Source organism: Agrococcus versicolor, assembly GCF_039531815.1.
Taxonomy (GTDB): domain Bacteria; phylum Actinomycetota; class Actinomycetes; order Actinomycetales; family Microbacteriaceae; genus Agrococcus; species Agrococcus versicolor.
In genome coordinates this window covers 655,557-709,115 of the sequence record NZ_BAAAQT010000006.1, presented here as the reverse complement: position 1 = coordinate 709,115, position 53,559 = coordinate 655,557, and the positions used below count along the sequence as shown (strand labels likewise).

Sequence of the window (53,559 nt, the reverse complement as noted above, 5' to 3'; positions counted from 1 at the left end):
AGTCACGGTCCGGCCCCTCGATCGAAACCTTCAACCTCAGGTAGAGGTTTAGAGATTTCCTCAGCATTCGTTGTCGATTCCGACGGTAGGGCCGCGTCCGTGCCCGTCGACTCAGACACGCCGCAGCGCCGCGATGCGATCGACGGGATTCGCAGCCCGCGCGCGTCGGCGACGTGCGTCGTCAGGGGCGCACGACGGGATGCTCGGGCGCGCTGACGTCGAACGTCACGGGCGTCGCGGGATCGGCCGCCGCGACGAGCGCCGCGAGCACGTCGGCCTTGAGCCGCGCGTCCTCGGCGCTCCCCCACACGACCTGCTGCCCCGACGCGAGCGTCATCGTGACGTCGTCGCTCGTCGTCGCGGTGATCGTCGCGATCTGCGCGCGCAGCGCCTGCGGCATCGCCACGAGCGACGAGGCGACGGCGACGTAGGCGTCCGAGCCGACCTCGACCGACTCGAGCCGTGGCAGCGCCGTCCCGTCGGGCATGCCGAGCCCCACGCCCGCCGGATCGAGCATGACGTCCTGCCCGTCGACCTCGTCGACGACGACGGGCTGCCGCTCGACGACGCGCACGACGATGGTGCCCGGGGGCACGACGTCGACGACGAAGGACTGCAGGCCCGTGAAGCGCTCGAGGTCCTCGCGGATGCCCGCGTCGGTCACGGTCGCGATCGGCTGGCCGAGCTGGCCGCCGAGCGCCGCCTGGATCGCGACGGCGTCCACGCGCTGCGAGCCCTGCACCTCGATGTCGCGCACGGCCATGAGCGGCGAGTGGACGAGGCCGACGAGCAGCGCGAACGACGCGGCGAGCACGCCGACGGCGATCGCTCCCCTGCGCACCCGGCGGCGCGAGGCGGCCGTGAAGCGTCGCACCTCGGAGCGCTCGGCACGGGCGCTCGCACGCTCGGCGCGGCGCGCGGCCGCCGTCGCCCGTCGGGTCTCGGCGCGCGCGAGCCGCAGCCGGCGCAGCTCGGCATCGCGCAGCAGCCGGTCGGTGCGGCTCGCGTGCGACTCGCTGCGACGGCGTCCGCGTGCCTGCGCGACGATCGGCGCCTCGGCTGCGGCGTCCGCCGCCTCGGCGTCGACGTCTCGCGCCTCGGGCGCGGGACGCGTCGGGCGGTCGCGCGCGGACGGCGCCGTCCGCTCGCGCGGCGGCTCGGCCCCCGGCGTCGGCTCGGGCTCCGGGCGCTGGGCGGGACGCCGGGGCGGCCCGTCGAAGCCCTCCGGTCGCCTCACCCCTCGCCGTCCGTGGCCTCGAGCGACGCGAGGACCTGCGGGATGATCCGGTACACGTCGCCGCACGACAGCGTCATGACGAGATCGCCCTCGCGCGCGAGCTCGCCCACGCGGTCGGCGGCAGCCTGCCAGTCCGGCAGGAAGTCGACGTGCGCCGCGTCGTCGAAGGCGTCGGAGACGAGCGCGCCCGTGACGCCCGGGATCGGGTCCTCGCGCGCCCCGTACACGTCGAGGACGATCGTGTGGTCGGCGAGCCGCTCGTACGCCGCGGCGAACTCGCTCGCCATGTCGCGCGTGCGGGAGTACAGGTGCGGCTGGTGGACGGCGATGAGCCTGCCCTGGCCGAGCACGGTGCGCGCCCCGGACAGCGCTGCCTCGACCTCGGCGGGGTGGTGCGCGTAGTCGTCGTACACGCGCACGCCGCGTCGCTCGCCGTGCGACTCGAACCTGCGGCCCGTGCCGCGGAAGCCCGAGAGCGCGCGCGCGGCGTCGGCCGCGGGGATGCCCAGGCGCAGCAGCACGGCGAACGCGCCGGCGGCGTTGAGGGCGTTGTGCCTGCCGACGACCTCCATGGCGATCTCGTGCCGCGCGCCGTCGTGCTCGACGACGCAGCGGATGCCCTCGCCCGTGACGACGTCGACCACGCGCACGTCGGCGTCCGCCCGCTCGCCGAACGTCGTGACGTGCTCGTGGCGCAGCAGCGCCCGCACGCGGCGAGCACCCTCGTCGTCGCTCGAGATGACGACCGACTCCGACGCCGCGTCGGCGAACGTCGCGAAGGCCGCGTCGAACGCGTCGGCCGTGCCGTAGTGGTCGAGGTGGTCGGTGTCGACGTTCGTCACGAGCGCGACCGCGACGTCGTAGAGCAGGAAGGATCCGTCCGACTCGTCGGCCTCGAGCACGAAGAGGTCGCCGTCGCCGTGGGCGCTCGAGCCGCCGAGGCCCGCGATGGTGCCGCCGTTGACGTAGCCCGCGCCCGCGTCGAGGCGGTGCAGCGCCCAGGCCACCATGCCGGTCGACGTCGTCTTGCCGTGCGCGCCCGCGACCGCGACGAGCCGCTTGCCGCGTGCGAGGAGGTGCAGCGCCTGCGAGCGGTGCAGCACCGGGATGCCGCGCTCCTGCGCCGCGACGAGCTCGGGGTTCGTCGGCCACAGCGCGCTCGTGACGACGACGGCGTCGACGTCGGCGGGCAGGTGCTCCGCCGCGTGGCCGATCGCGACGACGGCGCCGTGCGCGACGAGCGCATCCACCGTCGCCGAGCCCGAGCGGTCGGAGCCCGTGACGCGCACGCCCTCGTCGAGCAGCATGTGGGCGATGCCCGACATGCCCGAGCCGCCGATGCCGATCATGTGCACGCGCTCGATGCCCTCGGGGATCGGCTGGGTGAGGTCGGGCTCGATCATCGGGTCTGCTCCATCGCGTCGTGCAGGAGGTCGCACATCCGGTCGTCGCCGTCGACGATGCCGGAGCCGCGCGTCGACGCCGCCATGGCGGCGACGCGGTCGTGGTCGGCGAGCAGCGGCACGAGCACGTCGTGCACCCAGCCGCTCGCGAGCAGGCCGTCGTCGACGAGCATCGCGCCGCCCGCGGCGACCTGGTCGTGGGCGTTGAGCGCCTGCTCGCCGTTGCCGAACGGCAGCGGCACGTAGACCGCCGGCAGGCCGACGGCCATGAGCTCGCTCACCGTCAGGCTGCCGGCGCGGCACAGCACGAGGTCGGCCGCGGCGTAGGCGAGGTGCATGCCGTCGAGGTACTCGACCGCGACGTAGTGCTCGACGCTCGCGGGGGCGAAGTCGGTCTGCCTGCCGCCGGAGAGGTGCAGGACCTGCCATCCGGCGTCGACGATCGCCTGCGCGCCCTCGACGACGGCGCGGTTGATGGAGCGCGCGCCCTGCGACCCTCCGGTGACGAGCAGCGTCGGCCGGTCGGCGTCGAGCCCGAGAGTCGCGCGCGCCGTCGCGCGCAGCCCCGCCCGGTCGAGCGTCGTGATCGAGCGGCGCAGCGGCATGCCGACGACCGTGCCCGGCAGGCTCGTCGGCTCGTACGTCAGGCCCACGTGGCGAGACCAGCGCGCGCCGAGGCGATTGGCCATCCCCGGTCGCGCGTTCGACTCGTGGATGGCGAGCGGCACGTGCGCGAGATGCGCCGCCCGGTAGGCCGGTGCCGAGGCGTAGCCGCCGAAGCCCACGACGACGTCGACGTCGCGCTCGGCGAGCAGGGCGCGGACGCGGCGCACCGTCGGCGCCCACGACCGCGCGAAGCGCGCAGCCGCCGCGTCGGGCCGACGCGGGAAGGGCAGCTTCGGGATCGTGACGAGCTCGTAGCCGGAGGCCGGGACGAGCTCGCGCTCGAGCCCCTCCTGCGTGCCCAGCACGACGATGCGCGCATCGGGCTCGCGCTCCCGCAGGCGGTCGGCCGTCGCGAGCAGCGGATTCACGTGGCCGGCGGTGCCTCCGCCGGCGAACAGGTAGGACGCCATCACGCTCCAGTCTGACGCAGGCGCGCGTCGCTGCGCGCGAGCGACAGCACGACGCCGATCGCCAGCAGCGTCGCGATGAGCTGCGAGCCTCCCGCCGAGATGAGCGGCAACGGCACGCCGAGCACCGGCAGCAGGCCGAGCACGACGCACACGTTGACGATCGCCTGACCGACGAGCCAGACGAGCACGCCGCCCGTGACGATGCGCGTCATGGCGGTGCGCGCGTCGCGGATGATGCGCAGCAGCGCGATGGCGAGCAGCAGGAACAGCAGCAGCACGATCGTGGCGCCGACGAGCCCGAGCTCCTCGCCGATGATCGCGAAGATGTAGTCGTTGTCGGCCTCGGCGAGCCACATCCACTTCGCTCGCGAGTTGCCGAGCCCGACGCCGAAGAGGCCGCCGTTCGCGAGGGCCCACGTGCCGTGCAGCTGCTGCCAGCACGGGCCCCAGTAGTCGTCGTCGGTGTTCTGGCAGCCGACGAAGAACGTCTGGATGCGCTGCACGCGCGAGTCGCTCGAGATCGCGATCGGCACGGCGGCGACGATCACGACGAGCATCGGCAGCAGCAGGTGCCACCAGCGCACGCCCGCGAACCACATGCCGCCGAGCACGAGCATCACCATGATGACGGCCGTGCCGAAGTCCTTGCCGAGGAGCACGAGCGCGATGGCGCCGCCCGCGAACGGCACGATGGGGATCCACGCGTGCAGGAACCGGCCGACGAGCTGGCCCTTCGTCGACAGCACGGCGCCCATCCACACGACGAGCGCGAGCTTGAGGAACTCGCTGGGCTGCAGCGAGAAGCCGCCGATGAGCAGCCAGTTGCGGTTGCCGCCGATCTCGATGCCGAGGCCGGGCACGAACACGAGCGCCTGCAGCCCGAGGCCGCCGACGAGGGCGACCCAGGAGATGCGCCGCCAGAACGTCGCCGGCATGCGGCTTCCGACGAGCATGAGCGGCACGCCGATGAGCGCGAAGAGCCCCTGACGCTGGAACGAGCCGAGCATGCTGCCGTTCTCGGCGCGGCTCTCGATCGCCGACGACGACAGCACCATGACGAGGCCGAAGACGACGAGGAACAGCGTCGTGCCGGCGAGCAGCAGCTCGTTGCCGGTCACGGTCGGGAACAGTCGACGCAGCCGCACGACCGCGCTGCTGCCGCGACCGGCGGCCGCGGGCGTCGCGGGGGCATCCATCACCGTCGAGGCCATGGGCACCTCCCTCTCACGACCGCTGGTCGCGAACCGCCTCCTGGAACCTGCGTCCCCGGTCGGCGTAGTCCTGGAACTGGTCCATCGATGCGGCTGCCGGAGCGAGGAGCACCGTGTCGCCGCCGATCGCGTGCGCCAGGGCAGCCGTCACCGCCATCCGCATGACGTCCCCAGTGTCGGGCTCGTCGACCTCGACCACGGGGATGCCGGGCGCGTGTCGCGCGAACGCGGCGACGACGGGTGCTCGATCGACGCCGATGACGACGGCGGCGCGGAGGCGACCGGCGTGCCGCTCGACGAGCGGCGCGACGTCGACGCCCTTCAGCAGGCCGCCCACGATCCACACGACGGGCTCGAACGCCGCGAGCGACCCGTTGGCCGCGTGGGGGTTCGTCGCCTTCGAGTCGTCGACGAAGCGCACGCCGTCGACCTCGCCGACGAGCTGCGTGCGGTGCGCGTCGAGCCGGAACGAGCGGATGGCGTCGCGGATCGCGCCGGGCTCGACGCCGACGGCTCGCGCGAGCGCGGCCGCTGCCAGGACGTTCTGCGCCATGTGGGGCGAGGCGAGGCCTGCGACCTCGAGGTCCTCGAGCGTCGCGATCTCGAGCGCCTGCGACCGGCGCTCGTCGAGGAACGCGCGGTCGGCGAGGATGCCCTCGACGATGCCGAGCTCGGACAGGCCGGGCATGCCGAGCCCGAAGCCGATGGCGCGACAGCCCTCGACGACGTCGGCCTCCTCGACCATCGCCATCGTCGCGGGGTCGGCGACGTTGTAGATGGCGGCGACGCGTGCGTCGCGGTACACCTTCGCCTTGGCCGCGCGGTAGGCGTCGGCGCCCCCGTGCCAGTCGAGGTGGTCGTCGTCGAGGTTGAGGCACACGGCCGAGTGCGGCGACACGCGTCCGAGCGCGTGCAGCTGGAACGACGAGAGCTCGACGACGAGCACGTCGAACCCCGCCGGGTCGCGCACGGCGTCGAGCACGGGCGTGCCGATGTTGCCGACGGGGGCGACGCGCAGCCCGCCGGCCTGCAGCATGTGGGCGGCGAGCTGCGTCGTCGTGGTCTTGCCGTTCGTGCCGGTGACGAGCAGCCACTCGGCCGCCTCCACCTTGTCGCGCACGCGCCAGGCGAGCTCAACGTCGCCCCAGACCGTCTGGCCGCGCTCGGCGGCGCCGACGAGCCAGGGATGGGTCGGCGGGAGTCCCGGCGAGGAGATGACGAGCTCGGCCTCGGCGAGCGGCGCGGGCACCTGCCCCGCGTCGACGACGAGCACGTCGACGTCGAGCACGGCGAGGATGCGCTCGCGCTCTTCGTCGCCGCGCTCGGCGACGACCGTCACGTGGGCGCCGAGCTCGACGAGCGTGTCGGCGGCGGCGAAGCCCGTGACGCCGAGCCCGAGGACGACGGCGCGGATGCCGGTCCAGTCGTCGTGCCAGCTGTGCAGCTCGGTCAGGTCACGCACCGGGATGGATCACCCAATCGAGGTAGAAGAGGCCGACCGCGAGGGCGACGAAGAGGCCCGACACGATCCAGAAGCGCACGACGATGCGGATCTCCGCCCAGCCCTTGAGCTCGAAGTGGTGGTGCAGCGGGCTCATGAGGAAGATCCGCCGCCCCTTCGTGAGCTTGAAGTAGACGCGCTGGAGGATGACGCTGCCGGTGACGACGAGGGGCAGGCCCGCGATGAGCACGAGCAGGAGCTGCGTGTGCGTGAGGATCGCGAGGCCCGCGAGCGCGCCGCCGAGCCCGAGCGACCCGACGTCGCCCATGAAGAGCTCGGCGGGGCTCGTGTTGTACCAGAGGAAGCCGATGAGGGCCGCGCCGAGGCACGCCGCGACGACCGCGAGGTCGAGCGGCGCCTGCACGGGATAGCAGCGGTAGAGGTCGGCGTCGACCGCGCCGCCCGGGGCGACGGCGTCGACGAGGCCGCCGAGGCATGCCTGGCCGTTCTGCCAGAAGCCGATGAGGACGAATGCGGACGCCGAGAAGATCGTGGAGCCGGCGGCGAGGCCGTCGAGGCCGTCGAGCACGTTCACGGCGTTCGACGTCGCGACGATGATGAAGACGAACCACAGGACGGCGAGCCCGATGCCCACGACGAGCCCGAGGCGCGTCAGGTCGAGCCACTCGATGTCGCGCACGGCCGAGATCGCGGTCGATGCGGGCGTCTGGCCGTGCTCGTCGGGCAGCTGGAGCGCGAGCACGGCGAAGAGGATGCCGACCGCGACCTGCCCGGCGATCTTCGCCCACCCGCCGAGGCCGAGCGACTGCCGCTTGCGCACCTTGAGGTAGTCGTCGACGAAGCCGACGGCCCCGAGGCCCACCATGAGCAGCAGCACGAGCATCGCCGGCGCCGACGGCGGGTTCGGCACGCCGTCGAGCGAGCCGACGACCTTGCCGCCGAAGTAGCCGACGATCGTCGCCACGATGAAGACGAGGCCGCCCATCTGGGGCGTGCCTCGCTTCGTGTGGTGCGACTGCGGACCGTCGGCCCGGATGAACTGGCCCCAGCCGAGGCGCGTCGCGAGCCGCTTGTAGATGGGGGTCGCCACGAGGGCGAAGACGAGCGAGATCGTCGCGGAGACGAGCAGGACGATCATGCGACGCCGCCGACCGCGTCGCCGAGGTCCTTGAGGCCCGCCGACAGCGACGACTTCACGAGCACGACGTCGCCGGGCTGCAGCGTCGCGCGCAGCAGGGCGAGCGCCTGATCGCTCGTCTCGACGTACGTCGTCTCCTGGCCGTAGGACGACTCGTGCTCGGCGGCGTCGTGCACGGCCTTCGCACCCGCGCCGACCACGACGAGCCGGTCGATGCCGAGGCGCACGACGAGTCGTCCGACGCGGTCGTGCTCCTCGACCTGGCTGTCGCCCAGCTCGGTCATGGCGCCGATCACGGCGACCGAGCGCGCGGCGGACGACCGCGAGACGTGCGCGAGCGTGCGCAGCGCGGCGGCCATCGAGTCGGGGCTCGCGTTGTACGAGTCGTTGATGACCACGACGCCCGACTCCGGCCGCAGGAGCTCCATGCGCCAGCGCTCCGCGCGCACCATCGACTCGAGCGCCGCGATGGCGTCGGGGATCGCGACGCCGAGCTCGTCGGCGACCGAGAGCGCGGCGAGGGCGTTCATGACGTGGTGCTCGCCGAGGATGCGCAGCGTCATGGGCCATGCGTCGTCGCCGCGACGGACCGTGGCGGTCGTGCCGTCGATCGACGAGTCGACGTCGTCGGCCCACAGACCGCCGTCGACGGCCTCGAGCCCGAACCAGCGCACGCGCGCCGCGGTGCGCTCGGCCATCCAGGCGACGCGGTCGTCGTCGTGGTTGAGGATCGCGACGGCGTCGGCCGGCAGGTCGCGCACGAGCTCGTGCTTGGCGCGCTGCGTGCGCTCGACGCCGCCGAACTCGCCGGCGTGGGCGAGCCCGACCTTGAGCACGACCGCGACGTCGGGCATCGCGATGCGCACGAGCGAGGCGATGTCGCCCTCGCGGCTCGCGCCGAGCTCGAGCACGAGGAAGCGCGTCGACGACGTCGCGCGCAGCATCGTCATCGGTGCGCCGACCTCGTTGTTGAACGACTTCACGGGGCTCACGGTCTCGCCGTGGCGCTCGAGGATCGCCTGGAGCATGTTCTTCGTCGTCGTCTTGCCGTTCGAGCCCGTGATGCCGACGATGGTGCAGCCCTCGCGGATCGCGGCCACGACGTGGGCGGCGAGCGCCTGGAGGGCGGCGAGGCCGGAGGGCACGACGACGTGCGGCACCGCGTCGTCGATCGGGCGCTCGCACACCACGAGCGCGGCGCCCGCCGCGACGGCGGTCGCGACGAAGCGATGGCCGTCGGTGACCTCGCCCGGCATCGCGACGAAGACGTCGCCGGGCTCGACGAGCCGCGAGTCGGTCTGCACGCCGCCGCGCACGAGCACGTCGTCGCCCGCGAGCGTCCCGCCGACCACGCGTGCGAGGTCGGATGCCTGCAGCGGGATCACTCGGTCCAGCCCGCCTCGTGCAGGGCCAGCACGGCGACCTCGCGCGCCACGAACGGCTCGCGCACGCCCGCGACGTCGCGGTAGTCGGCGTCGCCGGGGCCCGCCCAGAGGATGGTGTCGCCGGGGCCGGCGATCGTCGTGGCGAGACGGATGGCGTCCTCCTCGGGGCTCACCTCGTGCACGCGCGCGCCGTCGACGGCGCGCGCGCCCTCGAGGATCTGCGCCCGGATGCGCTCGGCATCCTCGGTGCGCGGGTTGAAGTCGGTGACGATGACCTCGTCGGCGAACGTCGCGCCGATGCGGCCCATCTCGGCGCGCTTCGTCGCGTCGCGGTCGCCGTCGGCGCCGAAGACGAACAGCAGCCGGCCGGGCGTGACGCGCCGCAGCGCCTCGAGCGTGTGCTGGAAGGCGTCGGGGCTGTGGCCGTAGTCGACGAAGAGCGCGGGGCCGCGGTCGCCCGAGACGCGCTCCATGCGACCGGGCAGCATGGCGCGCACGCCGCGGGCGACCGACTCGACGATCGCGTCGATCTCGAAGCCGTCCTCGACGAGCATGAGGATCGCGATCGCCGCGTCGACCGCGAGGTGCCGCCCGATGAACGGGATCTCGACCTCGATCGTGCGCTCGCGCCCGACGAGCGCGAATCGCGTGCCGTCGACGCGCTCCTGCAGCACCTCGACGTGCCAGTCGGCCTCGGCGTCGCCGGACGACACGGTCGTGACGGGGATGCGGGTCTCCTCGGCGACCCTCCTGCCCCACTCGGAGTCGACGCACACGACGCCGCGCTCGGCGCGGTCGGGCGTGAACAGCTCGAGCTTCACGGCGAAGTACGCCTCCATGGAGCCGTAGTCGTCGAGGTGGTCGTGGCTGAGGTTCGTGAAGGACACGACGTCGAACTCGACGCCGTCGACGCGGTGCCGCTCGATCGCCTGGGCGCTGACCTCGAGCACGGCGGCACGGACGCCGGCCTCGCGCATGCGCGCCAGCAGCGCGTGCAGCTCGCTCGCCTCGGGCGTCGTGAGCTTGGAGGTGACGACCTCGTCGCCCACGTGCCGCTCGGCCGTGCTCGACAGGCCCGTGACGAAGCCGAGGTCGACGAGCAGGCCCTCGAGCATGAAGGCCGTCGACGTCTTGCCGTTCGTGCCGGTGATGCCGTAGAGCCGCGGGGCGTCCTCGCGGGTGCGGTAGACCCACGCCGCCACCTCGCCGAGCGCGGCGCGCGGGTCGTCGAGCACGATGACCGGCGCGTCGACGCGCGTGATCGAGGCGCCTGCGCGGTCGGTGACGACCGCGACCGCGCCGCGGGCGATCGCGTCGGCCGCGAACTCGGCGCCGTGCCTGCGCAGGCCGGGCAGGGCCGCGAAGATGTCGCCGGGACGCACGTCGTGCGATGCGTTCGTGATCCCCGTGACCTCGACGCCGTCCGCGTCGCCGATCGTCTCGAGCGCGAACTCGTCGACGAGGGCGCTCAGCGGCCTGGGCGTCGGATGCTCGGGCCTCAGGATCGGCGGGACGACTCCCTCCACCGTTCCACCGTCCATCTCAGTCAGTCCATTCGAGCGGCAGGTTCGGAGCCTGCGACGTGCTCGGCGGGATGTCGTACTCCCGGATCAGGACACTCACCATATCGTGGAACAGCGGGATGGCCGCCGCGCTCGTCCGCTCCGTCTGGGGCAGGTCGAGCTGCACGTACACGACGAACTGCGGGTCGTCGGCGGGGAAGACCCCGGCGGTCGTCACGATGCGCTGCACGGGGTCGTAGCCGGCGGACGGGTCGAGGACGACCTCGGCCGTGCCGGTCTTCGCCGCGACGCGGTAGCCGGGGATCGGGAAGGTCACGTTGCCGTAGTCGGTGACGACGTGCTCCATCATGCGCAGCACGGTGTCGGCGGTGTCCTCGCTCACGACGCGGTTCGAGTCCCCCGCGGGCTGCTCGACGACGGTGCCGTCGGCGAGCGTGCACGAGTCGACGAGATGGATGTCCTGGCGCACCCCGCCGTTCGCGATCGCCTGGTAGGCGCCGACGAGCTGCATCGGGGTCACCTGGATGCCCTGGCCGAACAGCACGTTGAGCTGCGTCTGCGCGTCGAGGCCGCTCGGGTCGCTCGCGAGCGGGAAGGCCTCCTCGCCGGGGAAGCCGACGTCGGCCTGGCCGAAGCCGAACCCCGAGAGGTAGTCGAAGTAGTCGTCGCGGTCCATGCCCTGCGCGAGCTGCACCATGCCGACGTTCGACGACTGCACGTAGGCGCCTGTCGCCGTCCACTGCATGTCGGGGTGCGAGTGGGCGTCCTGCACGCGCACGGGACCGTCGGGGTCGTAGCGCCAGGGCACGGTCATCTCGTCGCCGGGCTCGACGAGCCCCAGGTCGAGCATCGCGGCCATGGCCATGGTCTTGAAGATCGAGCCGGGCTCGATGCCCTGCGCGAAGGAGTAGGAGATGCGGTACCGCGCGTCGGTGGCGCCGGGGTCGTTGGGGTCGACCGACGGCGTCTCGGCGACGGCGACGAGCGAGCCGTCGGTGCGCGCGACGATCACGTTGGCGTGCTCGGCCTGGTACTGCTGCCGGTACTGCTCGGCGAGCTGCTGCGCCTGGAACTGCACGTCGGCGTCGATCGTGAGCCCGAGCGTGCCGCCATCGGCCGACTGCTCCGTCACGACCGTGCTGCCGGGGATGGGCGTGCCGTCGGCGCCCCGCTCGAAGGTCTGCGTGCCGTCCTCGGGCGCGAGGCACGTCTGGTCCTCGGTCATCTCGAGACCCGCGAGGGGGTCGTCGGTGCCCATGAACCCCACGAGGTTGCCGGCGACCGAGCCCGACGGGTAGATGCGCTGCGGGTTCGAGCGCATCGTGACGAACCCGATCGGCAGCTCGTCCTGCAGGTCGCGCACCGACTGGTAGGCCGTGCCGTCGAGGCCCGTGTCGAGCACGAGGTAGTCGGACTCGGGATTGGCCTGCAGCGCGGCGTCGACCGCGGCCTGGTACGCGAGGGGATCGTCGCCCGTGATGGCCGCGAGGCGCTCGAAGATCTCGCCGCCGGTCACGACCTGCCCGGGCTCGAGCCCGTCGCGCTCGGTGAGGTCGTGCACGAACTGCGGCGAGATCGTGAGGTCCCAGCGGTCGACGGTGCCCGCGAGCACCGTGCCGTTGGCGTCGACGATGTCGCCGCGCGTGCCGTGCACGGGCGCCGTCGCCCCGACGCGGCCCGACGCGTCGGCGTTGAGCGCCTCCGCCCGGACGAGCTGGATGTCGACGAGTCGCACGACGCACGCGCCCACGAGCGCCACGACGACGATGGCCGTGAGGATCGATCGCACGCGCGTGGCGCGTGCGATGCGCTGGATCGTCGGCACTGGTCCCTCTCCCCTACGGTCCGCTCGGTGGCGGCGGCTCGGCTGCGACGGTATCCGCGGTCAGCCGCCGACGGCGGGTGCCACGCCCTCGACGGGCAGAAGCATGCCCGGGTAGGGCTCGGGCTCGACGGGCTCCTCGGCGGCCACGGGCGTCTGCGGCGCGGCGTCCGTCGACTGCACGAGCTCGTTCGCGACGAGCAGCCCACCGTCGGTCGACGTCGCGGGCTGCTGCATGTGGAGGGCGTCGGGCCCGCCGAGGACGGCGCCGGTCGACAGCTGCAGGAACTGGCTCGCCTGGCCCTGCACCATGCCGAGCGACTCGGCGGCGAGCGAGACCTGCTGCGGCGACTGCAGGGTGTCGAGCCGCTCCTGCAGCGTCTGCTGCTCGCGGCTCAGCTGCGCGGACGTGGACTGCAGCGCGGAGATCTCGTACGCGCCCTCGCCGATCGCCATCGACATCGCGAGCTGGCCGAGGATGATCGCGCCGAGGCCGGCGAGCGCGACGACGCCGTGGACGACGCTCGGCGCCCGGCGCAGGCGCGGCCGCGGGAGCGCGACGAGGCGGCGCCGGGGCTCCGGCGCCCGGTCGGGTGCCTGCTGGGGCGTGTGGACGGTCAGCGCGCTCATGCTCCTCCTCCGATGCGCTCGGCGGCTCGCAGCCGCACGGGGATGGACCTGGGGTTCCTGGCGCGCTCGGCCTCGTCGGCCATCTCGGCGCCGCGCAGCAGCAGCCGGTACGGCGCGGCGTGCTCGGGCAGCGCCGCGGGCACGCCGAGGGGCGTCGAGTCGGTCGTCGCGTCGCGCAGGGCGTGCTTGACGATGCGGTCCTCGAGCGACTGGTACGCCATGACGACGATCCGCCCGCCGTCGTCCAGCGCGTCGAGGGCGTTGGGCATGGCGCGCTCGAGCACGCCGAGCTCGTCGTTCACCACGATGCGCAGCGCCTGGAAGACGCGCTTGGCGACGTGCCCCTGCTTGCGCGCCGCGGCCGGCGTCGCCGCGTCGAGCACGTCGACGAGGTGCGCGCTCGTGAGGATGGGCCGCTCCTGGCGCTCGCGCACGATCGCCCTCGCGTAGCGGCTCGCGAGACGCTCGTCGCCGTAGCGGTGCATGATGCGCGAGAGCTCGCGCTCGTCGAGGGTCGCCACGAGGTCGGCGGCCGTCGTGCCCTCCCGCCCCATGCGCATGTCGAGCGGCGCGTCCTTCGAGTACGCGAAGCCGCGCTCGGCGTCGTCGAGCTGGAGGCTCGAGACCCCGAGGTCGAACAGGATGCCGTCGAGCCGGTCGACGCCCGCGTCCTCGAGGGACTCCTCGAGCTCGTCGTACACGTGCTGCACGATGCGGATGCGGTCGCCGAAGCGCGCGAGGCGCTCGCCGGCGAGGCGGATGGCGTCGGGATCGCGGTCGATGCCGACGAGCGTCAGCCCGGGGTGGCGCTCGAGCAGCTGCTCGGCGTGGCCGCCCATGCCGAGGGTCGCGTCGACGACGACGGCGCCGTCGCGCGAGGCGACGGGCGCGAGCAGCTCGAGGCAGCGCTCGAGCATGACGGGGGTGTGGAGGGAGCTGGCGTCCATGGTGTGCGGACCTCCGATCCGGTTCCCGGATCCCCATCCGCGGTCGTGCCACCGGGGAAGGTGCGGCACGGCCTCGGCTGAGGGTCGAGGAGTCGGTCAGAAGATGCCCGGGATCACCTCCTCGGTGGTGCTGGAGAAGTCGGCCTCGCGTGCCTCGTAGTACGCGTTCCACGCGTCGGTCGCCCAGATCTCGGCGCGGTCGCCCACGCCGATGACCGTGAGGTCGCGCTCGAGGCCCGCGTACTCGCGGAGCGAGGTGGGGATCGTGATGCGGTGCTGGCTGTCCGGCGCCTCGCTCGAGGCCCCCGACAGGAACAGGCGCAGGAAGTCGCGCGCGCCGGCGCTCGTGAGCGGCGCCTGACGGATGCGCTCGTGCACCTTCTGGAACTCGACCGCCGAGAAGACGTAGATGCACCGCTCCTGGCCGCGCGTGAGCACGATGCCCGACTCGAGGTCCTGGCGGAACTTCGCGGGGAGGATGACGCGGCCCTTGTCGTCGAGCTTCGGGGCGTAGGTGCCGAGGAACACTGCGCCCCCTCTCCGACCGGCCTGTGGTGGGACGTGCGTCCTGCACGTTCCTCCACCGTACTCCACTTTGCCCCACCTGGCGCGAGGAAACGGTCGCTTCCAGGGCGACTTCCCAGGAATGGCGCGGTGGAGCGCGGTGGAGGGACTGCGCGCGTCGCCGGGCACGACGATGCCCCGAGCCGCAGCTGCGACTCGGGGCGGACGGGGGACGGCGCGGGGCGCTCGGACCGCACACGGCGTCCGGACACGCAGAAGGCCGGCCCATCGGGCCGGCCTGAGATCTGCGGTGGAGCGGGGTGGAGGCTCCTGGCGCCTACTGCTGCTGGCGCTTGTCCCACTCCTCGCTCAGCCGCTCCATGAGCGACGAGCGGCTGCGGGCCTTCGGTGCGGCGCCGCCCTTCGGCGTGCTCGACGCCTCCTGCTCGCCCGGCTCGGCCGGCCGCGAGGCCGTGAGCGCGAGCATCGCGCCGGCGACCGCGAGGCCGAAGCCCGCGACGCCCACGAGGGCGATCTGCACGACCACGCCCACGACGACGACGGCGAGGCCCGCGGCGAGGAGGGCGATGCCCAGCGCGACGCGCGTGTAGTTGACGGTGCGGGGGCCCGACGACGTCGTGACGATGTCGGCCTCATGCTTGTAGAGGTTGCGCTCCATCTCGTCGAGAAGGCGCTGCTCCTGCTCGCTCAGCGGCATGTGTTCCCCCCAAGGACTCCTGGAGGGCGAGTCTATGCCCTGCGACTGTCACTAGGCTATGCGTGTGTCGCCTGGCTCCCGCTTCTCCAAGGCGGTCGATGCCCGCATCGGCGCCTTCCTCTCCGCACGTCGCGCCGCCGCGACCGCGATCTCCCCCGACCTCGCCCCCGTGCTCGACGCCGTGGACGCGCTCACGACCGGCGGCAAGCGCATGCGCGCGGGCTTCCTGCACTGGGGATGGCACGCCGTCGCGGCCGCTCGGCCCGGCGCGCCGCGCACGACCGGCAGCCCCGAGGATCCCGAGTGGGAGGCAGTCGTGTCGATGGCCTCGGCGGTCGAGATCTTCCACGCCGCGGCCCTCGCGCACGACGACGTCATGGACTCCTCCGACACCCGCCGCGGCGCACCGAGCGTGCACCGCAGGCTCGAGGGCGTGCACCGCGCCAGCGAGTGGCGCGGCCGCGCGGAGTCGTTCGGCGTCAACGGCGCCATCCTCGTCGGCGACCTGCTGCTGGGCTGGGCCGACGACCTCGCGCGCGCAGGCGCCGGGGCGCTCGGGCCCGAGCGAGGGCCCGCCGCGATGGCCGTGTTCTCGACGATGCGCGAGGAGGTCGGCCTCGGCCAGTTCCTCGACGTGCTCGAGGAGGCCGCCTGGGTGCGGCAGGACCCGGCGTCGCTGCTGCAGCGCGCGCACACCGTCGCCGTCTACAAGTCGGCGCGGTACTCGGTCGAGGCGCCGCTGCTCATCGGCGCGACGATGGCGGGTGCGAGCGAGACGCAGCTCGAGGCGCTCAGCGGCTACGGCGTGCCGGTCGGCACGGCCTTCCAGATGCGCGACGACATCCTCGGCGTCTTCGGCGATCCCGTCGTCACCGGCAAGCCCGCGGGCGACGACCTCCGCGAGGGCAAGCGCACCGTGCTCGTCGAGCTCGCCCGCAGGCAGCTCTCCCCCGGCGTCCGTTCGATGCTCGACGAGCTGCTCGGCGACCCCGGCCTCGACGCCGTGCAGATCGCGACGCTGCAGCGCACCATCGCCGATGCCGGCGCCCTCGAGCAGCTCGAGACGATGATCGACCGCGCCGTCGGCGGCGCGCTCGAGGCCCTGCGCGACGCCGAGCTCTCGCGCGGCGCCGTGCTCGAGCTCGAGCGGCTCGCCGCGGCGGCCGCGCGCCGCGACAGCTAGCGACGCGGCGACGTCGCCCGACCGCGCGTCGAGCGCGCGGGCTCGTCGCGGCTCAGGCCAGGGCCTGGGCGATCCTGCGCACCTCGGCCTTGCGACCGGCGCGCAGCGCCGCGATGGGGCTCGTGCCGAGCGAGGGCTCGTCCTCGAGCAGCCACGCGACGATCTCGTCGTCGTCGAAGCCGACGTCGCCGAGCAGCATCGCGGTGCCGCGCAGCTCGCCCATCGGGGCGTGGTCGGCGAGGAAGACCTCGGGGACCACGAGCACGCCGTCGTGACGCGTCGCCGGGAGCGCGCGCTCCTCGACGAGGCGGCGGATGCGTGAGGGGCTGAGCCCCATGCGGTCGACGAGGTCGGGGATCGTGAGCCAGGCGGTGTCCACGAGACCAGTGTGCCGTGTCCTCCGCGTGCCCGCACGACGCAGCGCCGTGCTGCCTCTACGCTCGCCTCGTGCCTCCGCCGCTCGACGATCCGCTCATCGGGCGCCTCGTCGACGGCAGGTACCAGGTCGACGACCGCATCGCGCGCGGCGGCATGGCCACCGTGTACGTCGCGACCGACCTGCGGCTCGACCGGCGCATCGCGATCAAGGTCATGCACCCGCACCTCGCCGACGACGACCAGTTCCGCGAGCGGTTCATCCAGGAGGCTCGACAGGCCGCGCGGCTCGCGCACCCGAACGTCGTGAACGTGCTCGACCAGGGCGAGGAGCCCGGGCTCGCCTACCTGGTGATGGAGCACATCCCCTCCATCACGCTGCGCGACCTGCTGCTCGAGCGCGGTCGCGTGCGCCCCGAGCAGGCGCTGCAGGTGCTCGAGGCCGTGCTGGCCGGGCTCTCGGCCGCGCACCGCGCCGGCATCGTGCACCGCGACATCAAGCCCGAGAACGTGCTGCTCGCGCACGACGGTCGCATCAAGATCGCCGACTTCGGCCTCGCGCGCGCCGCGACCGCGAACACCGCCACGGGCAAGGCGCTGCTGGGCACGATCGCCTACCTCTCCCCCGAGCTCGTCACCCGCGGCGTCGCCGACGCCCGCAGCGACATCTACGCCGTCGGCATCATGCTGTTCGAGATGCTCACGGGCAAGCAGCCGTTCACGGGCGAGCAGCCGCTGCAGATCGCGTACCAGCACGCGCACGAGCAGGTCCCGGCGCCCTCGACGCTCGAGCCCTCGATCCCTCACGCGCTCGACCTGCTCGTGCACTGGTCGACGCACCGCGACCCGAACCTCCGACCGGCCGACGCCGGCGAGATGCTCGAGGAGGTCGTGCGCGTGCGCTCGGGCGAGCGCTCGACGACGAGCGCGCACACCCGCATGCTGCCCGTCACGGCGCCCGATGCCGAGACGACGGTCGTCGAGGCGGCGCGCGAGCCGCGCGGCGAGCAGCCGCGCCGCGAGCCGCCGCGCCGGGGCATCGTCGCGACCTCGGACCTCCCCTCGCTCGACACGGGCGACGTGCCGCCCGCGGCGCGCGCGCTGCAGCGCAAGGCGCAGGCGCGTCGACGGCGCGGCTGGGTGCTCCTCGCCCTCGTCGTCGTGCTCGCGCTCCTCGCCGCCGGCGCCGGCTGGTGGGTCAACGACGGCCCCGGCGGCCGCACGACCGTGCCCGAGGTCGCGGTGGGCTCGAGCATCGTCGACGCGACGGCGGCGCTCGAGGCCGCCGGCCTCGTCGTGGCCGACGCGACGCAGGGCGAGTTCACCGCCGACGTCCCCGTCGACGGCGTGCTGCGCACCGATCCCGCCCCGGGCGCCGAGCTGCCGCGCGGCGCCGCCGTCACGCTCGTCGTGTCGCTCGGCATCGAGATGCTCGCCGCCCCGCAGCTCGACGGCACGCCGCTCGACGCGGCGCAGGGCGCGATCGAGGGTGCGGGCTTCGCCTACGCCGGATCGCTGCCGATCTTCGACGACGCCGACGCCGGCACGGTCGTGACGGCATGGATCGACGACGGCCAGGGCACCGCCGTGGCATCCCAGCCGCAGTGGCCCCGCGGCCAGCGCATGCTCGTCGTCGCCTCGCGCGGTCCCGCGCCGACGCTCATCGGGCTCGACCAGGCGAGCGCGCAGACCGTGCTGCAGTCGGTCGGCCTCACGCTCGGCGCCGTCGAGACCGAGGCGAGCCGCGACGTGCCGGAGGGCGAGATCATCCGCTCGGTCTATCCGGAGGGCGCGAACCCCGACTCGGGCGCCGCCGTCGGCATCGTCGTCTCGAGCGGCGTGCCGCAGGTGCAGATCCCCGCCGACATCCTGTCCCGCTCGCTGCCGGACGCGCAGGCGACGCTCGAGGGGCTCGGCTTCGTCGTCACGCTCGACACCAACGTGCCAGGACCGCTGCAGTCGATCGTGCAGCCGACCGCCGTGAGCCCCGAGGCGGGTGCGACGGTCGACGAGGGCTCGGCCGTCACCCTCACCGCGCAGCTCTGAGCGTCGCGACCCGCCGCGACCGCCACGGACGACGACGGGCCGGCCCTCGCGGACCGGCCCGTCGTCGTGCACGCGGGTCAGGAGATCGCGCGGAGCTCCTCGGCGACGAGGAACGCGAGCTCGAGCGACTGCATGTGGTTGAGGCGCGGGTCGCACAGCGACTCGTACCGGCTCTCGAGCGCGGCCTCGTCGATGTGCTCCGAGCCGCCGAGGCACTCGGTGACGTCGTCGCCGGTGAGCTCGACGTGCAGGCCGCCCGGGAAGGTGCCGACGGCGCGGTGCGCCTCGAAGAACCCGCGCACCTCGTCGACGACGTCGTCGAAGCGCCGCGACTTGTAGCCGTTGCGGGTCGTGATGCCGTTGCCGTGCATGGGGTCGGTGATCCACACGGGCGTCGACTCGAGCGACTTCGACGCCTCGAGCAGCGCGGGCAGCGCGTCGCGGATGCGACCGGCGCCCATGCGCGTGATGAACGTGAGGCGGCCGGGCTCGCGGTCGGGGTCGAGCCGGTCGACGAGGCGCTCCATGTCGTCGGGCGTCGTCGACGGGCCGAGCTTCACGCCGATGGGGTTCCGCACCCGCGAGAAGAAGTCGACGTGGGCGCCCTCGACCTCGCGCGTGCGCTCGCCGATCCACTGGAAGTGGCTCGACGTGTCGTAGGCGAGCCCCGTGCGGGAGTCGACGCGCGTCATCGGGCGCTCGTAGTCGAGCAGCAGGCCCTCGTGACCCGTGTAGAACTCCACCGCGCGCAGCTCGTCGAAGTTCGCGCCCGCGGCCTCCATGAAGCGGATGGCGCGGTCGATCTCGCCCGCGAGCGCCTCGTAGCGCGCGTTCGCCGGGTTCTTCGCGAAGCCCTTGTTCCACGAGTGGACCTCGCGCAGGTCGGCGAAGCCGCCCTGCGTGAAGGCGCGCACGAGGTTCAGCGTCGACGCGGCCATGTGGTAGCCGCGGAGGATGCGCTGGGGGTCGGCCTCGCGCGACTCGGGCGTGAACGGGAAGCCGTTGACGATGTCGCCGCGGTAGGCGGGCAGCGTCACGCCCTCGCGCGTCTCGGTGTCGCTCGAGCGCGGCTTGGCGAACTGCCCGGCCATGCGGCCCATCTTCACGACCGGCATCGCCGCGCCGTAGGTGAGCACGACCGCCATCTGCAGGATCGTCTTCACGCGGTTGCGGATCTGGTCGGCCGTCGCGCCTGCGAAGGTCTCGGCGCAGTCCCCGCCCTGCAGCACGAACGCGTTGCCCGCCGCGGCCGCCGCGAGGCGGTCGCGGAGGATGTCGACCTCGCCGGCGAACACGAGCGGCGGCAGCGTCGAGAGCTCGGTGCGCACGGCTTCGATCGCATCGGCATCCGGCCACGCCGGCTGCTGCTTCGCCGGCAGCGAGCGATAGGCGTCGAGCCCGGCGACGAGGGCGGGTTCGGGGCTGATGGGAGCGATGGTCACGAGGGTCGAGTCTACGCGCGCGCCCGTGCCCCGCGGCGACCGCGGACGGTCAGGCGCGCGCGGCGCCCGCGCGCTTCGCCTTGGCGCTCGACGCGTAGACGTCGACGTACTCCTGGTCGCTCAGCTGCGCGAGGGCGTACATGATCTCGTCCGTGACCGAGCGCAGCACGAAGCGGTCGGTGTCGAGGCCGTAGTAGCGCGAGAAGTCGAGCGGCTCGCCGAAGACGATGCCCACCCGACCGACCTTCGGCACGATGCGACCGGTCGGCATGATCTTCTCGGTGCCGATCATGACGCACGGCACGACGGGCGCCTGGCCCTCGAGCACCATGCGCGCCACGCCCGTGCGGCCGCGGTAGAGCTTGCCGTCGGGGCTGCGCGTGCCCTCGGGGTAGATGCCGAGCACGTCGCCGCGCGCGAGCACCCGCAGGCCGGCCTCGAGGCTCGCCTCGCTCGCCTTGCCGCCCGAGCGGTCGATCGGCAGCTGGCCCGATGCCTGGAAGAACCAGCGCACGAGCAGTCCCTTGAGGCCGCGGCCGGTGAAGTAGTCGGACTTCGCCAGGAAGTAGATGCGGCGGCGCAGGATGAGCGGCATGAGCACCGAGTCGATGAACGACAGGTGGTTGCCGGCGATGATGACGGGTCCGGTCGCGGGGATGCCCTCGGCGCCCTTGATCCAGGGCCGGAAGACCGTGAGCACGTACGGGCCCACGATCCAGTGCTTCAGCAGCCAGTTGAACATCGTCGCCACCCCCGGCCGCCAACTCTAGTCAGCGCATGCCCGACGGCTCGGCATCTCGGGCGACGCGCGTCGCCCGCCGCCGCGCGCACGGCCGCGCCCCGTAGGATCGTGACGAGCCCTCATGTACGGAGCCGAAGGAGCCCCCGTGACCGACGCCGGCCAGATCCGACCTGTGCTCGTCGAGCCCGACCCGAATGCGAACACGTGCGATCTCCTGCGCGAGCGCATGCGGCAGACGCCCGACGCGCCCCTCTTCGCCGTGCCCGAGGGCGCCGGATGGCGAGACATCTCGACGCGGGAGTTCCACGCGCAGGTCATCGCCCTCGCCAAGGGCCTCGTCGCCGCGGGCGTCGAGCCCGGCGACCGCATCGGCATCATGTCGCGCGTCCGCTACGAGTGGACCCTCATCGACTTCGCCGTCTGGTACGCCGGTGCGATCCTCGTGCCCGTCTACGAGACGAGCGCCCCGAGCCAGATCCAGTGGATCCTCTCGGACGCGGGCGCGACGCGCGTCATCGTCGAGACCGCCGAGATGCTCTCGCGCCTCGACGAGGTGCAGGCCGACCTCCCCGGCATCGGCGACGTGTGGCGCATCGACTCGAACCACCTCGACGAGCTCGTCGCGGGCGGCATCGACGTGCCCGACGAGGAGATCGAGCGCCGCAGCAGGCTCGCGAACGCCGACGACGTCGCGACGCTCATCTACACGTCGGGCTCGACCGGCCGCCCGAAGGGCGTCGTCCTCACGAACGCGAACTTCGTCGAGCTCTCGCGCAACGCCGCGATCGATCTCCGCGAGGTCGTCTCGCTCGGCGCCTCGACGCTGCTGTTCATCACGACGGCGCACGTCTTCGCGCGCTTCATCGCGGTGCTCGCGCTCACCGCGGGCGTCAAGGTCGGGCACCAGCCCGACACGAAGCGCCTCGTCGAGTCGATGACGTCGTTCTCCCCCACCTTCCTCCTCGCGGTGCCCCGCGTGTTCGAGAAGGTGTTCAACGTCTCCGAGCAGAAGGCCGAGGCCGGCGGCAAGGGCAAGATCTTCCGCAAGGCCGCCGAGGTCGCCGTCGCGCACTCGAAGGCGACCGACGCCGGCAAGGTCCCGCTCGCCCTCGCGCTGCAGTTCCGCGTGTTCGACGCGCTCGTCTACCGCAAGCTCAAGGCCGCCCTCGGCGGCCGCGTGCAGTACGCGGTCTCGGGCTCGGCGCCGCTGTCGACGTTCCTCGGCCACTTCTACCGCAGCCTCGGCATCCGCATCCTCGAGGGCTACGGCCTCACCGAGACGACGGCGCCGGCGACGGTCAACCGTCCCGACAAGTTCACGATCGGCACCGTCGGGCCCGTGCTGCCCGGCTGCGGCGTCGCGATCGCCGAGGACGGCGAGGTCCTGCTCGCGGGTATCAACATCTTCCGCGAGTACTGGAACAACCCCGAGGCGACCGCCGAGGCGTTCGACGGCGAGTGGTTCAAGACCGGCGACGTCGGCGAGCTCGACGCCGACGGCTACCTGCGCATCACGGGTCGCAAGAAGGAGATCATGGTGACGGCGGGTGGCAAGAACGTCGCCCCCACGGCGCTCGAGGACCCGATCCGCTCGAACCTCATCGTCGGGCAGGTCGTCGCGGTCGGCGACCAGCGCCCCTTCATCGGCGCGCTCGTGACGCTCGACACCGAGATGCTCCCGACGTGGCTCGCGAACCAGGGCCTCGACAAGGACATGCGGGTCGAGGACGCCGTCACGGACGCGGCGGTCGTCGCCGAGGTCACCCGCGCGGTGCAGGCGGGCAACGCGCTCGTCTCGCGTGCGGAGGGCGTGCGCAAGTTCGTCATCCTCCCCGTCGACTTCACGGAGGCGGGCGGCCACCTCACGCCGAAGATGTCGATCAAGCGCCACACCATCACGAAGGACTTCGGGGACGAGATCGAGCGGCTCTACGCCGACCAGTCGTACGGCGTCTCGGTGCCCTGACCCGCACCGTCGCGGCTCGCGCCGCGCAGCACGACGCCCCGGCGACCGCGAGGTCGACCGGGGCGTCGTCGCGTCGGCGTCAGAACCAGGCGGAGGCGCGGATGTCGGCCATCGCCTGCGCGCGGACGGCCTTGTCGAGCGTCTGCACGTACAGGCGACCGTCGAGGTGGGCGCACTCGTGCTGCAGCATCTGCGCCATGAGCCCGTCGCCCTCGAGCACGACGGCGTCGCCGTCGAGGTCGACGCCCTCGACGCGCGCCCACGGGTGCCTGGGGGTCGGGTAGCCGAGGTTCGGCACCGAGAGGCATCCCTCGTCGACGAGCTCGGGCTCGCCGCGCACCTCGACGAGCTCGGGGTTCAGCACGTAGCCGACCTCGCCGTCGACGTTGTAGCTGAAGGCGCGTGCGGCGACGCCGATCTGGCAGGCGGCGACGCCGGCCCTGCCCGGCAGGCGCACGGTGTCGACGAGGTCCTCGACGAGGGCCCGCGTCGACGCGGCGGCGGGGTCGACGGGCTCGCCGGGCGTGCGCAGCACGGGATCTCCGAACACGCGGATGTCGCGCACGGTCATCGCAGCTCCTTCTCGGCGTCGAGCAGCACGTTCTCGATCACCTCGGTCAGGGCGGGGTGGGGCCAGTACAGGCTACGCGCGAGCCCGTGCACGCCGCGTCCCGCGCTCGCTGCGAGCACGAGCGGCTGGATGAGGATCGCCGCGTGCGGGCCGATGACGTGCGCACCGAGGATCGTGCCGTCGCGGGAGACGACGAGCCGGGCGAACGACGACTCGTCCTCCATCGCCCAGCCGTAGGCGGTCGAGCCGTAGGCGCGATCGACGACGACGGCGTCGGCGGGCGCATCCTGTCCTCGCGTGCCGAAGGACGCGACCTCGGGATGCCCGAAGACGGCCTGCGGCACGGGCGAGAGCAGATCCTCGGTCGGGATGCCGCGCAGGTTGTCGCGCACGACGCGCGCCTGCTCGTTCGCCACGTGCTTCAGCTGATGCGCGCTCGTGACGTCGCCGAGGGCGTAGACCCCCTCGACGACCTCGCCGCCGGCGAGCACGCGCATGCGGGAGTCGGTGACGAGCCTGCCGTCGTCGTGCGTGTCGAACAGCGCGTCCGCGCCGAGCCGGTCGGCGTTCGGCACGCGACCCGTGGCGTTGAGCACGAGCCCTGCCTCGAGGGTGCGGCCGTCGTCGAGCGTCACACGGCGACCGCCGCTCGTCGCCTCGACGCCGACGACCGTGCGGCCGCGGAGCACGGTCCAGCGACTCGCCGCGGTCTCGGTGGCCAGGCGCGAGACGGCCTCGTCCTCGCCCGAGAGCACGCGCTCGCCGCGCAGCACGAGCGTGATCTCGACGTCGAACGCCGACAGCACGTGCGCGAGCTCGACGGCGATCGCGCCGCCGCCGACGATCACGATCGACGCCGGCAGCGTCGGCACGCGCATGATCGTGTCGGACGTGTGGACGAGCTCGGGATCGACACCCGGCAGGTCTCGCGGGCGGGAGCCGGCCGCGACGACGAGCCGCTGGGCGCGGATCCGCTCCCCCGACGCGGTGACGAGCGTGCGCGCATCCACGAGCTCGACCGCCTCGCGCACGACGTGCACGCCCTCCTGCCCGAGCCGCCAGCGCTCGCTCGCGGCGGCGTTGCCGTCGATGCGCCCGAAGACGCGCTCCTGCACGGCGTGCCAGTCGGCGCTCGCCGAGCCGGTGATGCCCAGGTGCGCCGCCGAGCGGACCGCCTCGACGACGTCGGCCGGGTGCACGAGCATCTTCGTGGGGATGCATCCGCGGTTCAGGCACGTGCCGCCGAAGGCGGGGGCGTCGTCGACGATCGCGACCGCGCGACCCGCCCACTCGCGGCCGACGATGGCGTTGCCGCTGCCGGACCCGACGATCGCGAGCTCGACCTCGATCATGCGATCACCGCGATGAGATCCCCTGCCTCGACCGGACGGGTGCCCTGGATGGCGAGCCGCTGCACCGTGCCGGCGACCTGCGCCGTGATGGCGGCCTCCATCTTCATGGCCTCGATCGTCGCGACGGGCTGGCCGACCGCGACCTCGTCGCCCTCGGCGACCGTCACGGTCACGGCGCCCGCGAACGGAGCGGCGACGTGGCCCGGCTGCGAGGAGTCGGCCTTCTCGACGGCGGCCTTGTCGACCGTGACGCTGCGGTCGCGCACGTAGACGGGGCGCAGCTGGCCGTTGAGCACCGTCATGACCGTGACCATGCCGTCGTCGCCGGGCTGGCCGATCGCCTCGAGCGCGACGTTGAGCGTCACGCCCGTGCCGATGCCGACCCGGTGCTCCTCGCCGGGCTGCATGCCGTAGAGGAAGTCGATCGTGTCGACGACCGAGAGGTCCCCGTACTCGTCGCGCAGGGCCTGGAAGTCCTTGGTCGGTCCGGGGAACAGCAGGGCGTTGAGGGCCTGCTGGCGGTCGACGCCGGGCTCGACGAGCGACGCGCGCTGCTCGTCGGTGAGCTCGGTGACGCCGACGCGCACCGTGCGGCCCTCGAGTACCTTCGTGCGGAAGGGCTCGGGCCAGCCGCCCGGCAGGTCGCCGAGCTCGCCGGCCATGAAGCCGATGACGGACTCGGGGATGTCGTACCGACCCGGGTTCTCCTCGAAGTCGGCCGGGTCGACGCCCTGCGCGACGAGCTGGAGCGCGAGGTCGCCGACGACCTTCGACGACGGCGTGACCTTCGTAGGGCGTCCGAGGATGCGGCTCGCCTCGGCGTACCAGTCCTCGATGCGCTCGAAGTCGTCCGCGAGGCCGAGCGCGATGGCCTGCTGGCGGAGGTTCGACAGCTGCCCGCCGGGGATCTCGTGCTTGTAGACGCGGCCCGTGGGGCCCGGCAGGCCCGACTCGAACGGCTTGTAGAGCCTGCGGACGGCCTCCCAGTAGGGCTCGAGGTCGGACACCGCCTGGAGGTCGAGGCCCGTGTCGCGCTCGGTGTGCGCGATCGCGGCGACGAGGGCCGACATCGGCGGCTGGCTCGTCGTGCCCGCCATGGCGGCCGATGCGACGTCGACGGCGTCGACGCCTGCGGCGGAGGCCGCGAGGAGCGTCGCGAGCTGGCCGCCGGCGGTGTCGTGGGTGTGGAGGTGCACGGGCACGTCGAACTCGGCGCGCAGCGCCTCGACGAGCCGCGACGCGGCGCCGGCGCGCAGCAGGCCCGCCATGTCCTTGATCGCGAGGATGTGCGCCCCTGCACCGACGATGCGCTCCGCCAGCCGCAGGTAGTAGTCGAGCGTGTAGAGGTCCTCGGCCGGGTTCATCAGGTCGCCCGTGTAGCAGAGCGCCACCTCGGCGACCGTCGAGCCGGTCTCGAGCACGGCGTCGATCGCCGGGCGCATCTGGTCGACGTCGTTGAGCGCGTCGAAGATGCGGAACACGTCGATGCCCGTGCGCGCCGCCTCGTCGACGAACGCCGTCGTGACCTCGGTCGGGTACGGCGTGTAGCCGACGGTGTTGCGCCCGCGCAGCAGCATCTGGATCGGCAGGTTCGGCATGGCCTCGCGCAGCGCGGCGAGACGCTCCCACGGGTCCTCGCCGAGGAAGCGCAGCGCGACGTCGTACGTCGCGCCGCCCCAGGCCTCGACCGAGAGCAGCTGCGGCGTGAGGCGCGCGACGTGCGGGGCGACGGCGACGAGGTCGGCGGTGCGCACGCGCGTCGCGAGCAGCGACTGGTGCGCGTCGCGGAACGTCGTGTCGGTGACGGCGAGGGCCGTCTGGTCGCGGAGCGCCTTCGCGAAGCCCGCGGGGCCGAGCGTCAGCAGTCGCTGCCTGCCGCCGTCCGGCGCAGGCACGTCGAGGTCGACTGCCGGCAGCTTGAGCGACGGCTGGATGACGCCGTCGGCGGTGCCGTTGGGCGTGTTGACCGTGACGTCGGCGAGCCACGACAGCACCTTCGACGCTCGGTCGCGCGACGGGGTGATGCGCGTGAGCTCCGGGTGCTCCTCGATGAAGTGCGTCGAGACGTCGCCCGCACGGAACTGCGGGTCGTCGAGGAGGTTGAGCAGGAAGGGGATGTTCGTCGCGACGCCGCGGATGCGGAACTCGCTCACGGCGCGGTGCGAGCGCGTGATCGCCGAGGCGAGGTCGCGGCCGCGGCACGTGACCTTCGCGAGCATCGAGTCGAAGTGGGGGCTGATCTCGGCGCCGGGGTTGATGGTGCCGCCGTCGAGGCGGACGCCTGCGCCACCCGGAGAGCGGTACGCCGTGATGCGGCCGGTGTCCGGACGGAAGCCGTCGGCCGGGTCCTCGGTCGTGACGCGGCACTGCACCGCGAAGCCCCGCATCGAGATGTCGTCCTGCAGCAGGCCGAGGTCGGCGAGCGACTCGCCGGCCGCGATGCGGATCTGCGACTGGACGAGGTCGACGTCGGTGATCTCCTCGGTCACGGTGTGCTCGACCTGGATGCGCGGGTTCATCTCGATGAAGACGTGCTCGCCCGCGCGCTCCCCCGCCGTGTCGAGCAGGAACTCGACCGTGCCGGCGTTGACGTAGTCGATCGAGCGCGCGAAGGCGACGGCGTCGCGGTAGAGCTCCTCGCGCTTCTCCTGCGAGAGGTTCGGCGCCGGCGCGATCTCGACGACCTTCTGGTGCCGGCGCTGCACCGAGCAGTCGCGCTCGAACAGGTGCACGGTGCCGCCCGTGGCGTCGGCGAGGATCTGCACCTCGATGTGGCGCGGGCGCACGACGGCCTGCTCGATGAACATCGTCGGGTCGCCGAAGGCCGAGTCGGCCTCGCGCATGGCCTGCTCGAGCGCGGGCCGCAGCTCGTCGCGCGTCTGCACGAGGCGCATGCCGCGCCCGCCGCCGCCGGCGACGGCCTTGCAGAAGACGGGGAAGCCGATCTCGTCCGCACCGGCGACGAGCTCGTCGAGGTCCTTCGACGCCGGCGTCGAGCGCAGCACGGGCACGCCGGCCGCGATGGCCTGCTCCTTGGCGGTGACCTTGTTGCCCGCCGAGGCGAGCACCTTCGCGGGCGGGCCGACGAACGTGATGCCCGCCTCGGCGGCAGCCGTCGCGAGGCGCGGGTTCTCCGAGAGGAATCCGTAGCCGGGGTAGATGGCGTCGGCGCCCGACTCGCGCGCGACGCGCACGATCTCGTCGACGTCGAGGTACGCGCGCACCGGGTGCCCGGGCTCGCCCACCTGGTACGCCTCGTCGGCCTTCTGGCAGTGCAGCGAGTTCCGGTCCTCGTGCGCATACACGGCGACGGTGGTGATGCCGAGCTCGTTGGCGGCTCGGAACGCGCGGATCGCGATCTCTCCGCGGTTCGCGACGAGGATCTTGCGGAACATGGGTCTCCCAGGGATCGATCGGAAGGGGGGCCTGCCAGCGCGGCTTCCCACAGTAGTCGGGGTAGGCTCACCTACCGTGCACGTCCTCTCGATCAGCTCACTGAAGGGCGGCGTCGGAAAGACGACCGTCACGCTCGGCCTCGCCTCGGCGGCCTTCGCGAAGGGGCTCCGCACCCTCGTGGTCGACCTCGATCCGCAGTCGGACGCGTCCACAGGCATGGACATCGACGTGCAGGGCCGCCTCAACGTCGCCGACGTGCTGGGCAACCCGCGCGACAAGATCGTGCGGCAGGCCATCGCGCCCTCCGGCTGGACCGAGGGCCACGGCGGCACGATCGACGTGCTCATCGGCAGCCCCTCCGCCATCAACTTCGACGGGCCGCACCCGACGATCAAGGAGATCTGGCGCCTCGAGACCGCCCTCGCGACGGTCGAGACCGAGTACGACCTCGTGCTCATCGACTGCGCCCCGAGCCTCAACGCCCTCACGCGCACCGCGTGGGCTGCGTCCGACCGCGTCATGGTCGTCACCGAGCCCGGCCTGTTCTCGGTCGCCGCCGCCGACCGCGCGCTGCGCGCGATCGAGGAGATCCGTCGTGGCCTCAGCCCGCGCCTGCAGCCGCTCGGCATCGTCGTGAACCGCGCACGGCCGCAGTCGCTCGAGCACCAGTACCGCATCCAGGAGCTCAAGGACATGTTCGGGCCGCTCGTGCTCGAGACGATCCTGCCCGAGCGCACGTCGATGCAGCAGGCGCAGGGCGCCGCGCGTCCCCTCCACGTGTGGCCGGGCGAGGGTGCGCAGGAGATGGCGCTCCAGTTCGACGAGCTGCTGCAGCGCGTGCTCGACGCCGCTGCCGCGAGCGGCGACGAGGCTGCCGCCGGCGGACGCGTGCCCGCCCCGACGGCGGCGATCGACGCGTCGAGCGCCGCAGCCGTCGAGGACGCCGAGGCCGAGGCGACCGGCGAGGACCTCCAGGAGGAGCGCCGCGACTGACGCGACGCACCCGAACGCGAGCGAGGCGCCCACCGATCGGTGGGCGCCTCGCTCGCGTTCGGGCTGCGGGAAGGGTCAGGAGGCCTTGGTGCGTGCGGCGCGACGAGCGGCGAGCTCGTCCATCAGGGGCTCGACGGGCGTGGTGTCGAGCTCGATGAGCTCGCTCTGCACCTCGCGGACGACGGTGCCCACGGCGATGGCGAAGACGCCCTGGCCGCGGTCGAGGAGGTCCATGACCTCGTCGGCCGACGTGACGAGGTAGACGCTCGCGCCGTCGGAGACCAGGCGCACCTGCGCGAGGTCGCCCACGCCCTCGTCGCGCAGGCTCGCGACGGCGACGCGGATCTGCTGCAGCGAGATGCCGGTGTCGAGCAGGCGCTTGACGAGCTTGAGCACGAGGATGTCGCGGAAGGCGTAGAGGCGCTGCGAGCCGGAGCCCTGCGCGTTGCGGATGCTGGGGACGACGAGGTCGGTGCGCGCCCAGTAGTCGAGCTGACGGTACGTGATGCCCGCGGCCTTCACGGCATCGGCGCCGCGGTAGCCCTGCACGTCGACGTCGTCGGGCAGGCCGTCGGTGAAGAGCATCCCCGAGTCGTATCGGGGAGTCGTCTCGTTCTCGGCCATCGTGCGCCCTTCTGAACCTTCAAGCAGGAGTTGAACCTTCGACTCGAAGCCTAGAGAGCCGCGGGGCGAGGACCGCGCAGGGTGCGTCGGCGTGTCGGGCTCTTGGGTGGGGAGTCTACGCCCGACCGCCGACGATCAGCGGGTGATGCGCTCGATCGCGTCGCGACCGAGCACCTCGCGGATCGACGCGATCTGCCCGGCGATGTCGCGCGCGGCCTCCGCCGCCTTGGGCTTGCCCTCGCCCCGACGCCCGAGCACGGGGCGCACGGCGCTCTCGATGAGCGATGCCTCGCGGTCGGCGGAGGCGCGCATGCCGCGCAGGTGGCGCGGCTCGATGCCGAAGCGCTGCAGCTCGACGAGCGCCCGCACGACCCGCACCGCCTGCTCGTCGTACGGCTCGGCAGCCGGCACGAGGCTCGCGGCGATCGCCTCCTGCACGAGCGTGCGCGATGCGCCGGTCGACGACTCGAGCTCGCGCCGGGCGAGCCTACGGTCGACGCGGAGGATGCTCGGCCCGTCGGAGACGACGTTGCCGGCCGTGAAGGGCAGGACCTCGCCGGCGTCGACCTGCTCGAGGTGGCCGAGGATGACCTTGAGCGGCAGGTAGTGGTCGCGCTGCAGCGTGAGCACGTAGCGCACGCGCTCGACGTCGGCCGCCGAGAACTTGCGGTAGCCGCTCGGCGTGCGCGACGGGGCGACGAGGCCTTGGTCCTCGAGGAAGCGCAGCTTCGACGGCGCGAGGTCGGGGAACTCCGGCGTCAGGCGCGCGAGCACCTGGCCGATCGAGAGGAGGGTCGTCTGCGAACGGGACGAGGACTGGGAGCGCGGCGATGCCTGCGCGCTCATGAGGCCGATCCGACGTCGTGACGGGATGCGTAGAACGTGAGGCGGAACTTGCCGACCTGCACCTCGGTGCCGTCGCGCAGCGGCGCGCGCTCGACGCGCTCGCCGCCCGAGTACGTGCCGTTGAGCGAGCCGAGGTCGCGGACCTCGAAGGAGCGGTCGGACCGCGTGAACTCGGCGTGACGGCGCGACACCGTCACGTCGTCGAGGAAGATGTCGGCGTCGGGGTGACGACCGGCGACCGTGACGTCCTGGTCGAGCAGGAAGCGCGCGCCCACGTCGGGGCCGCGGCGCACGATGAGCAGCGCGGAGCCGGACGGGAGCGCCGCGACGGCCTCCTGCTCGTCCTGGCCGACGCCGGCCATCATCGAGGCCAGCTGCTGCTGGTAGTCCTGCCCCCACGACTGGGTGCTGTCGCCGTCGCGCGTTGCGTCGTCGCGATCGCTCATGCCGCCTCCAGGGTGGTGATCGGCCCGGTCAGGGCCTCAGGTTCGAGTGCAGGTTCAGACTACGCGATCGTCCTGGACGCGCCGCCCGTGCACCCGAGGGATGCCCGGCACTCTACGTCACCTTCCCTGCACGACGCCACGTCACGGCCAGCCGGCGAGCCGACGCAGGAGCGCCGCCGTCGCCGCCGCGGCGAGCACGACGACGAGGAAGGGCACGCGCAGCCGGTAGAGCACGATCGCGAGCGCGACGGCGGGCACGCGCGCGTCGAGCACGAGCGCCGTGCCCGTCGCGAGGGTCTGCACCGCGACGAGCGCCGCGAGGAGCGAGACGGTGACGAGCTCGAGGATGCGCCGCGGCCGCGGGCCCTCGAGCCGCTCGGCGGGCGCGAGGTGGCCGAGCACCTTCGTGCCCGCGACCAGGATCGACGCCAGCAGGATCACGTGCCACGTCGTCATGCCGCCGCCTTCGTGGGGCGTGCGCCGAGCCAGTCGGTCCAGCCGACGACGAGCGCGACCACGACGGCGACCAGGACGGGGATGCCCGCGGGCAGGGCCGGGACGAGCGCCGCCGCCACGACGGCGCTCGCCACGCCGACCGCGACGGCCTGCCGCGAGCGCAGGCGCGGCCACAGCAGGCCGACGAACGCGGCGGCGGCCGCCGCGTCGAGGCCCCACATGCGCGCGTCGCCGAGCACGTCGCCGACGAGGGCGCCCGCGAGGGTCGTGAGGTTCCAGCCGAGGTAGATGCCGACGCCCGTGACCCAGAAGCCCACGCGCCGCGCACCGAGGTCGGTCTGCGCGAGGGAGACGGCCGTCGACTCGTCGATCGTGAGGTGCGCCGCGAGGATGCGCATGGGTCCGCGCACGCCGAGCCACGGCCGCACGCTCAGCCCGTACAGCGCGTTGCGCACGCCGAGGATCGCCGCGGAGGCGACGGCCGTCGCGGGCGCTCCCCCGCCGGCGATCACGCCGACGAGCGCGAACTGCGAGCCTCCGGAGAACATCAGCAGGCTCAGGGCGCACGTCTGCCAGACGTCGAGGCCGCTCGCGACCGACAGCGCACCGAACGAGATGCCGTACGCGGCCGTCGCGATCGCGACCGAGATCCCCTGGCGGATCGCGCGGCGCTCGTCGACGGAGCGCGGCGGTCGGGTCACCTGGCAAGCCTAGGCTCGGACGCATGGGCGATCTGGTGGTGGGCGACGACGGGCTCGCCCGACCGGCGTGGACGTCGCAGGACGCGATGCTGCGCGACTACTACGACACCGAGTGGGGCTTGCCGGTGCGCGACGAGCGCGGCGTCTTCGAGCGGCTGTCGCTCGAGGCGTTCCAGTCGGGGCTGTCGTGGCGCACGATCCTCGCGAAGCGTCCCGCGTTCCGGGCGGCGTTCGCGGGCTTCGACCCCGACGTCGTCGCGGGGTTCGGGGACGCCGACGTCGAGCGCCTGCTCGGCGACGCCGGCATCGTGCGCAACCGCCGCAAGATCGACGCGACGATCGGCAACGCGCGCGCGACCATCGCGCTGCGAGACGCCGGCGGCCTCGCCGAGCTCGTGTGGGCCGCCCGTCCCGCCGTCACGCCCGCGCCGCGCACGGCCGCCGAGGTGCCCACGACGAGTCCTGAGTCGATCGCGCTCGCGAAGACGCTGCGCGCGGCGGGCTTCGCCCACGTCGGCCCGACGACGATGCATGCGCTCATGGAGGCGATCGGCATCGTCGACACCCACCTCGTCGGCAGCCACCGTCGCGGCTCGAGCGGCGTCTGGGCCTGACGCATCGCCGCGTCGGGGCCGACGCGGATCATCCGTCCTCGACGGCCGCTGCGGCACGGGATGCGTCGCGCTCCCGCCCCAGATGCGCCACGAGCGCCTCGAGCGAGACGCCCGGGTGCCGTCGCGGCCGGAGGTCGCGCCGGATGCCGTCGAGCATCGCGTCGTCGTCGGGCACGGCGAGCCCGCGCGTGCCGCAGAGCTCCCGCAGGGCATCGCGGTAGGCGTCGGCGAGCTCGTCGGCGGCAGCGGGATCGACGGCGAAGGCGTCCGCGACGAGCGCCGCGAACGAGGGCCCGGGTCCGCCGCCGGCGCCGTTCCCGATCGCGGTCGCCGTGGCCTCGGCGTGGTCCTGGCCCGCCGAGAGCAGCAGCTGCCCGTAGTGGTCGCGGTCGATCGTGACGGTCGCCATGCCCCAGTGTGATGCCCCATCGGCGCGCGGCGCGAGGGCGTGGTCCCATCCGGTCTGCGGACCTCGCATCACGGCTGGGAGTCCGCGGCGGTCGACTCGTCGAGACCCTGCTCGTCCGCGGACCGGCGCTCGCTCCGCGCGAGCAGGACCGCGGCGACGACGCCGCCGATCAGCAGCACGACGGCGATCGCCGACGCCCACTCCCGTCCCGCACCCATCTGCAGCGCGACGACGACGGCGAACCAGATCCCTGCCGCCGGGAGGACGATCGCGAGGTCGACGCCGCGCGGCAGGATGTGGCCCGGCCGGGTGAGCCGCTCGATGACCCACGCTGGCACGAAGAGCAGCGTGTTGACGACGAGCACGGTGACGAGCCCGGTCCACGGAGGAACCTCGACGGAGAGGTCGGGCACGATCGCGGCGGCCCCCGCCAGCAGGGCGAACAGGATGACGCGAGCGCCGACGCCCCAGGGCGTCGTGCCCCAGCCGCACCTGCTCCCCCACCTCCAGAACGAGATGCCCGGCACCGCTCGCTCCCGCTCCTCACCGAACGGGCCCGACGATCGGGGTGGGCGTGCCCGTGCGGCGACGATCCACCGCGTGCCCGCCGACACGGCGAGCAGCACGCCGACCGTGACGCTGGCGATGCCGAGCACGGTCCCGCGAGCGAGCGTCGTCGTCACGAGGCCGAGGACGACGAGCGCGATGCCGGCGACGAGCAGCGCCGCTCGACGATCATCCATTGCGAGCCTCTCCCGGAAGTCGGACATCCGATGCATCGGTCGAGAACGTTCGGCAGGGGTAGCGCGCGGAGGCTCCGGTGACGCCTGAAGGGATACCAACGCGCATCCCCGTGCGCTTCGGGTCCGGAGGGCTCTCGGGGTGGCGGCGAAGGTAGGCGGCGTAGGCGAAGGTGCAGAGGAGTCCGACCGTTCCGAGTGCGATGAGGACCCAGAGCAGGGTGTCCATGGCGCCGATCCTTCCTGTCGCTCCTGGCTGTGCGCTGGATCACTGTCAGCCTCCATCGCGGGCTTCGGAATCGGCGACCTAGAAGACCGTGATCGAGACGATCGACAGAAGGCTTGCCCCGAGCGCGCACAGGATGCTGGCGAGCAACGTGGCACGCATCTGATCGGGGATGCGTCCATCCGAGCCGCGGCTGCGCACCACCAGGACCGCGAGGATGACGGCGAACAGCGCGAACGCCAGAGCCGTCCCGATGACCAGGCCGGGCACGAGGGCCGTGAGGATCGACATGCCTGGACGCTGACAGTCGAGCCTGGGAGACAGTCCCGTCACCGCCTCGTCATCGTGCTGCGCGCAGCGACGAGTGCTACGTTCCGCCCATGGATCTGTCGCTCGTCGCGGTCAGCGCACTCGGCATCGCTGGCTCGCTTGCGCTGCTAGCCAGTGGCGTCCTGGGCGTGTATCGGATCGTCATCGATCGACGACTCATACCGCAACAGCGAATCGTGCTCCTTGTCGCTGCAGTCCTGCTCTTTCCCATCGGCGGCCTGGTCTGGCTCGCGGCCAGCGATCTGATCGTCGCGGCGCTGGGTTCGATGAGCGCGAGGGTACGGAGCGCATCGCTTGGGGCCCGCTTCCCCACGTGAGAGCACGAGAGGAACTCCTTGAGCGCAGGATCAGGTGAACGCTCGCAAGCGTCCGAAGTCGTCGTCTGGACCTGCGCTGGCGTTGCGACGTCTCTGTGCGTCGCGCTGATCCAAGCGACGACGGTGCTGCTGATCAATGGGCAGACGCCTCCGGAGAGGATCCTCGGAGGCATGTTGATCTACGCGTGGCTCTGGGCTCCCACGGTGCTCGTCGGACTCGCCGCGGGTGCGGTGTCCGGGGCTCTCAGCGACGCGATCTCGACACGGCTTGGGCGCCGGCAAACGCACATCGTTGCCGGAGCGACCTTGACCTGCAGCTTCATCGTTCTCGTACGAGTCGCAGGTCTGCCCGGGCGGCCAGGCCCAGAGGTGTGGTGGTGGGTGTACGCGATCGTCATCGCTCTCTCCGTCGCCGCGTCCCTCTTCGCTGTGCACATGTCGGACCATCCGCGCGTGCAGCGCCGAGCCTGATCCTCCACGACCGTTGGCATACGGGAGAACTGACGGATGCATGCCACTGATTGGCCGCTCCGCGCTGCCGGAAGTGCAGCCGCGTGGTTGACGGCTGCAGCGGCGATCGCCGTGGGGATCGTCGCGCTGCAAGCTGCAGCTGAGGATCTACGTCGCGGAGATCTGATGCTGGCACTTGGGTCGGTCGTGATCTATTGGTTCGTCTGGATCCCAACCTTGGTGTCGGGAGCTCTGGTCGGGGCGATCGCGGCCACGACGAGTGTCCTCGTCCACGTGCACCGAGCTGGTTCGATCGGAGACTGGGTCGCCGCCGGCCTGCTCATGGCAACATCCCTTGTCGTTGTTGGCGTCGTTGGCGTGACAGTGCCTTTCCGCGTCGACGCCGAGTGGTGGATGTATGCCGTCGCGTGCACATGGTCGGCGGCGGTCGCCGGCGCGGCTGTCGCCATCAATCGTGCAATCTGGCGAGTGCACAGTCCTTCCCAGACCGCCCGCTAGGCCCGACCGACCGCTCTCGGTCGAGCGCGCGCACGACTGACGAGGTACCGACATCGAGCACGCAGGCGATCTTGCGGATGCTGTCGCCGTCCTTTCGCATCGTCAGGGTTGCGTCGACGCGCTCGGGCGTCATGACCTTGGGCCGGCCGCCGATGCGGCCCTGGGCGCGCGCATGGCCAAGGCCGCGGCGGGTGTTCTCACGGATGGTGTCGACGCGCAGCTGCGCGAGTGCGGCCGTGATCGACCAGACGAACGTGTCGGCCGCGGTGGTCGTATCGATCGCTGACTCCGTGAGGCTGCACTCACCTCGACGGGACGATCCTTCAGCTGCATGAGGGTGTCGATCGCCATGCGCTCGGTGCCGGCGATCCGATCGAGCGCGCGAAACACGAGCACGTCAACTGGCTCGAGGCGATCGAGACATGCGAGCCACTGCGGCCGCTGCGCGTGCCGGCTCGACTCGCCATGGTCGACGTAGACGCGTGTGCAGTCGGCGGCCTCGAGCTCGGCACATGCGAGGCGGGGTTCTGGTCGCGCGTCGAGACGCACGCGTAGCCGATGATCGTCACCGCTCCACTCCTCCGGCCTCACGTCCTGGCCCGTCGCCGTTGCGACGTGCGGCCGGCGCCGACCGACCACCGGCCGGTAGTGACGAGTACCCGGGCTCGGGGTAGTGCTGGCGATGAGTCGAGCGATTAGGCCCTCGATCGCCACGTCGTCGGACTGCTCGCCGGTGGTTCGGCGCGTCGCGATCGCCTCGAACAGCGGCGCAATCTCGTGCGGGTACGTCGTACCCGAGAGAACATCCCGTGGACGGCTCACGTCGGCTCTCGCGTTCCACGTGTCCGGGTCGACGCGGCCGAAGTCGAGCCGGGACCGCGAGTGCTGCGCGACGTCGTGCAGGAAGAGAATGGTGGTGCGTCCGTTGCCCTCGCGGAGTGGGTGCGCCCAGAACGTACCGAAAACGGGCGGCGCTGCGTTCCGGTGAAAATGGGTTTCGATGCAGCGTTTCGGTACACCTGGCATCGGCGTGTCGCGACCGTTCTCGCGTCACCAAGCGATGTGCCGAAAACGATGGTTTCCGGCACTGAGCCGCCCCAGAAACCGAAACGCTTTGCCACAACCTCGGAGGGATTCGGTACGCGAAGCAATCGGAGCGGGGTTTTGGAACGGCTTTCGGCACGCTCGCGCACGTCGCAAGTGTGAGGTGGAGTGGTTTCGGGTTAGCTCGTTGCCGAGCGCTCGGGGATGAGTCGTGGGAGCAGGCGGACGTACACGGCCATGCCGACGAGCTCGACGAGGGTCTGGGTGACGATGACCGCCGCGGCGAGGCGTAGGTCGACGGGGAGTGCGAGGGCGAGCGGGAGGACGACGAGCGAGTTCCTCGTGGCGCCGCTGAACACCAGTGCTCGGCTGCGCGGGACGTCGAGGTGTGCGATCCGCGCGGTGAGGAACCCGAGGCCGGCCATGATCGCGAGGAACGCGATGTAGAGCGGCACGAGCCCGATGAGCGGTTGCGGATCGGCGGCGATCGTCGGCGTCTGCGACGCGACGACGACGAACAGCACCAGCATCATCAGCGGCACCATCGCGTGCAGCGCACCCGCAGAAGCGGTCGCCACGTGAGGGACGCGCCGCGCGCCCCACTGCGTGAGCGCTGCCGCAGCGAGCGGGATCAGGATGAGCAGCACGAGCGCCTCGATGAATGGTGCCGGCTCGACGTTCTCGGTCGCGGCCGGGCCTGCGATGACTAGCAGATAGAGGGGTAGGAGCAGCAGCTGCAGCACCATCAGCACGGGGGCTGCGGCGAGGAGGCGTTCGTGCGCGCCGCCGGCGGCGGCTGCGAACACGATCACGTAGTCGATGCACGGGGTGAGCAAGACGAGCAGCACGCCCAGCAGCAGCGCATCATCGTGCGCGACGAAGCGTGAGAGGCCGAAGACGACGACGGGCACGACGACGAAGTTGAGCAGCAGCAGCGCGCTGAGGAATCGTACGTCGCGGAAGCCCTGCGCGATTCTCGCAAACGGCACACCGAGGAAGGTGACGAACAGCAGCACCGCGATCGCCGGGTTGATCGCGATGTCGAGTGGGTGCGTGTCTGGCGCCAGCAACCCGGTCGTGATGCCTGCGGCGATGGCTGCGAGGTAAAGGACGACCTGGTGACGTTCCATCCAGGACGCGAACGCGGAGGCGTGCGTCATGCGGTGGCGCCGGGCTCGAGGAGGCCGGTGGTCCCCACATGGGCGGATGGCACCAGGCAGCGTCGTGCGTCGTAGCGCGGTGCCGCTACACGCAGGCCGCCTCGCGCGCTGACGTGGGTGGCGCGCGTGGAGACCATGCATCGAACGCTAGACCGTGGAGCGCGGTCCGACGTCGCGGGGCGAGGATGGCCCGGGCTCAGTCGTCGAACTCGTTGGCGATGGCGGCTGCGACGGCCTCTCGGAGCGGACGGACGCTCTCGACGTCCCATGCGGCAGGGTCGGGGAAGCTCCACTCGATGAGCCGCCTGGGGGTGCCGGGGATGATGAGGCCTGGCTTCATGGCGACGACGACGTCGGCGCTGTCGACGATCTCGGCGGTGACCTTGCGGGGCACGCGGTGTGCGATGTCGAGCCCGAGCTCGGCGACGGTGGCGGCGATCGCGGGATTCACGGCGTCTGCCGGTGCGACGCCCGCGGAGGTGGCTGCGTAGCGGTCGCCTGCGATGTGCTCGAGCAGGGCGGCGCCGAGCTGCGAGCGGCCGGCGTTGTGTGTGCAGAGGAACAGGACGGTGGGGGTGGTCATGCGGTGAGCTCCAGGGCGAGGGTGCGGCTCCACTGCTGGGTGGCGACCTGGACGGCGTCCCAGGGTGAGCCGAGCGGGGGTGTGTAGGAGAGGTCGAGGTCGCTGACCTGCTGCACCGTGAGGCCGGCGAACAGGGCGGTGGCATAGGTGTCGACGCGCTTGGCGGTCTCGGTGCCGAGGCGGCCGACGAGCTGTGCGCCGAGGAGTCGGCCGTCTCGCTCGTCGCCGGTGATGCGGATCGTGATGGGCTGCGCGCCGGGGTAGTAGCGCTTGTGGTCGTCGGCGACGGCGCTGACGGTGCGCGGTGCGAGGCCGGTTGCAATGGCTTCGTGGTCACGCAGGCCGGTGCGAGCGGCGACGAGGTCGAAGACCTTCACGACCTGCGTGCCGACGCTGCCGGCGAAGCGGGCGTCGCCGCCGATCGCGTTCTCGCCGGCGGTCCTGCCCTGCTTGTGGCTCGTGGTACCGAGCGGCAGGTACGTCTCGCCGAGGAGTCGATGGTGGGTGACGATGCCGTCGCCGGCGGCCCAGACGTTCGGCAGTCCGGTGCGCATGGCGTCGTCGACGACCACGGCGCGGCCGGCGCCGAGGCGTGCGCCGGCGCGCTCGAGCAGGTCGGTGTTCGGGCGGACGCCGACGACGACGAGGACGACGTCGGCGGTGCGCACGATGGGCTCGCCATGGCGGGTGCCGTGCACGGTCAGGCCTGCGGTGGTCTGCTCGATGCCGGCGACGGTGGTGTCGGTGAGGACGTCGACGCCGTGGTCGTCGAGCTCTGCGCGCACGATGGCGCCGAGCTCGGGATCGAGCGTCGAGAGCACCTCCGGGCCGCGCTGGATCTGCGTGACGGCGAGGCCGCGGACGGTGAAGGCCTCCGCCATCTCGAGTCCGACGTAGCCGGCGCCGACGATGATCGCGGTCTTGGGGTCGCGGTCGTCGAGGAAGCGCTCGAGGGCGAAGGTGTCGCCCATGGAGTGCATGACGTGGACGCCGTCGTCGGGTGTGAGGGCGTCGAGCCCGGCGATGCCGGCGTGCGAGGGGAGCGCGCCGGTGCCGACGATGAGCTCGTCGTAGCCGATCTGCGACAGGCCGCCGTCCTCGTCGCGGACGGTGAGCGCCCGCGCATCGACGTCGATGTCGGTCGCGAACGTGTTCAGCCGCAGCCGCATGCCCGTCGCCTCGAGGTCGGCGTGCGTCCGGTGCGCGAGCGACTGCCACGGCTGCACCTCGCGCGAGAAGTAGTACGGGATGCCGCAGATGGAGAAGTTCGGATAGGCGTCGGCGACGACGACGGTGACGTCGACGGACGGGTCGAGCTCGCGTGCGCGCAGCGCTGCGGAGATCCCCGCGTCGCTGCCGCCGATGGCGACGAGGTGCATGAGAGGCCTTCCATCGAGGAGTGGGTGCGACCACATCTTGACGACTTCCGTTCGCTCAGTCAAGATTGAGTCAATGAACAGTGAGCGAAGCGACCTCGAGGCGCGCGCGGCACGGCATGCCGCGCTCGCCGACCCTGCACGGCTGCGGATCGTCGACCTGCTGACGCTGAGCGACCTCTCGCCGCGCGAGCTGCAAGATCGCCTGGGCATGGCCTCGAACCTGATCGCGCACCATCTCGGCGTGCTCGAGCGCGAGCGCATGATCGTGCGCACGCGATCGGAGGGCGACCGCCGCCGCAGCTACGTGCACCTCACGTCCGCCGCCAGCGAGGGACTCGGGCCGTCGGCATCGGCCGCTGCTCGACGGGTGGTGTTCGTCTGCACGGGCAACTCCGCGCGGTCGCAGCTGGCCGCCGCACTCTGGCGGCAGCGCAGCGAGATCCCCGCCGCGTCGGCGGGGACGAAGCCTGCCGAGCGCGTGTCGCCAGGAGCCATCGCCGTCGCCGAGCGGCACGGGCTCGACCTCGCCGGCGCGACGCCGCAGCACGTGCAGGACGTGATGGCCGACACGGACTTCATCGTGACCGTCTGCGACGCCGCGCACGAGGTGCTCGAGCGCGGCGCCGAGCTGCACTGGTCGGTGCCCGCGCCCGGCGCCGCCGGCACGGACGCGGCCTACGATGCCGCGTTCGACGACCTCGCGGCCCGCGTCGACGTCCTGGCGGAGCGGCTCGCGCCGGCCTAGATGGACGCGCCTGCAGGCGCTCGGCCGATCTGGATGAGCGCCGGCGGCGCGCAGCAGCCGCCACCTGCCGGTGCGTCGAAGTCGCCGGCACCGCCGCACACGCCGGTGTCGGGCAGCACGAGCTCGGTGCGTGCCGCAGCCTCGTCGTCGCCGGCGAGGTGCGCGACGACGCTGCGCACCTGCTCGTACCCGGTCAGCGCCAGGAAGGTCGGGGCGCGTCCGTACGACTTCGCACCGACGATGAACAGGCCCGCCTCGGGTTGTGCGAGCTCGGCAGCGCCGGTGGCGCCGACCGAGCCGCACGAGTGGAGGTTCGGGTCGATGTCGGCCGCGATGCCCGCGACCGCCTCGAGCGCCGGATCGAGCGCGATCCGCAGCTCCGACAGGATCGACGCGTCGGGCCGGAACCCCGTGAGCGCGAATACGCGCGCCACATCCGTCAGTTCGCGGCCGTCGTCGGCGACGACCGTGGCGCCGTCGACGTCGACGCGGATCTCGCTGACGCGAAAGCCGGTCTCGAGCGCGACACGGCCGGACTGGACGGCGCGGCGAGCCTTGCCGCCGAGCACCGCCCGCTCGGGCAGGTCATCGGCGGCGCCACCGCCGAACACGCCACCGGCGGCAGCTCGGCGCAGCACCCATGTCACGCGCGTCGTCGGCTCCTGACGGACGAGCGCCGACAGCCGCAGCACGGCATGGGTCGCCGAGTGCCCGGCGCCCACGACCACCACGTGCTGCCCGGCGAGCGCGTCGACGTCGTCGGGGATGCGATACGAGATGCGCTCAGCCGCGGCGCGCTCGCCGATCGCCGGCACGCCGTCGCCACCCGCGGGTCCCGGTGTCGACCATGTTCCACTGGCGTCGATGACCGCCTGCCCCTCGATGCGGAACTCCTCGCCGGCGATGCCGCGCACTCGGACGACGAAGGGCTGCTCGGCACGCCCGCTCTCGACGAGCTTGTCCCGGCCGCGGCGCGTGACGCTCGTGACCTCGCTGCCGTAGCGGACGCGATCCCCGAGCGCCTCAGCCAGCGGCTGCAGATACTCGCTCACCCACTCAGCACCCGTCGGGTAGCCGTGCGCTGGGAACCGCCAGCCCGTGGACTCGAGCAGTCGGGCCGCGGCGGCGTCGACGAGCTCCGGCCACGCCGAGAACAGCCGCACGTGGCCCCACTCGGCCACCGCCGATCCTGCCGTCTCGCCGCGCTCGAGCACGATCGGCTCGAGGCCGCGCTCGAGCACATGCGCCGCAGCTGCGAGGCCCTGCGGCCCAGCACCCACGATGAGGACGGGAAGGTTCGACATGCCACTCCTAAGATCGAAGAACATCGATGCATCGACCCTGTGCCATCCATCGACGAATGTCAATGCGTGTGGCAGGGTGGATGCATGAGCTCACCCGCCACGGCTGTCATCGCCGCCTGCTGCAGCCCGACCGCGGAGGCGGCGCTGCAGCCCCAGCAGGCTGAGCACCTCGCGGCGTCGTTCAAGGCGCTCGGCGATCCGACGCGACTGCGTCTGCTCTCGCTCATCGCCTCCAGCGAGGACGGCGAGGCATGCATCTGCGACCTCACCGACCCCGTCGGACTCTCGCAAGGCACCGTGTCCCACCACATGAAGATCCTCAGCAGCGCGGGCTTCATCACGCGCGAGCAGCGCGGCAAGTGGGCGTACTACGCGATCGCCGACGGAGCCCTCGAGCACGCAGCCTCCGCGCTCCGAACGCTGTGAGCCTCCCCGCTTGAGTCGTGGGCGTCTCAAGCTGTGGGATCGCGGCGAGGCCGCAGCGCGACCCAGAGTCCACAGCGCCGACAGATAGAGGCCGCGCCACCGTCGAGGGCATGCACCTTCTTGCGCGCGTACACCTTGCCGCAGCACGAGCACTGCACGGCTGTCTCATCAGTCATCAAGTACTCGGATCGCGGCGCGGATCTGATCGACTGACGGCGTTCCCGCGAGTCCGGCAGGTGTCGCGTACACGCGGCAGGCGAGCCCGTCGACGCTGCCACCCTCGGGAAACAAGTCCACGCCGTCGATCGTGATGGTGGGCGAGCCGCCAAAAGCTGACGTGGCTGCCTCTGCGGCAGTGCAGACGAGCCGCAGCTCGACGGACGCTGCGCGGCCCTCTGCTGTCAGCGCGGCCTCGAGGTGGCGGGCTGCAGCCGCCCCATTCGGACATCCTTCGATCGTCAAGACCTCGACCCTCATCGTCCGCTCCTGCCCTCGTTGACGCCGAACACTCTGCGTCCCGTCATTCTCCTTGCCGGCCAGGTTGTCGGCTACGGCGAAGCTGCAGGTGGCCCAGCCTCTTCCTCGTCGAAACTGTCGCCGGCTTTCATCTCGCCGAGCATCTCGAAGGGGGATTCGACGTCGCCTCGCCATGCTTCGATGCCTTCGCGGATGGCGAGGACGGCGACGACGAGGGCTGCGATGGAGTCGGCCCAGGCCCAGCCGAAGAGGGTGTTGAGGAGCAGTCCGATGAGGACGGTGCCGGAGAGGTAGATGCACAGCAGCAGTTGCTTGGCATCTGCCATGACGCTCTTAGAGCCGAGCTCTCGTCCGGTGCGCAGTTCGAGCCAGGCCAGGGCGGGCATGATGATGAGGCTGAGGGTGGCGATGCCGATGCCGAGCGGGCTGTGGTCGACGTCTTGAGCTCCGGTGAGGGAGAGCACGGCGTCGATGATGACGTAGGCGGCGAGTGCGAAGAACGCGATGCCGATCGCGCGGACGGTGGCCTTCTCCCATCGCTCGGGGTTCTTGCGGGTGAACTGCCAGGCGACGGCGAGGGCTGAGAGCACCTCGACGATGGAGTCCAGGCCGAAGCCGATCAGCGCGGCGGACGATGCCAGCGCTCCTGCCCAGATCGCTACGACGGCCTCGATCACGTTGTACGTGATCGTGAACGCGACGATGAGCCGCACGCGGCGGTGCAGGACGCTGCGGCGGGCTTCGGTGATGGTGCCGGTCATCGCGGCGTCTCCTTCGATTCGGGGATCAAGGGTCGGGGTTGGTCGGCATTGTCAGGGGTGGTCTGTGGTGCGGGGCGGAGGATGAGGAGTGCGACCCATCCGAGCAGTCCTGTGGTGGTGAAGACGTCCGCAACGTTGAACACGGCGAACGAGTCGACGGCGATGAAATCGACGACCTCGCCGCTGAGCACCCCGTCCTCGGCTCTGGTCAGGCGGTCCCAGACGTTGCCGAGCGCGCCGCCCGCGGCGACGGCCAGCAGGGGCAGGCCGCGCGTGCGGGTGCCGCGCAGGGCGAGCGTGATGACCCATGCCGCCAGCGCGATCGCGCCAGCGGTGACCGCGAGACGGAACGGGAGGCCGAGCCCGGCGCCGAGTCCGAACGCGACACCGGGATTGAAGATCAGCTCGAAGCTCACACCCCACCCGAGTGGCACCGTCCTGCCATCGCTGAGCTGAGTCAGTGCGAGTGCCTTCGTGGCCTGGTCGATGCCCAACGCCACCGCGATGACCACGACCACGCCGGTCACCCGGGCCGCGGCCGGGGCTGTTCGACTACTCACGGGGTGGGGGTGCAGCAGCCGAAGACCGAGCATGACGGGTCGATGCAGGGTGCTTCCGCGTCGACGGCGAGGGTCGTGTCGATGAGAGCGGTCAGCGCTTGCGTGAGGTGCGGGTCGGCTATCTCGTACCGCGTCTGACGCCCCTCGGGCTCGGCGACGACGATGCCGCAGTCGCGCAGGCACGTCAGATGGTTCGACACGTTCGAACGCCCGAGCTCCAGATCCCGCGAGAGCACGGCGGGGTAGCTCGGACCTTCCAGCAACGTCATGAGGATCCGGGACCGCGTCGGATCGGCCAGCGCACGGCCGAGCCTGTTCATGACATCGAGACGAGAAGCGATAGTCAGCACTCGATGACTATACAGCGCATGGTGACTATTAACGCGGGCGTGGGTGTACGCACTTGTTGAAATCGGCAACGTGCCAGAACCGATCGTTTGTGGAACGCCCAACCAGCTCATCCATGCGGTGCCCGGATGCGGCGGGGCGGTGAGGCCGCGTGTGCCAGCCCCACCGCCCCCACCCCGGTCGTCAGCAGCTCGCGAAATTCAGGGTGTAGTACGTGAGCCCGTTGCCGGAGGTTGCTGCTCCGACCCCGATGTGGGTTGCGTTGCCGAGGATGTTCGCCCGGTGGGGCGGCGAGTTCATCCATGCGCCCACGGGCGAGATGGAGCCCATCGCGGATGCGACGTTCTCCGTCGCACCGCCGCAGCCAACGGCGGCTACCTGGCCGCCGAATGATGGGTTGTGGTACATCCTGGCGCTCTGTGCTTGGTTGACGGACCACTGCTGGGCGACGCCCATCAGTCCGTCCTGCGTCGAGAACGGTGCGAGGCCCGCCGCGGCACGCTGAGCATTGAGGTCCGCGAGGATCCCGCCGGTCGAGGCACCGCCGGCGACTGGTGCCAGCGCTCCGGACGGAGGAGCCTGGGCCGTCTGCTGCTGCTGCTGGGGGTCATTGCTCACCGGCGGTTCCTCGGCCGCTGGGGTCGGTGCGATGGGTTCCGGTTCCGGTTCTGGTTCCGGTTCTGGTTCGATCCAGACGGTCATCTCGTCTCGGTCGAGCGATTCGACCGCTTCGCCGTCGACGCCGAGGCTGGCATCGGCGCTCGTGTACTCGAGGGCGGCGGTCTCGTTGGCCCAGGCCGGCGCGAGCTGCCAGGGGGCGCTCGTGGCGAGCACGAGGATGACGGCGGTAGCCGCCACGGGGATGGCGAACAGTGGGGATGAATTGATTCTCATGATGTGGTGACGAGCGCTGGTGCCGCGGTCGCTGAAGCACGCGATGTGCCGGCCAGGGTTGCACCAGGGCTTCTGCCTCCTTGCGGTGCGGTGCGGTGACGCTGGCGAGCCAGGGCCACCGCACCGTCGCCGCCTAGAGGGCGGTCAGCAGCTGCTGCATCTCCTCGATCTCGGCCTGCTGGGTGTCGACGATGGTCTGCGCCAGGTCGACCGCATCGGGGTTCTGGCCGTCCGCGACCTCGTCCTCGGCCATCGTGATCGCACCCTCGTGGTGCTCGATCATCTGCTCGAGGTAGATCCGAGATGCGTCGGGGCCGGTGGCGTCCTCAAGCTCTGCCATCTCGTCGTCGCTCATCATGCCGTCGTCGCCGTGGTCCATGCCCTCGTGCTCGGACGCATCGACGCCCCACTCGTCGAGCCAGGTGTTCATCGTGTCGATCTCGGGGGCCTGTGCGTCCATGATGCGCTGGGCGAGGTCGGCGACGTCGGCGGGGACGTCGTCCTTCGCGAGCAGCATCTCGGACATCTCGACCGCCTGCTCGTGGTGGGGGATCATCATCGACGCGAACATCGCGTCGGCGTCGTTGAAGTCGGCGTTCGAGGACTCGGACGACGAGCCGGACCCGTGGTCCATGCCGTCCATGCCGTCGTCGTCCTGTGCCTGCTGGCTGCAGCCGACGAGGGCGAGTGCTGCTGCCGTGGTGGCAGCGAGAAGTGCGATCTTGCGTGACATCGTGTGCTTCCTCTTCGTGTGATCGTGGGAGCCCGTGCGGGCGAGTGATGGGTGGCGGAGGTCGTCTCCGCGCCCCTCACGTCCGGATCACCGAGAGTTCGTACAGGGAACGCGTTGGGGCTGCAGCGACGCCGATGCGTGCAGGCATCGATGCAAGCCACCTGATCCGCTCGACGACTGCCGCGAACAGCCGCGGCGCGGGCAGGAGCAGGAGCGTGATGAGCAACGCGAGCACGCACGCCATCGCGGCCTCGTGCCCGGCAGGCTGCTCGCCACAGCTGTCGCACGGCAGCGCTGCGTGCGACGTGTCGTCCGATGTCGCGTGCGCCGCCCCGCCCGCGTCATGGGCGGTCGTGGCGTGGGCTGCGGTGGCGTGGGGGGTCTGAGCGTGGAGGTTGAGTGCGTGCATGCCGAGCAGGCCGCCGATGACGACGACGGCGAGGCCGAGCCACACCGCCAGGTGGCGGCGGCCGGTGAGTGCTCGGAGGGGACGCATCAGTGCTACCGGACGAGCCTGGCGATGGCTTCGGAGACTTCGCGGATGCGCTCGTCTGCGACCTCGCCGCCTTGGGCTGCAGCGTCGCGGACGCAGTGTCGGAGGTGGTCGTCGACGAGTCCGACAGCGACGGACTGCAGGGCGCTGGTGAGGGCGCTGATCTGGGTGAGGATGTCGATGCAGTACTGCTCTTCGTCGATCATCCGAGAGACGCCACGGGCCTGACCCTCGATGCGCTTGAGCCGCTTGAGGTAGCGGTCCTTGTCCGAGATGTAGCCGTGCTCGTGCTGATCCGTGATCGTCGTCATCGCTGCCCCCTGGACCCATCTTGCAGGATCGCCACGGTGCTGCGCTCGGGCCGAAGGTCGAGCCGCCGCAGCAGCTGCGCGTTCAGGGCGACCACGATCGTCGACACCGACATGAGCACGGCACCGACCGACATCGGCAGGATGAAGCCGATCGGAGCGAGGATGCCGGCGGCGAGCGGCACCGACAGCAGGTTGTATCCGGCCGCCCACCAGAGGTTCTGGCGCATCTTCCGGTAGCTGGCGCGCGAGAGCTCGATCACCGACAACACCGATCGCGGATCGTCACTGGCGAGGATGACGCCGGCTGACGCGATCGCGACGTCGGTGCCGGCGCCGATGGCGATGCCCACGTCGGCCTGCGCGAGCGCGGGAGCGTCGTTGACGCCGTCGCCGACCATCGCGACCGTCAGCCCCTCGGCCTGCAGCTGCGCGACCTTCGCCGACTTGTCCTCCGGACGCACGCCGGCGAAAACGCGGTCGATGCCGAGCTCGGCGGCGACGGACTGCGCGACAGCCTCCGCATCACCGGTGATCATCACGACCTGCACACCAAGGACATGGAGGGCGTCGACCGCCTCCCGCGACTCGTCGCGGATCTCGTCCGCGAGCCTGAGCGCACCGACGAGCGCGCCGTCGGCGACGACGTGCAGGATGATCGCCCCCTCCTGGCGCCACGCCTCTGCGACGTCCAGCTCGGGGAGCCCTTCCTCCTCGAGCATCCGTGGTCCACCGACGCGCACCCGGGCCCCGTCGACGAGGGCTGTGACGCCGACCGCCGGCGACGACGTCGCGTCGGTCGCGGTCGGGATCGCCAGCGAGCGGCGCTGTGCGGCGTCGACGATCGCGCGGGCGAGCGGGTGCTCGCTGTCCGCTTCGGCCGCGGCGGCCAGGGTGAGCACGGTGTTCTTGTCGACGTCGGCGACGGGGTGCACGGTGATGACGGTGGGCTCGCCCTTGGTGAGGGTGCCGGTCTTGTCGAACAGGACGGCGTCGACCGTGCGCATGCGCTCGAGCGCGAGGCGGTCCTTCACGAGCACGCCGCCGCGTGCGGCGCGCTCGGTGGCGATCGAGACGACCAACGGGATCGCCAGGCCCAGCGCGTGCGGGCAGGCGATGACGAGCACGGTGATGGTGCGGATGACGGCCTCGTCGGGTGCGCCGACGAGCGTCCACACAGTTGCCGTGATCGCGGCGGCGCCGAGCGCGAACCAGAACAGCCAGGCCGCTGCGGTGTCTGCGATGCGCTGCGCCCGCGAGGTGGACGCTTGCGCCTCGGTGACGAGCCGCTGGATGCCAGCGAGCGCGGTGTCGTCGCCGACGGCGGTGACCTCCACCCGCAGGCTCGAGTCCGTCGCGACCGTGCCAGCGGTGACGGCATCGCCGCTCGAGCGGGTGACGGTGCGGGATTCGCCGGTGACCATCGACTCGTCGATCTCCGCCGTGCCTTCGGTGATGCGCCCGTCCGCGGGGACGCTCGCGCCAGGCCGGACGATGACGAGATCTCCGACGCGGAGCTCGGCGGGCGAGACGGTGACGATGACGCCGTCCTCCACCCGCTCCGCCTCATCCGGCAGCAGCGCGGCGAGGGAGTCGAGCGCAGAGGTGGTCTGCGCGAGCGAACGCATCTCGATCCAATGCCCCAGCAGCATGATCACCACCAGCAGCGCCAGCTCCCACCAGAAGTCGAGCTCATGGGCGACGATCCCGAGGCTGGACAGCCACGATGCGACGAACGCGACCGTGATCGCGAGGGCGATGAGCAGCATCATCCCGGGCTGCTTCGCGCGGAGCTCGGCGACGGCGCCCGTGAGGAACGGCCACCCGCCCCACAGGTACATGACAGTGCCGAGCACCGGCGAGACCCACTCGATCAGCGGCACGTCGGGGAGGTCGTAGCCGAGGAGCATCGAGAACATGCCCGACAGCGTCACGGTCGGGACCGCCAGGACCAGCATGATCCAGAACAGTCGACGGAACTGCCCGACGTGATCGCCGTGCCCGCTGTGACCGCCGTGCCCGCCGTGACCGCTGTGGTGGGCGTGCTCGGTGTCGGTGGCTGCGGTGTGGCCCGCGTGCTCGGCGTGCTCGACCTGCGCCGACGCGACGGCGTCACCGTGGTGTGCGTGATCGTGCGACGACGGCTGGTCGGTGCCGTGTCGAGCGTGGTCGTGGGTGTTCATGGGGCTCCTGCCGGTGGGCTCGGATGTGTCTTGCGTGCTCGGGGCTGTCTGCGTGTTCGGGTCAGTGGGCCGCGGCGTACCGGGCGGGGTCTGCGTCGAACTTGGGGCCGCAGCCTGCGCAGCACAGGTAGTAGCGGGTCCCCTCGTAGTCGCGGACGAGGCCGGCGGCCTCGGCGTCCTGCTTGGCGATGAAGCTCCCCGGCATGACGGGGCACTCGGCGACGTCGGCGCCAGCGGTCGAGTGGGAGGGGCCGTGTCCGTGGCAGGAGGCGGTCATCGGGGGGTCCTTTCGAGCGGGGCGGGGTGCGGTGCTGCGGCGGTGCTGCGGAACGAGCGCAGTCGGAGGCTGTTGCCGACGACGAAGACGCTGGAGAACGCCATGGCGGCGCCCGCGAGCATCGGGTTGAGCAGGCCGAACGCGGCGAGCGGGATCGCTGCCGCGTTGTACGCGAACGCCCAGAACAGGTTGGTCTTGATCACCGTCAGGGTGCGGCGGGAGAGGCGGATCGCGTCGACGGCGCCGAGCAGGTCGGCGCGGACGAGGGTGATGTCCGCAGCCTCGATCGCGGCGTCGGTGCCGGTGCCCATTGCCAGGCCAAGGTCGGCCTGGGCGAGGGCGGCGGCGTCGTTGACGCCGTCGCCGACCATCGCGACCTTCCGGCCCTCGGCCTGCAGGCGTGCGACGACGTCGACCTTCTCGGCCGGCAGCACCTCGGCGATGACCTCGTCGATGCCGACGCTCGCCGCGACGCGGCGGGCGACGGTTGCGTTGTCGCCGGTGAGGAGCACGGGGCGGAGGCCGAGCGCGCGGAGGCGTCGGATGGCGTCGGCGCTGGTCGGCTTCACCTCGTCGCCGACGAGCAGCAGGCCGCGCGCCTGTCCGTCCCATGCGACGAGCACGACGGTGTTGCCGTCCGCCTCGGCCGAGTCCTTCGCGTGCTGTAGGTCGGCGGGCAGCTGCACCGCCCAGTCCTGTAGCAGCGACGCGCGACCGATCACCGCGGCATGTCCGTCGACGACGCCTGTGACGCCCAAGCCTTCGACGTTCTGGAACGACTCGACAGCCGGCAGGGTGCCGAGGCGTGTGCGGGCGGCAGTGGCGATCGCCTTCGCGATCGGATGTTCGGAGGCGTCCTCGAGCGCGCCGGCGATCGTCAGCAGCTCGTCCTCGCTGACGCCGTCGGCGCGCACCGTGCCGGTGAGCGTCATCGTGCCGGTCGTGACGGTGCCGGTCTTGTCGAGCACGATGGTGTCGATGCCGCGGCTGGTCTCGAGCACCTCGGGGCCCTTGATGAGGACACCCATCTGCGCGCCGCGGCCGGTGCCGACGAGCAGCGCGATCGGCGTCGCGAGCCCGAGCGCGCAGGGGCAGGCGATGATCAGCACCGCGACTGCGGCCGTGAAGGCGGCAGCGAGCGGGAAGCCTGCGCCGATCCAGACGCCGAGCGCGGCGACCGCGATCGCGATCGCGATCGGCACGAACACGCCGGAGATCCGGTCGGCGAGGCGCTGCATCTCGGCCTTGCCGGACTGCGCCTCCTCCACGAGGCGTGCCATCTGCGCGAGCTGCGTGTCTGCACCGATCCGGGTGGCGCGGATGACGAGGCGTCCGCCGGCGTTGACGGTCGCCCCGGTGACGGCGTCGCCTGGGGCGACTTCGACGGGGACGGACTCGCCGGTGAGCATCGAGGCGTCGACGGCGGACGTGCCGGAGACGACGACGCCATCGGTCGCGATCTTCTCGCCCGGGCGCACCACGAACTCGTCGCCGATGGCCAGCTGCGCCACGGGCACCCGCTGCTCGACACCGTCGCGCAGGACGGCGACGTCCTTGGCACCCATGTCGAGCAGGGCGCGCAGGGCTGCGCCGGCCTGCCGCTTCGATCGCTTCTCGAAGTAGCGGCCGGCGAGCACGAACGTGGTGACGCCCGCTGCGACCTCGAGGTAGATGTTCGCCGCACCGTCGGACGGTGCGATCGTCAGCTCGAATGCATGCGTCATCCCCGCCATGCCGGCGGTGCCGAAGAACAACGCGTACAGCGACCAGAGGAATGCTGCCGTCGTGCCGATGGAGATCAGCGTGTCCATCGTCGCGGCGCCGTGGCGGAGGTTCAGCCATGCGGCGCGGTGGAACGGCCACGCCGCCCACGCGATCACCGGAGCGGCGAGCGTGAGCGACGCCCACTGCCAGTAGGTGAACTGCAGTGCAGGGATCATCGCCAGGACGATCACCGGCACCGACAGCACGGTGGCGCCGATCACGCGATGACGCAGGCTCCGCAGCTCACCACCCTCCTCGTCGTCCGGCGCGTCGCCCTCGGGCTGCGGTGCGGCAGGGACGGAGGCGGTGTAGCCGGTCTTCTCGACCTCGGCGATCAGCGCTGCCGCGTCGACGGGGCCGTGCGTGCGGATCTGCGCCTTCTCGGTCGCGTAGTTCACCGACGCCTCGACACCATCGAGCCGGTTCAGCTTCTTCTCGATGCGCATCGCGCACGACGCGCACGTCATCCCCCCGATCTCGAGCTCGAGCGTCGAGGCGGCGGTCTCGTCAACGGCAGTCATCGGGATCCTCCGTGCTCCATGGCCTCGTTCTCGGATGCGCTCGTCCAGTTGCTGACCAGCGCATCCGGCACGAGGGTGTTGCCCGCGAGGAGCGCACCGCCGAAGACGGCGGCGAGTGCGACTCCGTAGAGGGCGAGCCGTGCCGCGGGCTTCACGGGCGGGCGGTCGCGGTGTAGCCGGCCTCGTCGACCGCTGCGATCACAGCCGCGTCATCGACTGCATCCTGCGACTCGATGACCAGGCGACCGGACGCGGCGTCGACGTCGACGACCTGGACCCCGGGGATCTGCGACACCTCTTCACGCACCGAGTTCTCGCAGTGGCTGCAGGTCATTCCGGTGACTGCGTACTCGAGCGTGGCCATGGTGTCCTCCAGACGATTCGATATACCCCTAGGGGGTACCTGTCAGATCGACCATACCTCCCAGGGGTATCACCGTCAACCCGTCTCAGCGGCTGGTGGCCGCGCGGTGGCGCAGGCATCTCGGATAGGGCGACCTGCTACTGTCGCCCGTCATGGCGCCTTCCGATCGCAGCATTCTGCGCGCCATGGACCCCAGATCGGGCTCCACGTTGCTGCGGATCCTCAGCCGACTCTCTCGGTCGACGTCGTTCGTCGCGCTTGCTCTGATCGTGACGGCAACGGCTCTTGGCCTGATCGGCATGCACTCGATCGCCGCCTCCGAGCCACCCCACGCTCATCCAGCAGCGGTGGCCGAGGCTCCGCTGGCGCACGTCGCCGACGATGCGACGTGCGAGGACTGCGGCCACCACGCAGGCATGGTCGAGGCGATGTGCGCGCTCGGGCTGCTGGCCATCGCGTTGATGATCGTCGCGCCCCGCCTGATCTTCCGCACGACGCGACCGCCCGCCTCCCCGTCGCTCCCTTGGCGGTGGGTCGCAGCGCGCGTCGCTGCGCCCACGTTGCACGAACTCAGCATCAGTCGAACGTGATCGTCACGTCGGAGCTCTCCGACGGACGACCACGGGCCTGCCGCCGGCACGGCCTCTGCCACTGATTGCTGAAGGACTCCCATAGTGCTCGATCGCGCCTTCGCGCCATCCGACCTCCCCGCACGACGAAGGCATCACCTCCGCCGCAGCGGTGCCGTCGCGACCACAGCGGCCATCGCCGTCATCTCGACGACGGCCTGTGCCGTATCACCCGCCCAGCCGCCGCTCGACCCGCCTCCCGCCTCGTCACACGTGCACGACCTGGCCTTCTCCGACGAGGGGAACCTGCTCGTTGCGACGCACGGCGGCCTGTTCGAGGTACCTCCAAGCGGTGGCAACGCGCAACTGCTCGGAGGGGTGGCATTCGACGCGATGGGCCTGGCCGTCCTGGACAGGACGATCTATGCCTCCGGTCACCCCGGCCCCGACTCCACGGATGACTTCTCCCAGCCGAACGTCGGGCTCATGGCCTACCAGGCCGCGGAGTGGGCCTCGATCTCTGCCGCCGGCGACGCCGACTTCCACCTGCTCGCGACCTCACCAGCGGATCCGAACAGCATCGTGGCCATGCGCTCCGACAGCATCGCCCTCCAGGTCAGCACGGATGCAGGACAGAGCTGGGTGTCAGGTGCCAGCATCGAGGCGCGCGACGTGGCGATCGATGCCGGCGACGCGAACCTCGTCGTTGCGACGACGCCGGAGGGACTGATGCTCAGCTCCGACGGCGGCATGACGATGACCCCCGCACCGTCATCGCCCCTGCTCGTCACCATCTCCCCATCCGAGCCTGGACAGATCATCGGCGTCGCCCCCGACGGGCAGGTGTGGTCCGGCGCGCCGACCAC

At 71.8% G+C, this 53,559-nt stretch carries 57 protein-coding genes; 11 read left to right on the top strand and 46 right to left on the bottom strand.

The annotated features are described in order from the left end of the window. Positions 1–181 precede the first annotated feature (181 nt). From ABD249_RS11720 to ABD249_RS11660, 13 genes are all read right to left on the bottom strand, one after another. Positions 182–1,237 (bottom strand): cell division protein FtsQ/DivIB, encoded by a 1,056-nt coding sequence (locus tag ABD249_RS11720; protein ID WP_344343734.1) that lies wholly within the window; start codon positions 1,235–1,237, stop codon positions 182–184. Beyond that, positions 1,234–2,640: a UDP-N-acetylmuramate--L-alanine ligase gene (murC, locus tag ABD249_RS11715; RefSeq protein WP_344343732.1), complete on the bottom strand. Its 1,407-nt coding sequence runs from the start codon at positions 2,638–2,640 to the stop codon at positions 1,234–1,236. The genes ABD249_RS11720 and murC overlap by 4 nt, the downstream gene beginning before the upstream one ends. Further along, positions 2,637–3,716 carry a UDP-N-acetylglucosamine--N-acetylmuramyl-(pentapeptide) pyrophosphoryl-undecaprenol N-acetylglucosamine transferase gene (locus tag ABD249_RS11710; RefSeq protein WP_344343730.1) on the bottom strand — a complete coding sequence of 360 codons (1,080 nt, stop codon included), beginning with the start codon at positions 3,714–3,716 and terminating at the stop codon, positions 2,637–2,639. Before ABD249_RS11710 ends, murC begins: the two co-directional genes overlap by 4 nt. Beyond that, positions 3,716–4,927, bottom strand: coding sequence for a putative lipid II flippase FtsW (gene ftsW / locus ABD249_RS11705; RefSeq protein ID WP_344343728.1), 1,212 nt, complete (start codon positions 4,925–4,927; stop codon positions 3,716–3,718). The genes ABD249_RS11710 and ftsW overlap by 1 nt, the downstream gene beginning before the upstream one ends. Before the next feature lie 13 nt (positions 4,928–4,940). Beyond that, positions 4,941–6,389 carry a UDP-N-acetylmuramoyl-L-alanine--D-glutamate ligase gene (gene murD / locus ABD249_RS11700; RefSeq protein WP_344343726.1) on the bottom strand — a complete coding sequence of 483 codons (1,449 nt, stop codon included), beginning with the start codon at positions 6,387–6,389 and terminating at the stop codon, positions 4,941–4,943. Continuing rightward, positions 6,382–7,527 (bottom strand): phospho-N-acetylmuramoyl-pentapeptide-transferase, encoded by a 1,146-nt coding sequence (gene mraY / locus ABD249_RS11695; RefSeq protein WP_344343724.1) that lies wholly within the window; start codon positions 7,525–7,527, stop codon positions 6,382–6,384. Before mraY ends, murD begins: the two co-directional genes overlap by 8 nt. Next, the gene (locus ABD249_RS11690) at positions 7,524–8,912 is read right to left on the bottom strand and encodes a UDP-N-acetylmuramoyl-tripeptide--D-alanyl-D-alanine ligase (RefSeq protein ID WP_344343722.1); all 1,389 of its coding nucleotides are present in this window, start codon (positions 8,910–8,912) and stop codon (positions 7,524–7,526) included. The genes mraY and ABD249_RS11690 overlap by 4 nt, the downstream gene beginning before the upstream one ends. Then, positions 8,909–10,438, bottom strand: a complete 1,530-nt coding sequence (locus tag ABD249_RS11685; protein ID WP_344343720.1) for a Mur ligase family protein — start codon at positions 10,436–10,438, stop codon at positions 8,909–8,911. The genes ABD249_RS11690 and ABD249_RS11685 overlap by 4 nt, the downstream gene beginning before the upstream one ends. Positions 10,439–10,454: 16 nt before the next feature. Next, a complete protein-coding gene (locus tag ABD249_RS11680; RefSeq protein ID WP_344343718.1) occupies positions 10,455–12,260 on the bottom strand; it encodes a peptidoglycan D,D-transpeptidase FtsI family protein in 1,806 nt (601 codons plus the stop codon). Between the two features lie 60 nt (positions 12,261–12,320). After that, positions 12,321–12,887 carry a cell division protein FtsL gene (ftsL, locus tag ABD249_RS11675; RefSeq protein WP_344343716.1) on the bottom strand — a complete coding sequence of 189 codons (567 nt, stop codon included), beginning with the start codon at positions 12,885–12,887 and terminating at the stop codon, positions 12,321–12,323. Then, entirely contained in the window at positions 12,884–13,834 is a 951-nt protein-coding gene (gene rsmH / locus ABD249_RS11670) for a 16S rRNA (cytosine(1402)-N(4))-methyltransferase RsmH (RefSeq protein WP_344343714.1), read from the bottom strand. The genes ftsL and rsmH overlap by 4 nt, the downstream gene beginning before the upstream one ends. Positions 13,835–13,930: 96 nt before the next feature. Continuing rightward, a complete protein-coding gene (gene mraZ / locus ABD249_RS11665; protein ID WP_344343712.1) occupies positions 13,931–14,362 on the bottom strand; it encodes a division/cell wall cluster transcriptional repressor MraZ in 432 nt (143 codons plus the stop codon). Between the two features lie 313 nt (positions 14,363–14,675). Further along, a complete protein-coding gene (locus tag ABD249_RS11660) occupies positions 14,676–15,056 on the bottom strand; it encodes a DUF3040 domain-containing protein (protein ID WP_344343710.1) in 381 nt (126 codons plus the stop codon). Between the two features lie 64 nt (positions 15,057–15,120). Between ABD249_RS11660 and ABD249_RS11655 the strand changes: the two genes are divergently transcribed. Continuing rightward, entirely contained in the window at positions 15,121–16,239 is a 1,119-nt protein-coding gene (locus ABD249_RS11655) for a polyprenyl synthetase family protein (protein ID WP_344343708.1), read from the top strand. Between the two features lie 52 nt (positions 16,240–16,291). Here ABD249_RS11655 and ABD249_RS11650 read toward each other — a convergent pair whose 3' ends face one another. Then, the gene (locus tag ABD249_RS11650; protein ID WP_344343705.1) at positions 16,292–16,618 is read right to left on the bottom strand and encodes an Rv2175c family DNA-binding protein; all 327 of its coding nucleotides are present in this window, start codon (positions 16,616–16,618) and stop codon (positions 16,292–16,294) included. A gap of 152 nt (positions 16,619–16,770) precedes the next feature. Here ABD249_RS11650 and ABD249_RS11645 point away from each other — a divergent pair, with 152 nt between their 5' ends. Further along, complete coding sequence (locus ABD249_RS11645; protein WP_425546330.1) at positions 16,771–18,660, top strand: Stk1 family PASTA domain-containing Ser/Thr kinase; 1,890 nt, start codon at positions 16,771–16,773, stop codon at positions 18,658–18,660. A gap of 77 nt (positions 18,661–18,737) precedes the next feature. Here the strand turns inward: ABD249_RS11645 and ABD249_RS11640 are convergent, their stop codons facing one another. Both ABD249_RS11640 and ABD249_RS11635 read right to left on the bottom strand, forming a co-directional pair. Beyond that, on the bottom strand, positions 18,738–20,102 hold the full coding sequence (locus ABD249_RS11640; protein WP_344343701.1) for a class II 3-deoxy-7-phosphoheptulonate synthase: 1,365 nt from the start codon (positions 20,100–20,102) through the stop codon (positions 18,738–18,740). A gap of 49 nt (positions 20,103–20,151) precedes the next feature. After that, complete coding sequence (locus tag ABD249_RS11635) at positions 20,152–20,844, bottom strand: lysophospholipid acyltransferase family protein (RefSeq protein ID WP_344343946.1); 693 nt, start codon at positions 20,842–20,844, stop codon at positions 20,152–20,154. Positions 20,845–20,989: 145 nt separating this feature from the next. On the opposite strand from ABD249_RS11635, the gene ABD249_RS11630 reads away from it, so the two are divergent. Then, positions 20,990–22,810 carry an AMP-dependent synthetase/ligase gene (locus tag ABD249_RS11630; protein WP_344343699.1) on the top strand — a complete coding sequence of 607 codons (1,821 nt, stop codon included), beginning with the start codon at positions 20,990–20,992 and terminating at the stop codon, positions 22,808–22,810. A gap of 79 nt (positions 22,811–22,889) precedes the next feature. Here the strand turns inward: ABD249_RS11630 and ABD249_RS11625 are convergent, their stop codons facing one another. From ABD249_RS11625 to ABD249_RS11615, 3 genes are read right to left on the bottom strand one after another with little or no spacing between them, the layout of a single operon-like run. After that, the gene (locus ABD249_RS11625; protein ID WP_344343697.1) at positions 22,890–23,381 is read right to left on the bottom strand and encodes a peptide deformylase; all 492 of its coding nucleotides are present in this window, start codon (positions 23,379–23,381) and stop codon (positions 22,890–22,892) included. Continuing rightward, on the bottom strand, positions 23,378–24,733 hold the full coding sequence (locus ABD249_RS11620) for an FAD-dependent oxidoreductase (RefSeq protein ID WP_344343696.1): 1,356 nt from the start codon (positions 24,731–24,733) through the stop codon (positions 23,378–23,380). Before ABD249_RS11620 ends, ABD249_RS11625 begins: the two co-directional genes overlap by 4 nt. Beyond that, complete coding sequence (locus tag ABD249_RS11615; protein ID WP_344343695.1) at positions 24,730–28,128, bottom strand: pyruvate carboxylase; 3,399 nt, start codon at positions 28,126–28,128, stop codon at positions 24,730–24,732. Before ABD249_RS11615 ends, ABD249_RS11620 begins: the two co-directional genes overlap by 4 nt. 76 nt (positions 28,129–28,204) lie before the next feature. Here ABD249_RS11615 and ABD249_RS11610 point away from each other — a divergent pair, with 76 nt between their 5' ends. Further along, the gene (locus ABD249_RS11610; protein WP_344343694.1) at positions 28,205–29,122 is read left to right on the top strand and encodes a ParA family protein; all 918 of its coding nucleotides are present in this window, start codon (positions 28,205–28,207) and stop codon (positions 29,120–29,122) included. Positions 29,123–29,197: 75 nt separating this feature from the next. Here ABD249_RS11610 and ABD249_RS11605 read toward each other — a convergent pair whose 3' ends face one another. The 5 genes from ABD249_RS11605 to ABD249_RS11585 form a co-directional block, all read right to left on the bottom strand. Next, a complete protein-coding gene (locus tag ABD249_RS11605; RefSeq protein ID WP_344343692.1) occupies positions 29,198–29,746 on the bottom strand; it encodes a MerR family transcriptional regulator in 549 nt (182 codons plus the stop codon). Between the two features lie 135 nt (positions 29,747–29,881). Next, positions 29,882–30,592: a transcriptional regulator FtsR gene (gene ftsR / locus ABD249_RS11600; RefSeq protein ID WP_344343690.1), complete on the bottom strand. Its 711-nt coding sequence runs from the start codon at positions 30,590–30,592 to the stop codon at positions 29,882–29,884. Further along, positions 30,589–31,038, bottom strand: a complete 450-nt coding sequence (locus ABD249_RS11595) for an FHA domain-containing protein (protein ID WP_344343688.1) — start codon at positions 31,036–31,038, stop codon at positions 30,589–30,591. Before ABD249_RS11595 ends, ftsR begins: the two co-directional genes overlap by 4 nt. A 141-nt stretch (positions 31,039–31,179) precedes the next feature. Continuing rightward, positions 31,180–31,494 (bottom strand): AzlD domain-containing protein, encoded by a 315-nt coding sequence (locus ABD249_RS11590; RefSeq protein ID WP_344343686.1) that lies wholly within the window; start codon positions 31,492–31,494, stop codon positions 31,180–31,182. Beyond that, positions 31,491–32,195: an AzlC family ABC transporter permease gene (locus tag ABD249_RS11585; protein ID WP_344343684.1), complete on the bottom strand. Its 705-nt coding sequence runs from the start codon at positions 32,193–32,195 to the stop codon at positions 31,491–31,493. Before ABD249_RS11585 ends, ABD249_RS11590 begins: the two co-directional genes overlap by 4 nt. 23 nt (positions 32,196–32,218) lie before the next feature. Between ABD249_RS11585 and ABD249_RS11580 the strand changes: the two genes are divergently transcribed. Then, entirely contained in the window at positions 32,219–32,809 is a 591-nt protein-coding gene (locus ABD249_RS11580; protein ID WP_344343682.1) for a DNA-3-methyladenine glycosylase I, read from the top strand. 28 nt (positions 32,810–32,837) lie between these two features. Here the strand turns inward: ABD249_RS11580 and ABD249_RS11575 are convergent, their stop codons facing one another. From ABD249_RS11575 to ABD249_RS11565, 3 genes are all read right to left on the bottom strand, one after another. Next, entirely contained in the window at positions 32,838–33,218 is a 381-nt protein-coding gene (locus ABD249_RS11575; RefSeq protein WP_344343680.1) for a hypothetical protein, read from the bottom strand. Between the two features lie 68 nt (positions 33,219–33,286). Next, positions 33,287–33,961 carry a hypothetical protein gene (locus tag ABD249_RS11570; RefSeq protein ID WP_344343678.1) on the bottom strand — a complete coding sequence of 225 codons (675 nt, stop codon included), beginning with the start codon at positions 33,959–33,961 and terminating at the stop codon, positions 33,287–33,289. 304 nt (positions 33,962–34,265) lie between these two features. Continuing rightward, positions 34,266–34,475, bottom strand: a complete 210-nt coding sequence (locus ABD249_RS11565; protein WP_344343676.1) for a hypothetical protein — start codon at positions 34,473–34,475, stop codon at positions 34,266–34,268. Between the two features lie 89 nt (positions 34,476–34,564). Between ABD249_RS11565 and ABD249_RS11560 the strand changes: the two genes are divergently transcribed. Together ABD249_RS11560 and ABD249_RS11555 are read left to right on the top strand one after the other, a co-directional pair. Then, complete coding sequence (locus tag ABD249_RS11560; protein ID WP_344343674.1) at positions 34,565–34,831, top strand: hypothetical protein; 267 nt, start codon at positions 34,565–34,567, stop codon at positions 34,829–34,831. A 507-nt stretch (positions 34,832–35,338) separates the two neighbouring features. Then, the gene (locus ABD249_RS11555) at positions 35,339–35,800 is read left to right on the top strand and encodes a hypothetical protein (RefSeq protein ID WP_344343672.1); all 462 of its coding nucleotides are present in this window, start codon (positions 35,339–35,341) and stop codon (positions 35,798–35,800) included. Here ABD249_RS11555 and ABD249_RS11550 read toward each other — a convergent pair. The 5 genes from ABD249_RS11550 to ABD249_RS11530 form a co-directional block, all read right to left on the bottom strand. Then, on the bottom strand, positions 35,751–36,041 hold the full coding sequence (locus ABD249_RS11550; protein WP_344343944.1) for a hypothetical protein: 291 nt from the start codon (positions 36,039–36,041) through the stop codon (positions 35,751–35,753). The two genes, ABD249_RS11555 and ABD249_RS11550, sit on opposite strands and share 50 nt — an antisense overlap. After that, positions 35,930–36,826 carry a recombinase family protein gene (locus ABD249_RS11545; RefSeq protein ID WP_344343670.1) on the bottom strand — a complete coding sequence of 299 codons (897 nt, stop codon included), beginning with the start codon at positions 36,824–36,826 and terminating at the stop codon, positions 35,930–35,932. Before ABD249_RS11545 ends, ABD249_RS11550 begins: the two co-directional genes overlap by 112 nt. 197 nt (positions 36,827–37,023) lie before the next feature. Continuing rightward, complete coding sequence (locus ABD249_RS11540) at positions 37,024–37,974, bottom strand: arsenic resistance protein (RefSeq protein WP_344343668.1); 951 nt, start codon at positions 37,972–37,974, stop codon at positions 37,024–37,026. A 226-nt stretch (positions 37,975–38,200) separates the two neighbouring features. Further along, positions 38,201–38,587, bottom strand: coding sequence for an arsenate-mycothiol transferase ArsC (locus ABD249_RS11535; RefSeq protein WP_344343666.1), 387 nt, complete (start codon positions 38,585–38,587; stop codon positions 38,201–38,203). Next, a complete protein-coding gene (locus ABD249_RS11530; RefSeq protein ID WP_344343664.1) occupies positions 38,584–39,966 on the bottom strand; it encodes an FAD-dependent oxidoreductase in 1,383 nt (460 codons plus the stop codon). The genes ABD249_RS11535 and ABD249_RS11530 overlap by 4 nt, the downstream gene beginning before the upstream one ends. On the opposite strand from ABD249_RS11530, the gene ABD249_RS11525 reads away from it, so the two are divergent. Next, positions 39,950–40,711 (top strand): arsenate reductase/protein-tyrosine-phosphatase family protein, encoded by a 762-nt coding sequence (locus ABD249_RS11525; protein WP_425546323.1) that lies wholly within the window; start codon positions 39,950–39,952, stop codon positions 40,709–40,711. The genes ABD249_RS11530 and ABD249_RS11525 overlap by 17 nt on opposite strands. Here ABD249_RS11525 and ABD249_RS11520 read toward each other — a convergent pair. Next, a complete protein-coding gene (locus ABD249_RS11520) occupies positions 40,708–42,015 on the bottom strand; it encodes an NAD(P)-binding domain-containing protein (protein ID WP_344343662.1) in 1,308 nt (435 codons plus the stop codon). The two genes, ABD249_RS11525 and ABD249_RS11520, sit on opposite strands and share 4 nt — an antisense overlap. 84 nt (positions 42,016–42,099) lie before the next feature. On the opposite strand from ABD249_RS11520, the gene ABD249_RS11515 reads away from it, so the two are divergent. Continuing rightward, positions 42,100–42,441: an ArsR/SmtB family transcription factor gene (locus tag ABD249_RS11515; RefSeq protein ID WP_344343660.1), complete on the top strand. Its 342-nt coding sequence runs from the start codon at positions 42,100–42,102 to the stop codon at positions 42,439–42,441. 168 nt (positions 42,442–42,609) lie between these two features. Here the strand turns inward: ABD249_RS11515 and ABD249_RS11510 are convergent, their stop codons facing one another. The 13 genes from ABD249_RS11510 to ABD249_RS11450 form a co-directional block, all read right to left on the bottom strand. Beyond that, a complete protein-coding gene (locus ABD249_RS11510) occupies positions 42,610–42,918 on the bottom strand; it encodes a hypothetical protein (protein ID WP_344343658.1) in 309 nt (102 codons plus the stop codon). 71 nt (positions 42,919–42,989) lie between these two features. Then, positions 42,990–43,679 (bottom strand): cation diffusion facilitator family transporter, encoded by a 690-nt coding sequence (locus ABD249_RS11505; RefSeq protein WP_344343655.1) that lies wholly within the window; start codon positions 43,677–43,679, stop codon positions 42,990–42,992. Continuing rightward, positions 43,676–44,197 carry a signal peptidase II gene (locus ABD249_RS11500; protein ID WP_344343653.1) on the bottom strand — a complete coding sequence of 174 codons (522 nt, stop codon included), beginning with the start codon at positions 44,195–44,197 and terminating at the stop codon, positions 43,676–43,678. The genes ABD249_RS11505 and ABD249_RS11500 overlap by 4 nt, the downstream gene beginning before the upstream one ends. Positions 44,198–44,235: 38 nt before the next feature. Beyond that, the gene (gene cmtR / locus ABD249_RS11495) at positions 44,236–44,589 is read right to left on the bottom strand and encodes a Cd(II)/Pb(II)-sensing metalloregulatory transcriptional regulator CmtR (RefSeq protein WP_344343651.1); all 354 of its coding nucleotides are present in this window, start codon (positions 44,587–44,589) and stop codon (positions 44,236–44,238) included. Positions 44,590–44,770: 181 nt separating this feature from the next. After that, positions 44,771–45,481, bottom strand: coding sequence for a CAP domain-containing protein (locus ABD249_RS11490; protein WP_344343649.1), 711 nt, complete (start codon positions 45,479–45,481; stop codon positions 44,771–44,773). A gap of 133 nt (positions 45,482–45,614) precedes the next feature. After that, positions 45,615–46,214, bottom strand: coding sequence for a DUF305 domain-containing protein (locus tag ABD249_RS11485; RefSeq protein ID WP_344343647.1), 600 nt, complete (start codon positions 46,212–46,214; stop codon positions 45,615–45,617). 76 nt (positions 46,215–46,290) lie between these two features. Further along, on the bottom strand, positions 46,291–46,710 hold the full coding sequence (locus tag ABD249_RS11480) for a DUF6153 family protein (protein ID WP_344343645.1): 420 nt from the start codon (positions 46,708–46,710) through the stop codon (positions 46,291–46,293). Between the two features lie 5 nt (positions 46,711–46,715). Beyond that, a complete protein-coding gene (locus tag ABD249_RS11475) occupies positions 46,716–47,018 on the bottom strand; it encodes a metal-sensitive transcriptional regulator (protein ID WP_344343643.1) in 303 nt (100 codons plus the stop codon). Beyond that, positions 47,015–49,198 carry a heavy metal translocating P-type ATPase gene (locus tag ABD249_RS11470; RefSeq protein ID WP_344343641.1) on the bottom strand — a complete coding sequence of 728 codons (2,184 nt, stop codon included), beginning with the start codon at positions 49,196–49,198 and terminating at the stop codon, positions 47,015–47,017. Before ABD249_RS11470 ends, ABD249_RS11475 begins: the two co-directional genes overlap by 4 nt. 61 nt (positions 49,199–49,259) lie before the next feature. Further along, positions 49,260–49,475: a YHS domain-containing protein gene (locus ABD249_RS11465; protein WP_344343639.1), complete on the bottom strand. Its 216-nt coding sequence runs from the start codon at positions 49,473–49,475 to the stop codon at positions 49,260–49,262. Continuing rightward, complete coding sequence (locus tag ABD249_RS11460) at positions 49,472–51,760, bottom strand: heavy metal translocating P-type ATPase (protein WP_344343637.1); 2,289 nt, start codon at positions 51,758–51,760, stop codon at positions 49,472–49,474. The genes ABD249_RS11465 and ABD249_RS11460 overlap by 4 nt, the downstream gene beginning before the upstream one ends. Further along, positions 51,757–51,915, bottom strand: coding sequence for a hypothetical protein (locus ABD249_RS11455; RefSeq protein ID WP_344343634.1), 159 nt, complete (start codon positions 51,913–51,915; stop codon positions 51,757–51,759). Before ABD249_RS11455 ends, ABD249_RS11460 begins: the two co-directional genes overlap by 4 nt. After that, positions 51,912–52,124, bottom strand: coding sequence for a heavy-metal-associated domain-containing protein (locus ABD249_RS11450; protein WP_344343632.1), 213 nt, complete (start codon positions 52,122–52,124; stop codon positions 51,912–51,914). Before ABD249_RS11450 ends, ABD249_RS11455 begins: the two co-directional genes overlap by 4 nt. A gap of 152 nt (positions 52,125–52,276) precedes the next feature. On the opposite strand from ABD249_RS11450, the gene ABD249_RS11445 reads away from it, so the two are divergent. Both ABD249_RS11445 and ABD249_RS11440 read left to right on the top strand, forming a co-directional pair. Next, positions 52,277–52,714, top strand: a complete 438-nt coding sequence (locus ABD249_RS11445; protein WP_344343630.1) for a DUF6153 family protein — start codon at positions 52,277–52,279, stop codon at positions 52,712–52,714. A gap of 84 nt (positions 52,715–52,798) precedes the next feature. Beyond that, on the top strand, positions 52,799–53,559 hold a 761-nt coding region (locus ABD249_RS11440; protein ID WP_344343628.1), incomplete at its 3' end, for a beta propeller repeat protein.

Coding starts and splice junctions, on each gene's coding strand:
- murC (WP_344343732.1), bottom strand. CDS start 2,640: ATGATCGAGCCCGACCTCACCCAGCCGATCCCCGAGGGCATCGAGCGC.
- ABD249_RS11710 (WP_344343730.1), bottom strand. CDS start 3,716: ATGGCGTCCTACCTGTTCGCCGGCGGAGGCACCGCCGGCCACGTGAAT.
- ftsW (WP_344343728.1), bottom strand. CDS start 4,927: ATGGCCTCGACGGTGATGGATGCCCCCGCGACGCCCGCGGCCGCCGGT.
- mraY (WP_344343724.1), bottom strand. CDS start 7,527: ATGATCGTCCTGCTCGTCTCCGCGACGATCTCGCTCGTCTTCGCCCTC.
- ftsL (WP_344343716.1), bottom strand. CDS start 12,887: ATGAGCGCGCTGACCGTCCACACGCCCCAGCAGGCACCCGACCGGGCG.
- rsmH (WP_344343714.1), bottom strand. CDS start 13,834: ATGGACGCCAGCTCCCTCCACACCCCCGTCATGCTCGAGCGCTGCCTC.
- ABD249_RS11660 (WP_344343710.1), bottom strand. CDS start 15,056: ATGCCGCTGAGCGAGCAGGAGCAGCGCCTTCTCGACGAGATGGAGCGC.
- ABD249_RS11645 (WP_425546330.1), top strand. CDS start 16,771: ATGGCCACCGTGTACGTCGCGACCGACCTGCGGCTCGACCGGCGCATC.
- ABD249_RS11635 (WP_344343946.1), bottom strand. CDS start 20,844: ATGTTCAACTGGCTGCTGAAGCACTGGATCGTGGGCCCGTACGTGCTC.
- ABD249_RS11625 (WP_344343697.1), bottom strand. CDS start 23,381: ATGACCGTGCGCGACATCCGCGTGTTCGGAGATCCCGTGCTGCGCACG.
- ABD249_RS11620 (WP_344343696.1), bottom strand. CDS start 24,733: ATGATCGAGGTCGAGCTCGCGATCGTCGGGTCCGGCAGCGGCAACGCC.
- ABD249_RS11615 (WP_344343695.1), bottom strand. CDS start 28,128: ATGTTCCGCAAGATCCTCGTCGCGAACCGCGGAGAGATCGCGATCCGC.
- ABD249_RS11605 (WP_344343692.1), bottom strand. CDS start 29,746: ATGGCCGAGAACGAGACGACTCCCCGATACGACTCGGGGATGCTCTTC.
- ftsR (WP_344343690.1), bottom strand. CDS start 30,592: ATGAGCGCGCAGGCATCGCCGCGCTCCCAGTCCTCGTCCCGTTCGCAG.
- ABD249_RS11595 (WP_344343688.1), bottom strand. CDS start 31,038: ATGAGCGATCGCGACGACGCAACGCGCGACGGCGACAGCACCCAGTCG.
- ABD249_RS11590 (WP_344343686.1), bottom strand. CDS start 31,494: ATGACGACGTGGCACGTGATCCTGCTGGCGTCGATCCTGGTCGCGGGC.
- ABD249_RS11580 (WP_344343682.1), top strand. CDS start 32,219: ATGGGCGATCTGGTGGTGGGCGACGACGGGCTCGCCCGACCGGCGTGG.
- ABD249_RS11575 (WP_344343680.1), bottom strand. CDS start 33,218: ATGGCGACCGTCACGATCGACCGCGACCACTACGGGCAGCTGCTGCTC.
- ABD249_RS11570 (WP_344343678.1), bottom strand. CDS start 33,961: ATGGATGATCGTCGAGCGGCGCTGCTCGTCGCCGGCATCGCGCTCGTC.
- ABD249_RS11565 (WP_344343676.1), bottom strand. CDS start 34,475: ATGTCGATCCTCACGGCCCTCGTGCCCGGCCTGGTCATCGGGACGGCT.
- ABD249_RS11560 (WP_344343674.1), top strand. CDS start 34,565: ATGGATCTGTCGCTCGTCGCGGTCAGCGCACTCGGCATCGCTGGCTCG.
- ABD249_RS11555 (WP_344343672.1), top strand. CDS start 35,339: ATGCATGCCACTGATTGGCCGCTCCGCGCTGCCGGAAGTGCAGCCGCG.
- ABD249_RS11545 (WP_344343670.1), bottom strand. CDS start 36,826: ATGCCAGGTGTACCGAAACGCTGCATCGAAACCCATTTTCACCGGAAC.
- ABD249_RS11540 (WP_344343668.1), bottom strand. CDS start 37,974: ATGGAACGTCACCAGGTCGTCCTTTACCTCGCAGCCATCGCCGCAGGC.
- ABD249_RS11535 (WP_344343666.1), bottom strand. CDS start 38,587: ATGACCACCCCCACCGTCCTGTTCCTCTGCACACACAACGCCGGCCGC.
- ABD249_RS11525 (WP_425546323.1), top strand. CDS start 39,950: ATGGCGACGAGGTGCATGAGAGGCCTTCCATCGAGGAGTGGGTGCGAC.
- ABD249_RS11530 (WP_344343664.1), bottom strand. CDS start 39,966: ATGCACCTCGTCGCCATCGGCGGCAGCGACGCGGGGATCTCCGCAGCG.
- ABD249_RS11520 (WP_344343662.1), bottom strand. CDS start 42,015: ATGTCGAACCTTCCCGTCCTCATCGTGGGTGCTGGGCCGCAGGGCCTC.
- ABD249_RS11515 (WP_344343660.1), top strand. CDS start 42,100: ATGAGCTCACCCGCCACGGCTGTCATCGCCGCCTGCTGCAGCCCGACC.
- ABD249_RS11510 (WP_344343658.1), bottom strand. CDS start 42,918: ATGAGGGTCGAGGTCTTGACGATCGAAGGATGTCCGAATGGGGCGGCT.
- ABD249_RS11505 (WP_344343655.1), bottom strand. CDS start 43,679: ATGACCGGCACCATCACCGAAGCCCGCCGCAGCGTCCTGCACCGCCGC.
- ABD249_RS11490 (WP_344343649.1), bottom strand. CDS start 45,481: ATGAGAATCAATTCATCCCCACTGTTCGCCATCCCCGTGGCGGCTACC.
- ABD249_RS11485 (WP_344343647.1), bottom strand. CDS start 46,214: ATGTCACGCAAGATCGCACTTCTCGCTGCCACCACGGCAGCAGCACTC.
- ABD249_RS11480 (WP_344343645.1), bottom strand. CDS start 46,710: ATGCGTCCCCTCCGAGCACTCACCGGCCGCCGCCACCTGGCGGTGTGG.
- ABD249_RS11475 (WP_344343643.1), bottom strand. CDS start 47,018: ATGACGACGATCACGGATCAGCACGAGCACGGCTACATCTCGGACAAG.
- ABD249_RS11470 (WP_344343641.1), bottom strand. CDS start 49,198: ATGAACACCCACGACCACGCTCGACACGGCACCGACCAGCCGTCGTCG.
- ABD249_RS11465 (WP_344343639.1), bottom strand. CDS start 49,475: ATGACCGCCTCCTGCCACGGACACGGCCCCTCCCACTCGACCGCTGGC.
- ABD249_RS11460 (WP_344343637.1), bottom strand. CDS start 51,760: ATGACTGCCGTTGACGAGACCGCCGCCTCGACGCTCGAGCTCGAGATC.
- ABD249_RS11450 (WP_344343632.1), bottom strand. CDS start 52,124: ATGGCCACGCTCGAGTACGCAGTCACCGGAATGACCTGCAGCCACTGC.
- ABD249_RS11445 (WP_344343630.1), top strand. CDS start 52,277: ATGGCGCCTTCCGATCGCAGCATTCTGCGCGCCATGGACCCCAGATCG.